The organism is Parendozoicomonas haliclonae (assembly GCF_900174585.1).
Classification (GTDB): Bacteria; Pseudomonadota; Gammaproteobacteria; order Pseudomonadales; family Endozoicomonadaceae; genus Sansalvadorimonas; species Sansalvadorimonas haliclonae.
The window spans coordinates 173,014-221,568 of sequence record NZ_FWPT01000010.1 but is presented as its reverse complement, the minus strand read 5'-3'; the positions used below and the strand labels follow the sequence as shown (position 1 = coordinate 221,568).

Below are 48,555 nucleotides of genomic sequence, written 5' to 3'. Positions count from 1 at the left end.
ACTCAAAGAGAATGTGATGCCATAGCCAATGAACTTAATCGTCGTCCAAGAAAGAGGTTGGGCTATAAGTCACCCATCCACTGCTTCCTTAACTGTTAGGGTGTCGCGCTTCAAAACTGATACTAGGCATTATCCTCACCATTCAAATTTCTGGATGCTTATCAATAAAATCTTATATCGACCCATCCTACTCCGATGTTGATTACTCACAAATACTACCAACGTCTAAAAAGTTTGATACATATATAGATGTAAAATTCCATCCAAACAACCCCTACCAGCGGTACCCAAACACACATCTGAGAAAAGTAGTCAACAAGGTCATCAACAAAAGTAACGTAATCAGAATTGTAAAAAACGATCCCGAAATAGAGTTAAGCATTGAAGTTTACAGCCATGATGAATTAAAGGACTTTGCTAAAGAAGCTGTTACAGGTATGTCTCTCGGCCTTATCGGTGCATCTCTTGCAGATTACTATGAAATACGCATAACGCTGGATGGTAAAAACGGCTCTTTTTACAACAAAAATTATAGCCATGCCATCTATACGCAAGCCGGAAACACCGTATCCAAGCCACTTGAAGAGAGCAAACCGATATCACCTCAGGATGCTTTCGATAAAATCATCGAACAGGTCATTATTCAATTCATAAAAGATATGCAATCACAAGGTGTATTTATATAACCAACCCAACAGTGGCTTTCATTAAAAACCACCAAACTAAGTAAACAAAGGGTACTTACCCGCAAAGATAAGTGTCCTTTATTACATCCCTATACGTATAATCAACTAACACATTTGACTTTTCTTGGATAGACTTGCCTTATCAAGAAAAATTATCGCCTCTTACCGCCGACATGATTGCATTAACATTATTAGCCACAATCAAAGTATCAATCGGCGTAGAAAAAAATAATGGTCCACCAACATTACCCCTATACTCAGGTGGAACACTTTCCTTTAAAACACGCGATATCGCCGAGGCGCAATTATTACTCAGCATTTCAAAACGTACAGCATTTGATTCACAGCTCTGCTCCAGACGCTGAACTTCTTGTCTGAACCAATACGTATTCATACCCTTGAGCAAAACACCTTTCATACCTGTCGCAAACGGAAGCTGTTCAAGCTTTGCGTATGTGCTAATACAGCCAATACACATAACAAGATGCATCCCCCCCAGAATTGGAGTTAGCAAGAAAGATTGAGGCAGAAAAAATGTTGATAGACCTATAGCTGTCAGACTAACCGACATGACCTTGATAAGGCGTAACATAGTACCCTTCAAATCAGGACGACCTTCAGCAAATTGAATACCGCCTTGAGCACCATAAGGATGTGAACTTTCTCGATTATAATACAGCTGTGCACCTTCACAATGGGGAGTACGTAGCATAAGGTCATTTTGAGCCAGCTGGTTACATTCTGTAGGCTTTGGAAATAAATTTTGCGCGGATTCCCACTTAAACAATCCAATGGTGCCCAATAAAGGAATATGACGCATCAACCGCACTTTGCGTCCATCAATACTAACCTGCCGAAACAAAATCCGATTTACCAATGCTCCCAATAAGGATGACCCGCAACATGTCTTTATTGAGGGATAACTTGGCTGACATTCGTGCGCTGTCAAATCTAAAAGCTGATTTGGGGGAGTACTGTTTGGCGTTAAAACTTTGTTCATCGAATAATCCTCAAAAGTTTAAAACGCAATTATTTACTCCCAAGACATAAAAAGTTGATAACAAAATCGTTATCCAAACCAACACAATACTGCGAAAGCGATCTTTCGCATGCATTAAAGCGATTAACACTCCTGTTATTAAAAAAGGGCGCTTACCCATCAGGTTAAGCGCCCTTGTTTTATCCAGGATGAAGCTCCTTATTTAGGCAGCACCATCTCCACTTCATCGTGTGGACGCGGAATCACATGTACAGAGATCAGATCCCCTACACGCTCAGCCGCAGCTGCACCGGCGTCTGTAGCCGCCTTAACTGCACCCACATCGCCACGTACCAGCACAGTCACCAGACCACCGCCGATCTGCTCCTTGCCAACCAGTGTTACGTTAGCGGCTTTTACCATCGCATCTGCGGCTTCAATTGCGCCTACCAGACCTTTGGTTTCAATCATTCCCAAGGCATTGGAAACGGACATAACCTTCCCCCATTAAATAAATACATCTACAAGCATGCGGGGAAGACCAGGCCTCCCCGCTGATTGTTATCAGATATAAGGTGTTGCGCTGGAAGGCGCAGGGCCACCCAGACTTTCCAGCAGAGGAATACCTACATCACGGGCGGTCAGAATGGCCTGACGTACCGCACCGGAATCACCACAAATCTGCAGGATAACTTCGTTGGAATAGCTGGTGCCCTTGGCTGGAGAGGCATAACCCAGCACTTCCACATCCGCAGCCTTCAGGGCCACGTCAGCCAGCATCACGCCGATCACCGCAGGTGCACCTACGATCAGACCGAATGCCTTGCCAATTGGTGCACCAAAGGCTTTATTCAGTGCAAAGGAGGCGCGAGCCGTGTATTGGAACTCAAGGTGACCGGCAGGGTTACCGTAAACATCACCAAACTTCTCTTCGAGATTATTCAGAGCAACTTCCACTGCACGACGAGCGTCGGAGACATCATCAGCACCGAAGATGATCAAGCTGCCATGGCCGGCACCGCCCTTGGTGTCCCGTGGCAGTTCAATGGAGATGATCTCGGTATTGGTATCCTTAACCGCATCGTCAGCGGCCATGACCTGTGGGCCCGCACCGGTACGGCCACCGAAGATACCGATGGAACGGTATCTCTTGTCGATATTCATCGCTTCCAGCAATGCGCTGTCTACGTTGGCAATGACCAGACCCATGGTATCGCCAATCGCAGTGCCTACAAATTCAGGCATACGACAGGCTTTGGCTTCTGGCTGCTCAGCGGGAGCGGCTTTAGATTCTTCCTGCTTCTGCATGAGCTGAGCCATAACCTCGCTCATCATTTTCTCGACGATCTGTTCCTGCATGACACTCTCTCCGTGAATAATAGAGATTCAAAAACCCATATTTATTTGATGGCAAAGCTGCCTACGAGCACACAGCGACGGTTGCGGGCAAAGGAACGGGCAGAGGTCAGCCCCTCTCCTGTTGGCCCGGCAATGGTAAAGGTGGTATGCCCTTCCCCACCGACACCCAGACCGGCAAAAGAAGGTCCGTTCTTGACCAGAATGGTGGTTTCCAGCTCTTTCGCGTAACGGCTGAGCACATTGATATCAGAGGAATGAACAATGGCCGTATGACGGAAGCCGTGTTCAACCTTCTTGGCCAGTTGAATACCCTCATCCGCATCTTCGACACGAATCAGTGGCAATACCGGCATCAACATCTCTTCCTGAACAAACGGATGCTCTGATGAGGTTTCCAGCAAAATAATGCGGGTAGACGTCGGAGCCTGAATACCAATGGCCTCAAGCAACCAGGCGGCATCCCGACCAATACAGTCCCTTACCGGCTTGCCGTCTTTCAGCACCAGACGTTCAAGCGCCTCTATATGGTGAGGCTCGGTGAGCAACCAGGCACCCTGCTTCTGCATCTCAAATATCAGGTAATCGGCGATGCAGTTCACCGCGATCACTTCCTTCTCCGCGATGCAGGGAATGTTGTTATCAAAGCTGCAGCCGGCAACGATATCCGCCGCAGCCTTTTCGATATCAGCCGTCTTATCCACCAGCACAGGCGGGTTACCGGCACCGGCTCCGATCGCTTTCTTGCCGGAAGACATCACGGCCTTAACCAACCCCGGGCCACCCGTTGCGACCAGCATATTGATCTGGGGGTGCTCCATCATAATGCGAGTGTTGTCGTGCGAGGGTTCCGCCACAGTCACAACCAGATGTGCCGGCCCACCAACCTTCCGAATAGCCTGGTTGATCAGTTCTACCGCGAACAGGGAAACCTTGCGTGCTCCCGGGTGTGGGGCAAAGACGACAGCATTACCTGCGGCAATCATGCCAATGGCATTGCAGATCACAGTTTCTGTTGGGTTAGTGGAGGGCGTGATGGCGCCAATAACACCATACGGAGAAAGCTCAAGCACCGTCAGGCCGTCATCACCGGTAAAGGCATAGGCCTGCAGATCTTCAACGCCCGGGGTTTTATCCAATACCAGCTGGTGTTTGAGAATCTTGTCAGTTACCCGGCCCATACCGGTTTCCTGCACACCCATATGGGCCAGCTTTTCAATCTGTGGCCGAACCTCGGCACAAATCGCATCGATAATACGACTACGGACTTCCAGACGGCTGTTAAACAGTGTCTGCTGAGCGGCAGCGGCTGCCGTTATCGCCTCATCCATGGTGGCAAAGATGCCATTGTCCGGATCAGCCCGGTGTTCTTGAGCCAATGGCTCATCGCTCGTTGCCGGCAGGGCTTCAATCGTCTGAAGTTCCCGGCATACCTGACGGACAATATCCTCAAGAGTCTGCTGTTCCACTTGCTGCCCTCTCTGTTCCATCACAGCCCACCTCAACCCTGTACCGGGAAGCAGGCCTGCAAACAGGTTCTGGCAATCCGGATATCCTGCTCCGAGCTGCCCCCACTGACACCAAAACCACCGATCAGCTGGTTCTGTTCAAAAACGGGGCGACCGCCTCCAAAAGTCACCAGCCGCCCCTCAAAACTGTGCCCAAGGCCGTAAAAGTCTCCGCCTTCCTTTACCAGCTCACCCACCTGCTCGGTCGGCATAGCCATCGACAGTGCGGTATGGGCCTTGTACCGGGCGACTTCCACTGCGGCCAGCAGCGAGCCATCCATACGTTCATGGACTACGATATGCCCGGCACCATCAACAACTGCAAACACCAGAGCAATGCCGGCCTTGCGTGCTTCTTCCTTGCCCAATTCAACTAAACGACGGGCCTTGTCCAGAGTCATAGCTGGCTTATCAGCCACCAGCAACTCGCTGACCACCTTGCGGGTAATTTCTGCGGTCTGCTCAGCGGTAAAAGTGGGACCTGTGTCGTTCATACCGACTCCCCGGGAAACAGAAATGGGATACCTTTGATCAACCGGGCACCGTTGGCCCCGATCCGACGCAGAGCTTCAGAACCGGCTCCGCGGAAAAACTGTTCAGAGAAAACCGGCTGCAGGCCGACCTTCTCATGGTGAAGTGTCACTCTGTCAGTACTGATGCCCAGCCCGACACCAAGGCGAGAGGCTCTGGCGGCATCCAGCCCGGCTTCGCAGATATCCTTCTGCTCACTGATTGTGATAAAGAACGGGATACCTTCTTCCTCGATACCGCACAACAGCGGCCGGATCAGTTCCGGAGAGATACCGGAGAGACAGTGCAGATGGATGCCGATCTTGTCTTCGTGCTTATCCATGGCGGGCACCTGCACAGACAAAGCCTGACAACACCAGACCGGTCGCCACGGCATTGCGCGGCCCCTGGGTTCCCTGAATATTGCCGCGACCGGCTACGATGCCATAGCGGGACAGGGCATCCGTCACCATTTCCGGCACTTCAAAATCCAGCGCCGAGCCACCGACCAGCACCACATGGTCAATATTGCGGATATTGCCGGTTTTGGAGACCCGCTTCAGAGCACGTAAAGCATTAGTCACAAAAACTTTGCGCTTGGCATCCCGACGCACCCGGCGGATCTTCTCTACAGAATCCACCGCCAGAACCGGCTGCATACTGTCATCTTTAAGAATGACAACGCGGGCAAACAGTCGAGGTTCCAGCGGCTCTGAGAAGAACTGCACCGAACCATCCTCATGGCGCATATGGAACAGGCTTTCGACTTTGGCCAGCGGATATTTTTTAAGGTCTTCCGCCAGTTCGATATCACCCAGGCCCAGCTCGCGGTCGATCAGCATGGTGACCATATCCCCTGCACCGGCCAGATGGCAGGAATCAATCAGACCATTGCGATCAATCAGTGAGGCATCAGTTGAACCTGCGCCCATATCGATAATGGCCAGCGGCTTTTCCGTGCCCGGCGTGGTCAGCGCGCCGAGAATAGCCATCTCCGCTTCTACACCACCCACCGTGACCGGCTTATCCAGCGTCTTCTGAATATCTCCAGCCACCCTGTCCATTTGCAGCTTGTCGGCCTTTACCATTGCCGCCAGACCAACCGCGCTTTCCATGGCGAACTCTTCCGCCACACCACCTTTCACCTTTTGCGGTACAAACGTATCGACCGCCAGCAGATCCTGAATCTGGATCTGTTCAATCTTCAGCTCGGTCAAACGTGCCATCACCAGCCGGACTTTTTCCAGCATACCGCCGGCATTGGTACCGGACTCGCCGCGCACATCCAACAGCGGCTGACAAAACTCCAGGGCATCCATAATCACATCGGCACCCTGGTCAACCGGCACTTCCCGGTTGTTAACCGCCCCCTGCAGTTGAAGCTTGCCGGCGGGAATGACCCGGGCCTTCACATCACCGCTTGGGGTTTTAATCACCACTGCCGAACGGTTACCAATCAGGGCCCGGGCAATGGGTACAATCATTCGGGTTTCATCGGAGTTCAGGTTGAACACCGTGGCTATGCCATAAGGGTTGGACAGGGTTTCCACCACCTGCCCCTGACGAGCGACTTCTACAGCCGTCAGCATATTCACCGGGATACGATCAAAGTGATGGACTTCGTCAATCACCGGCACCGGCGTCTGCAGCCGGTTACATACAAGTACAGCGTCGTCCTTTTGCAGGATCGCGCCTTTTATAAAAACACCGTCTTTTACCAGACGGTTAATCTGCTGTGCCGTAGCATCAAAATCAAAGACAGCCGAAACCAGGGCAATCACATCCTGGCCAATATGCTGGCTGCAGATGTCCTGCAGGTAAACAGACTGGCCAACCCCCAGCCCGATCCCTCCGGGCGTATGAGGGTTATGGCCAATCATGGTGGACTCAGTGATGATGGTTTCGGTAATCGTCTCCATCGCCACATCACCAATCACAGGTGCTGCTTCATTAATGCGAATATCGGTCAGGTCGGCCATAGTCATCCCGGCCTTGCGCAGTGCTTCACTGATGGAAGCAAACACGCCCCGGATATTATCCGCTGTACCTTTGATGCCCGTTGTTTTGGACAGGCCACACCCTAATATCTGTGGTTGTCCGTCTACGATCCGGGCAATGGCACTCTCGGTGGTCGCATTGCCGATATCAACACCTGCAATCAGCTTCATCGTTTCGTCCTTATGCCTGCTTCAAGCGACCACGCTTCTCGTACATCTCAGCGGCTTCACGCACCAGCTTGCCGTTGACCACGGCGCTATACTTGCCTTCCAGCTCTTCGGCGATGGCAATCATCTCCGCTTTGGTGGAACGGTAAGGACGCAGAGCGTTGTAGATTTCCAGGATGCGTTCATCAGGTACGGCAATCAGTTCCGCAGCCCGACGCAGATTACCGGCAAAGGCATGGCGATTGATGCTTTCAGCAATCTGCGCCTGCTTTTCCAGGGTTTCCGGGGCGATACGACAGTCGTCGGCTTTGATAGCACCGGACATCACCCCTTCCAGGGTAATGTCGTTCAGCTTTTTACCAGATGATGACATCACCTTTTCCGGCTGTTTTTTGCTGAGCGGGTAAGCCTCAAGACCGGTCCGGCCTTCAGCGCAGGTCGGGGTGCTGGTCACACCATCCGAACCCATCGCCATCAGGGTTTCACGAATCAATTTTTCCAGAGTCTGCTGATCCATGGCGTCCTTCCTCAATGAAACACAGCTTTGAGTTCAACGGGTGAGCCGCCGTGTACAACGTGCTCGGTCTCTTTGATATGCAGCAGTGCTGCAATCGCCTGATACTTGGGGCGGGCCATCTGATCATTCAGGGCCGGTACCGGTCTGGGTGATTCACCCTTGGCATACTTGGCCGCGTTCTTACCGATCATCCGGTAGTGTTCCAGCTGCAGCAGTGGCGCCTGGGAGAACAGTTCCAGGTTGGTCAGCGGAGCCAGATCCTTCTGGTGAATAACGGTGGTGCCCTTGGACTGGATACCGATACCGATACCGGATCCACTCAGCTTGGCCACATCGTTACCGGCAATAGATACGTCGGAAGAGCGCAGGACACGTACGACACGGGCCACCAGACCTTCTTCCTCAATACCCGCCATCAGCTCACGTAGCACATCGTGGTGGCTCAGGCCGTGAATGGTCTGGGTCTGATGCACACCAAAGGCGGCAGCCACACCGATCACCACCTCATCGGTACGGGTGCCTTTCACGGCTGTTCCCGCTTCGTTCAGGGTCAGCTTGCCATTCGAGGCTACAGGCGCTGCAACGGGATGGCTGGCCTGCTCTTCGGCAGCCATATACTTACCGACGACAGACTCGATGATTTTTCTTACGTCTTCAGGATTCATCTGCATTGTCCGACCCTCCTCAGTTGATGCTGCTGGCATCCATGGCGTTATCGATATCGGACAACTGAGACCAGCGCTCCGCAGAGATCTGGTAGCCAGTACCCGGGCCCATGTAATCGTTGCGATCGTTCACCGCACTGATCACGTTGAAGTCCTTGTCGAGGATGGCGGAGGTGTGCAGATGGTCACCGGAAACCCGCAGCTTCATCAGGTTCAGCAGGGCCTGAGCAACATCATCAAAACCGGCGGTCTTGATCGCTTTCACCACATCGATACCGGTGATGCCGCGCTCCATCATTTCACCAGCGGCCTTGATATCGGCCACCACATCACGCTCCGGCATATCCTTGCTGCCGTGGGCATAGGTCGCAGCTTCCACTTCCGCATCGGTGATTTCCGGCAGACCCAGCGCCTTGAACACGCCCTGAATAACCTTGGCGGCCTTGTTACGGGTGTTCACAACTTCCTCTTCCTTCACAGGATTGAGGCCGCCATCGATACGCAGGTCACGTTGGATGATGTTCCAGTCGTCGAAGTCTTCCGCATCCCAGTTGGAACCGGCAAACATGTTGTCGTAGTTCGGAGTGGAGCTGTAACCGGAGCAGATAAAGTCGGTACCCGGAATCATCTGCATCAGCGAGCGAGCTGTACGACGCAGGTCAGAGTGAGTGAAGGTCTGGTCGTTACTGGACGCACACTCAAGGTCGAGCATCATGGCGATCAGGTTTTCCGCCAGAATGGCACGAACACCACCAGGCACCGCACCCGGTACACCCACGCAGCTGACCGAACCGTTCTGGATACCCTGAACACCGGCACCCTTGGTCATCATCAGGCAGCGTGCTTCCAGATACAGCATGGATTTGCCTTCGGCATAACCCATCAGCACCTCAGAACCGGTACCGGAGGTGTAACGCATCTTCAGACCACGGGAAGCATAGGCGGAAGCCAGGAAGGTCTTGGACCATGGCGTATCGTCACCGTCGATAAATACCGGCTCGGTGCCGTATACGGAGACAGTTTCTGCATAGGCGGTCAGACCACGCATACCCAGCACCAGCTCCACGGCTTCTTCCACCGCACACTGAGTCAGAATACCCGGACGACCAACCTGAGAACCCACCAGCAGCGACAGCGCATTGAAAGGTGCGTAGCGGGCAACGGCAACGGTGGTTTCCATTTCATCGAAGCCACGCAGTGCCGCTTCGGCCGCATCGGCAGCGATCTGAACCGGGTTGTCCTTCACGTTGGTCACGTGACACTGGTTGGATGGTGTCTTACGGGCGCGCATCTTGTTAACGCCCATCATCATTTCCAGAACGCTCATATGACCAACGACTTCGACAATCTTGGCCGGCGTCATGGACAGGGAGTATTCGAGGATTTCATCGCGGCTGACGTGGATATCCACCAGCTTGCGAGCGATATCCAGAGACGGGGTAGACATGGCTTTGTCTACGTTTTCGAGACGGATAGCGTTATCAGCGATAAACGCGTCCAGCAGGTCAAAGTCTTCCCGCTTTTTACCATCCAGTTCAACAACACGGCCATTTTCCACCTTGATGCCCGGCTTGGGATCGAGAGGGGAGTTCATGGCAATCAGACCGACTTCCGGCCATTCCTTCACATAGCCATCCTGGTTAACAGGACGATCTTTCAACACCTCAAAGCGCTTGGACTTCATTCGCGATCCCTCTGGCAGAGACAGACCAGGCCGGCTCCGCCTTTATGCGAAACATTTCAGTGAGTTGTGGCAGTAAACCTGCGGTTAAACGACGTTAAAAATTTATTCAGGACGGAAGAATGAATTCGACCTCGCCATGAGGGCGTGGAATAACGTGGATAGAAACCACGTTGCCAACCCGCTCTGCGGCAGCCGCTCCGGCATCAACCGCAGCCTTGACGGCACCGACATCACCACGCACCAGCACAGTGACCAGACCACCGCCCGCCAGTTGCTTGCCAATCAGCGTGACATTTGCGGCTTTGACCATGGCATCAGCAGCTTCAACCGCCCCAACCAGACCTTTGGTTTCAATCATTCCCAGGGCATTAGACACAGACATTACCATCTCCGGATCGATTCCGATTCAAGTTAAATGTTTATCTCAACGTTATTTAATTCTGTTTCTTTCTCGCTGCTAGGATCGCCTTAACCAAATCATCTTTTTTGGCGAACTTAATTTTCTTTCTGGCGATACTGAAGTCTTCTATCAAACGCGCCATATGGCGAAGATCAACTGTGCGACACTGATATAATTCTTTTTCAGTTAGAACCTTTTCGTCTGCAACAGTTAACTCCTGCTGATCAATTAATTTTTCTAATTCTTCAACAACAGGTAACCCAGCTTCTGGTTCAGGAATCACTTCAATGGGGGCAGGGGTTTCAGCCTTAATGTCTGACTGTTTTTTAATCGGATAAGGAGCATCATCAAACAGGACTTGTAATTCTTCTATCGGGCGGGCAATAACATGACTTGAAACCAGACATCTGTCATTAGCCAGCGCTCCTACAGCGGCTTCGACAGCAGCCCGTACAGCCCCAACATCCCCGGAAAGTGCTGTCGTCCATAATCCGCCTTTGGCGGTTTTGACAGCCATAATTTCTACATTTGCCGACTTCAGACAAATATCGGCAACCTTAACCGCTGCCAGATAACCAAGAACCTCAATGAAGCCAGCCGCTTTGCGCCCAGTCATACCATTCACCTGTTCTGTAATGGTTGGCATGCTAGGTTTTTGTTTATTGGCAAGTGTTGATTTGAATCACAAGAGCGGATTTTTTGTTTGTTCTTGTTTAATTCCAAGAATACTTGTTCATTATTTAATCTCAGAACAAACGCCAGATAGCGTATTAATAGTTATTAATACCTATACACCAAAACATTGATCATTCATTCACATTTAAAACTAAAGCTAAAAACATTCGCATCGTCTTTTGATTTAAAACAAAAGGATCATAACCGTTCTATGGAATTATTCTTTCCGGCTGGGCAGAAACAACAGCCAGAGATAGTTTTTCACGCCGGCAATACCCCTGTATAAAGATTCATCAATTGCCGGCTTTTTTATTCTTGTCAGCGTCAACATCATTAATAAGGTGCAGACATGGAAAAAGTGATTATCGCTCCCGGAAAGTATGTTCAAGGTTATGATGTACTTTCCAATATCTCCCGTTACGTGAAACCTCTTGGCCAGAAGCCTCTGGCCATTGCCGACAACTTTGTTGCCGGACTGGTTGGCGGCACTGTTCGCGAAAGCTTCCTGCAGGACAATATGGAATTGATCCTGGAGCAGTTCAACGGCGAATGCTCCCGTCCGGAAATCGAGCGTATTCAGGCCATCTGCCAGTCTGCAGGTGCTGATGTCATCATCGGTTTCGGTGGTGGCAAGACGCTGGATACTGCCAAGGCGGTTGGCTACTACGCCAAGATCCCGGTCGTGATCGTACCGACCATTGCCTCTTCCGATGCACCGACCAGCGCCCTGTCTGTTATCTATACCCCGGAAGGTGAGTTCAGCGAATACCTGCTGCTGCCAAAGAATCCGGATATGGTGATGATGGATACCAAAGTCATTTCCCAGGCGCCGGCCCGCCTGCTGGTATCCGGTATGGGTGATGCCCTCTCCACTTATTTTGAAGCCCGCGCCAACCGTGCATCCGGCCATACCACCATGGCCGGAGGTCAATCCACCCAGGCAGCCTTTGTACTGGCAGAGCTCTGCTACAAAACCCTGCTGGCTGATGGTTTGAAAGCGCGCCTTGCCGTGGAAAGTGATGTCTGCACCAAGGCCGTGGAAAACATCGTTGAAGCCAACACTTACCTCAGCGGTATTGGTTTTGAATCCTCCGGTCTGGCAGCTGCGCACGCCATTCACAACGGCTTCACCCACCTTTCCGAGTGTCACCACTTGTTCCACGGTGAGAAGGTCGCCTTTGGCACCCTGACTCAGCTGGTACTGGAAAATGCACCACTGAAAGAGATCAACACCCTGATCGACTTCTGCCAGTCTGTTGGTCTACCGACCACGCTGGCTGAAATGGGTATCAAGGAAGCTACACCAGAGAAACTGCGTATTGTTGCGGAAGGCGCCTGCGCCGAGGGCGAAACCATCCACAATATGCCGTTCCCGGTCACGGCGGACGCGGTGGTTGCAGCACTGATCACTGCCGACAAACTGGGCGCTCGCTAAAAACCATTAATCCCCAAAAAGCAAAAAGCCTCTTCGCAGTGAAGAGGCTTTTTTGTACCGCTTAAGGCATGGAAATCTTATTCAAGAAAGTCCAGATACTTCTCGGCATCCAGCGCGGCCATACAGCCAGTACCGGCAGAAGTAATCGCCTGACGGTAAACATGGTCCATAACATCACCGGCGGCGAACACACCCTTGATGGATGTCTGGGTCGCATTGCCTTCCAGACCACTTTGTACCTTCAGGTAGCCGTCTTTCATTTCCAGCTGACCGTCAAACAGGCCGGTGTTTGGTGTATGACCAATGGCCACAAACACACCATCCACAGCGATATCTTTGGTAGAACCATCCAGTGTGCTCTTGATACGCATACCGGTTACACCGGCATCATCACCCAGCACTTCATCCAGAGTGGCATCCAGCTCCAGTTTGATATGACCGCTGTCCACCTTATCCATCAGCTTCTGCTGCAGGATCTTCTCGGCCCGGAAGGTGCCGCGACGGTGAACCAGAGTCACGCTGGAGGCGATATTGGACAGATAGAGCGCTTCTTCAACGGCAGTATTACCGCCACCGATCACAGCCACCGGCTTGTTACGGTAGAAGAAACCATCGCAGGTGGCACAGGCCGATACGCCTTTGCCCATAAACGCTTCTTCACTCTCCAGCCCCAGATAACGGGCGCTGGCACCGGTGCAGATAATCAGCGCATCACAAGTGTACACGCCATTGTCGCCGGTAAGACGGAATGGACGCTGTTCCAGCTCGGCCTTGTTAATATGGTCGAAGATAATTTCGGTATTAAAGCGTTCGGCGTGCTGCTGCATGCGCACCATCAAGTCTGGTCCCTGCAGACCTTCCACATCACCCGGCCAGTTATCTACTTCGGTGGTGGTGGTCAGCTGACCGCCCATCTGCATGCCGGTAATCAGCACCGGATTCAGGTTGGCACGTGCTGCATATACAGCAGCGGTGTAACCCGCCGGTCCCGATCCAAGAATTAACAGCTTAACGTGCCGCGCTTCACTCATTCTTAACTCCCCGTCATCCGTCACCCCGTTTGGCTGACAAGAGCCGGGCTTCGGAATCCACTATCGTTTACACAGTTTGTCCGACATAATAACCAGCTCACCCGCTGTGAACCAGTCATGAATAACTATCGCAGCTATTCATTCTGTATATAGAACGCCAAATTATTATGAGAGAACAGCTTCAAAGCACAGGACGTGGTATTGATTATCTGCTGATTGGCCTGCGCCGATTGCCTGAACCCGGCATTCTCAGCCATGTCATTATTCCCCTGACCGTGAACATTATCGTGTTCGCCACCATGATCTGGTATGCGGTTAAAGAGTTTTCCAATCTGGTGGATGCCATGGTCGGCTGGCTGCCGGACTGGCTGAGCTTTCTCTCATTTCTGGCCTGGCCGGTGTTTGCCTTTGCGCTGGCAATCCTGATGTATTTCACCTTCACTCTGGTCGCCAACTTTATTGCCGCACCCTTTAATGGTTTTCTGGCAGAACGCATTCAGAATGAGCTGGATCCCGGCTGTGTGCCGGATGCCGGCTTTAAAGAACTGATGAAGATGATTCCCCGCACCATTGTCCGGGAACTACAGCGGCTGGCTTACTATCTGCCCCGGGCCATAGTGCTGATCATTCTGACCTTTATTCCCCTGGTGGGCTTTGTGACGCCGGTGTTGTGGTTTCTTTTCTCGGCCTGGATGCTTGGCCTGCAGTACAGCGACTATGCTGCGGATAACGAGCTGTATAACTTTCAGGAAACCAAAGCCCGGCTGGCAACACCAAGATTGCAGACCATGATGTTTGGTGGCCTCACTTCGGTACTGACGCTGATTCCCATTGTGAATCTGGTTTTGATGCCGGCGGCAGTGATTGGCGGCACTTACCTTTGGGTCGAGCGTCGCGGGCCGCGTACACTGTAAAGATCTGCTCTGGTTACCACGCTCTGCGTGGTAATCCGAATGGCACTATACACTCCCACGGAGACCATGGGAGCGAGTTGATGCAGCTGGTCTTTTTTTGCGCGAATGAATCAGTCGAGATCATCATCCGGCGTCGTCACCACTTCCGGCTGCGGCGGCATAACAATGCTCTTGTCTTTGCCCTTGTAAGGCAGCTGCCCGAGGATATGACGCATGGCGTTCAGACGAGCGCGCTTCTTATCATCGGAGCGAACAATCGACCAGGGCGCATCACGGGTATCGGTGTAGTGGAACATCTGCTCCTTGGCTTTGGTGTACTCATCCCATTTGCCGATGGAGGCTTTATCCACCGGAGACAGCTTCCACTGTTTCAGTGGATCCGTACGACGCTTTTCAAACCGGCGCATCTGCTCATCACGACTTACCGAGAACCAGAGCTTAAACAGCCGAATACCGCTGTGAACCAGCATCCGCTCGAAGTCGGCGACTTCCCGGATAAAGCCCATATACTGCTTCTTGTTGCAGTAACCCATCACCAGTTCAACCCCGGCCCGGTTGTACCAGGAGCGGTCAAACATCACGATCTCGCCCTTGGTCGGCAGATGCTGAACATAGCGCTGGAAGTACCACTGCCCTTGTTCAGGGCCGGATGGTTTCTCAAGCGCAACTACCCGGGCACCACGAGGGTTCATATGCTCGGTCATCCGTTTGATGGTGCCGCCCTTGCCGGCAGCATCGCGCCCTTCAAAGATAATGATGATCTTCTCACCCTTCTCCTTGACCCAGTTCTGCATTTTGACCAGTTCAATCTGCAGCTGGCGCTTTTCCTTCTCATAGTCCCGGCGGCCCATCTTCGGAAGTCCGGTCGATGGAATGATGATGGACTTTTTCGGTGTCACCACAATATCACTCTGTGGCTCATCCACTGGTCTGGCAGCAGCCGCTTTTTCCAGAGTTTCCATAGGCCTCCCTCTCCCTTGTGTTTTATTTTTTTGGCTATTTATTGTTCTTCTGGGTTTACCCTAACAAAGCCTCAGAGGGTTTTATTGATGACAATCAAGAAACCCTCGGAAACCACTTACAAAATCTTTACAACAACCAAAATCAGCTACCCTTGCCGCTCTCCACAGGACAAGAACCATGAACGATCGTATAAAAACAGGAGATTACCCCTTCTGGCGCTGGATCATGCTGCTGGTTCTTATGCTGCTCAGCGCGCTGATCCAGCTGCAGTGGCTGACCCATGCCGCAGTCGCCCGTCCGGCCGAGAGTTTTTACTTCTATCAGATTCAGCAGCGCCCCTGGCTGGAGATCGATAATCTCGCCTTGCTGTTTATGGTGGTGTATCTGTTCCTCTCAATACCGGCATCCTGGTTGATTACCCGTATTGGTCTGAAAAACAGTCTGCAGATTTCTGCCCTGTTGCTGGGGGCTTTCAGTCTTTTAAAAGGTCTTGAAGCCGATAGTCTGGCGACGGTGTTTGTCGCCCAGTTGGGGCTGGCCATTATTCAGCCTGTCATTCTGAATGCTTCAACAACTCTGGCAGATCAATGGTTTCCTCTGGAAGAACGGGCACTGGCAAACGGGCTGACCATTCTCAGTCTGTTTATTGGTGTCATTGCCGTGATGGCCATTACCCCCGAGTTTGCTGTCAGTGATCCTTCCGATGGCAGCTATGGCAAAGGCATTCCCATGATTGTGGAAATCTATGGTGTGGTCTGTGCCGTAATTTCCGCTACCTGCTTCTGCCTGCTGAAAGACAGCCCGGTGCAAACCAACACATCAGCCGATACCTCAGCTAACACCTCAGAGATTGCTCACAACACTAAACTGCCGGTGCGCGAATGCCTGAGACGTCTGCTGCATGACCGCAACATGCGCATCTGTATATTTCTATTTATGGTAGGGCTGGGATTATTTAATGCGATCAGCTCACTGACCGATGCCATCAGCGCCAGCCTGAGAGTTGAAGATTCCGATGGCCTGCTGGCCATGGCAATGATGGTGGGTGGCATTATCGGCGCAGTGGTTTTCCCCCTGCTGTCCGACCACAGGAAGACCCGCAAAAACATTTTATTGTTATGTACTTTGGGCATGCTGCCATCACTGGCCTGTCTGGCCTGGGCTGATAGCTTGTTATTGAATAGCGAAGCAATTTATCAGCTGGCACTGGCAGCTACAGCCCTGTTTGGCTTCTTTGTCTTGGGCGCAGGCCCGGTGGGATTTCAATATGTTGCCGAGGTAACGGCACCGGTTCCTGAAGCCTATTCACAAGGCGCTCTGTATCTGGCGGGACAGTTCAGCGGCATATTGATGGTGATTGCCATGTCGGTGGAGAAGTACCAATGGCTGCCGCTGATCTTGAAGCTGTCTGTTCTACTGACACTGCTGTGCGTGCTGGTGATTCTTGCATTATCAGAATCACCAGCCATGATACAAAGTTCAAGAACGAAGCTTACGCCGGATTAAGCACAGGTCCACGGCTCTGAGGCTGATCAGGCTTATGCCAGCTGCGACGCTCAAAGGCCAGCAGAACAAGACCGACACAAAAGGTGATCGCTTCTGTCAGCGGAGCCACCAGCCAGATACTGTCGCTACCGAACTGCTTCGGCAACACGGCCAGCAGAACCAGTACCAGAATCACGCCCCGCAACAAGGACAGCACGCCAGCCAGGATCGGCTTTTCCAGGGCGGTAAAGAACCCGGAGATCACCACATTCATACCGACAAAGATAAAGCCCATGGCAAAGATCTTCATGGCTTCGTGGGAGAGCGCAATAATATCCGGTTCATTCAGGAACATCGACGCCAGCACATCACCGGCCAGGAAACCCAGGAAGAAACAGCTGACCGAGAATACCAACGCCACCTTAAGCGTCATCTTCAAAGCCTGCCCCATCTTGTCGAAACCTTTCCGGCCACGCTGGAAGGTGATGATCGGCTGCATGCCCTGAGTCAGACCGATCATGGTCAACAGCACAAAGTTATTGAAGTAACCGATCACGCTGAAAGCCGTCAGACTGGTATTCCCCAGATAGGCGAGTATTGCGCTGTTGAAGGCCAGCAGAACCACACCGGCAGACATTTCCGTAATACAGTCCGGCACGCCAATTCGGATATAGCTCATCACCTTTTTCAGGTCTGGCTTGATACGCATAAACTTGAGCGTACCACCGCCATAACGGTAATGAATAACCAGCACGATAGCCTGCAGCAGCTGTGCCATACCCGTGGCAATAGCCGCGCCGCGCAGCCCCATGCCCAGCTCAATAACCAGAATGTAGTCCAGAACAATATTGGTTGTGGCAGCCACCATGATGATAGCCAGCTCCCGACGCGGATAGCCATCGACCTTGATGAACACTTCCATCGAGTAGGCAACCAGATAGAAGGCATTAAAGAACAACAGAGTGCCCAGGTATTCCACCACCAGCGGGATTAAATCGCCCTGCGCCCCCAACAGCATGGCCAGCTCTTCCACAAACACCAGACTGATGCCACACACCGCCAGACCAAAGGCCAGCAGGAAATAAATACAGGTGGAAAAGACCTTGCTGGCTTCCTCCCCCTGTCCTTTGCCACGTAGTACGCCGGCAACGGTAGCACCACCAATGGAGACCAGAATCGAGAAGGCAAACATAATGCTGATAAACGGCAGAGAGAGGTTAACAGCGGCCAGCGCTTCCGGCCCCACACCTTTCCCCACGAACATGCCATCCACCATGGTATACAGGGCGAACACCCAGACCGATATGGTCGAAGGCACGGCATACTTCACCAACGCAGAGGCCACACTGACCTTCCGCAGATCAACCTGACCAGACATGAAACACCTCGAAGATAAACGACATCAGCCCAAAAACAAGGCTGGGAAAATTATGAAAATGGTTGTGTCTCAGATACTAGAGAAACGGGGAATTGCGTTATATACGGACAAATACAGCGACACTGCGCGGCGGGAACTAAACTTTCAGAAGAACGATTCAGAACTGTCCTATTCAGGTCTTGGCTTTACGGGTCAAGTCGCAGCCATACGGGAGCAGCACATTGCCAAAAGAGCGGACTGTCCGGGTTACCAAACCATTTTCCTATGCCGTCTGGAATGATCAGTCCAACCTGCCCCTGAACTTTACCCTGTCCATTATTGTTCCGACCTTTAACGAGGCAGAGGTAGTTGAGACCTTCCACCAGCGCCTGACCCTGGTGCTGGATAAGATTCCAGTCAGTTCCGAAATTATCTACGTCAACGATGGCAGCACCGACAACACCTGGCAGAAGCTAAAAGCCCTGCCCCAAAGTCGGAGTGAGCAGGTACTTATCGCCCTGAGCCGTAACTTTGGTAAAGAAGCTGCGATGAGTGCGGGGCTGGAAGCTTCGAGAGGTGCGGCAGTCATCCTGATTGACTGTGATCTGCAAGACCCACCCGAGTTGATTCCGGGCATGCTGGCGGAGTGGCAGAACGGTTATGACATTATCAATATGCGCCGCCGCAAGCGTTATGGGGAAAGCTGGCTGAAAAAGCTTTCTGCTCTGCTCTATTACCGCCTGTTAAACCGGCTTTCCGATATTCATATTCCAGAAAATGTTGGCGATTTCCGATTGCTGAGCCGCAGGGTTGTTGATCATATCAATGCCCTGCCGGAGAAAACCCGTTATATGAAAGGCCTGTTTGCCTGGCCGGGCTTTCGCCAGCACGAACTGTTCTTTGACCGAGACCCTCGTCTGGCCGGTAAAACCAAGTGGCATTACCTCAAACTCTTTGGACTGGCTTTTGAAGGCATCACCTCCTTCAGTGTGCATCCGTTAAAGCTGGCGACCTGGATTGGTGTTGCTATCTCTTTACTCTCACTGATTTACGCCATAGTGATTGTTTTCAAAACCCTGCTCTACGGTGATCCGGTTGCCGGATACACCTCTTTGATGGCGGTGATGCTGTTTCTGGGTGGCATTCAACTGATGGCCATGGGACTGCTGGGGGAATATGTCGGGCGGATTTTTATTGAGAGCAAACAACGCCCCAACTATTTAACCAGCCAGAAAATTATTCGTTCCGGCTTACACAACAAACCATCGGCAACAAACGCAAACGTGCCTAAGGATCCTGCCAACCGCAGCTGAGTAACAACGCTGTTTTAATGGGAAAGAAGTCTTCCCAGGTAGCTGTGTTCTTTGGCAACTTTCATGGATTGGGCCAGATTGTCCATGGTGGTATAACGAGCCTGAAGCTGTTCCTTTTCAGAATCAGTCCAGCCAGACTTGGTCAGCTCGTCTTTCCAGTACTCGGCATCGTCCTCATACATGGTGGTGAAAGCCTCAGCACTGCGCTGTGCCTCAAGCTGATACTGGTCTGCCGCCATATTCAGAGTTGGATCTTCCCAAGTTTCCCAATCTTCTACACAGAGCCCGCTTTCTGCCAAACCTTCCGCATGCTCTAACAACTTTACATAGCGCTCTTTAAGAGCCGCCAGCTCTTCCCGGGACAACAGTGGTTCCAACTCAACAACCAGCGCATCAATATCCAGTGAACGCAGCCCTTCCAGAACCGCCTGATCAATTAACAACGGGAAGCCGGTGCGGGCCCCGCCTGAATATTTATCGCTGGAGGACTTATCCTCACTCTCCCGAACAATATCCGGATTGGGTGAAAAGCCGACATCATTATCGATACCGATAACCTGACCGGTTTCCGGATCAATCATATAGTTGCAGGTATGACGGTCTGGCTGAGCACAGAGCGCATCCAGCCATTCCAGTCGGTTGAGTTCGGAACACATCTGCCAGTAAAGATCACGATCCATGGTATGAATCTTGTTCTGTTTGACCGCATCATAGCCCGTCAGACCGGAAGCCATGGTCATCACCAGCCCCATCTGTTGTTTATGCTCAACAAACTCGATGTCCGGCACCAGATCAACAAACCCCAGTGCCGTACTGGTTTTCTCAGCGGCCATATTACGCATAGTGAAGAACGGGCAATCCGGATTCAGATAACGGTCTTCCCCGACAATCTCACTCCAGCGAGTATCATCCCGCGTCGCGATCGGCTTGAAGACCCTGACGACCTTATCACCCTCTGGCGTCAGATAATTCATGTGATAGACCGTGTTTATTCCGCCGGAGCCGAGCTTGGTGGGTGGCGACTTGGGATCAAGCTGCTGATCATTCAGCTTCGACAATCGGGTCACATCCGGTTGTAACTGATATCCCAGACGTTTGAACTCCATGGCCTGATTCCAGCTCATACCATTATTGGCACACCCAACCGCGCCGGGATCATTCATGACCTGCAGTAGCAGGTTTCTCTCTCTTCGGAGAGAATCCCTGACCGCCCTGAGTTCGATTTTTTCAAGGATGCTCAGATTTTTCTGCTGATCGCTCCAGCTGGAAAAGGAATCATTAATCTTTTCCATTTGCGCCGACAGCTCTTTGACTCGGGCCTCAATGCCATAACGGGTTTTGGGCATAGGCCGTTCCAGCCGCTTATGCCAGGGGGCTAAAAGCTCATCTATTTTTTCAGGAAGTTTCTGCCCCAGAAAGCCACTCTGTTCCAGCTTTTTCCTGTCAGGAATAGAAAGAAGGTCGGCATGATTGTCCACGCACTGTTTTAAAGACCGACCATCAACAACGCGCTCTTCCGGTTTCTGCCCAAAAGCCTCAAGGCGCTCCTCGGTAGTAATCGTGGCATCCTGAACAGGTAATGAACGCTTCTGAATATCAGCCTTGCTGAGCCGTTCCAGCTCCCTGTCCCAACTCTGATCGCCACCCACCAGACGCTTGCGGGCCTGCAACTGGAGAATCTTCTGATTATCTTTAACCTGTTCGACAGGCGTACCGAGATACAGCTCCTGCTGCGCCTGACGCACCAAAGCCTCCTGCTGGGCTTTGTACTTCTCCACGGCGATATAGGCGGCATCCGAGTCAGCCCGCCAGAACACCAGCTGCAATCCGCCTTCAGTATCCGATGGTACAATCTCAGCAGAAAGATCCGGCGACAGAGCAACAAGATCCAGCCCCTCAACCCAAGGGGAAGATATATCAATAATACCGGCCGGACATTGACCACCATTCACGGCCCCAATCTGATCACTCAGGCTTTCCAGGTCATTTTTGCGATAGCGTTCTGAAAACGGTACAGGCTGATAATTGGCCTTGGGCTGATAGCCAACCTCAATTAAATCGCCCAACGCCGTGACCACATCCGGATCGGATTCAATAGTCAGCTCAAATATTCCGCCAGCCTTGAGTTGCTCAACAGAGGCTCCCTGCCCATTTTTCAGCAGAGTGAACTGGAGATGATCAATATCTTCCGGTACTCCCAGATTTTTACGCACAAAACTCTCTATATTTGTCGTTCCAGGTGGCACTGTGACATTCAGCTGCGCGGGGATTTTCCCTGACGCCTGATAATGCTCCGGGGCTGTCACTGCCATGCGAGCCATGGGATGAAACTGCAGCCGGGGCTTGTTGTTCTGTTGCACACCTTCGTTATGGGGCCTGACGCTGCGCTGATCCAGACGACGATGCTCTGGCTTCTGATCGACGGGACGGGGAATGCGGGATTTCACCTCCGGCGGCTTCGGCCCTTGCTGGTGCCCTTCCGGTGTAGTCATACCCGTTGGCTGGCTCGTACTGCCTTTCACACTGGGCATACACTTTCCCTCGAAAAAGAGTCTTTCCGTCTATATCGGCGGCAACCGGCTCTTGTTTCGCAGGGTTCCTGACTATGCTTGCATCGTCTTTCGTTCGGCTTGGAGTCTCGGGTGCCCAACCATAAACAGCTTTTTACTGCCCGCACCCTGCTCTGGCTGATGCTGGTTACCCTGATCATCAGGCTCCTCTCTTTGGGACTGTATCCGCTAATGGATACCACAGAAGCCCGTTACGGAGAGATTGCCAGACTGATGGCTGAGACCGGCAACTGGATAACACCGCAGATTGATTACCAGATTCCCTTTTGGGGCAAGCCACCTCTCTACAGCTGGCTGACCGCTGCCAGCTTCCAGCTGCTGGGTGTGAATGAGTTCAGCGCCCGGCTTCCTCACTTCCTGCTCGGCCTGCTGGTTCTCTGTTTGGTATGGATAGTGGCAAGACGGCAGGGCTCTCAGCTTAAAGCTGCACTCTCCTGCCTGATCCTTAGTACCACCGGCGCATTTTTAATTTGCTCCGGCGCAGTGATGACTGACATGTCCCTCCTGCTGGCCACAACTCTCAGCCTGACTGCTTTCTGGCTGGCCTGGCACAGTGAACAGAATAAAGGTGGCGTGTGGGGACTGTTGCTGTTTGTCGGACTGGCGTTGGGGCTGCTGGCCAAAGGTCCGATCGCCTGCATTCTGGTAGGGTTGCCGATTCTGCTCTGGTGTTTAACAACTCGCCACTTAAACGGCTTGTGGTATCGACTGCCCTGGATCACTGGTCTGCTGCTTATGCTGGCTCTGGCTTTGCCCTGGTATCTCATGGCCGAACAGGCGACTCCGGGATTTCTTGATTACTTTCTGATTGGCGAGCATTTTCGCCGTTTTCTGGAAAGCGGCTGGCAGGGCGATCGTTATGGCACCGCACATATCGAGCCCAAAGGCATGATCTGGTTTATGTGGAGTTACGCAGCCCTGCCCTGGAGTGTGGTGCTGTTGGCTCTGGTAATCCGGCGGCGTAAGCGGGTCTTTCTACATAAAGCCTCAGCCAGCACACCGGCCGAAAAAGAGTGGCGTTCTTTTTTATGGTTCTGGATGCTCTCCCCTCTGCTGTTCTTTACCCTATCCGGCAATATCTTGTGGACCTATGTATTGCCCGGGCTACCCGCCATGGCTCTGCTGCTCGCCGATTATATCGGCACACTGCTGGCAGAACCTGGTGCCAGTATACAAGGCAACCAAAAGCGTCTGCGTTTTTGGGTTATCGCACCAGCCTGTCTCTCTCCAATCGTTCTTATCGGTCTGGTGGTCATGGCCAACAACAACCTGAAACATACCGCCAAAGGTCTTGTGGACAGCTATCACCACACAAGCCCACAAAATGCCGATCTGGTTTTCTGGCCCAAGCGCCCTTTTTCCGGTCAGTTCTATTCCAAAGGTCAGGGGCAGATCATTACTGACCAAAATGCCCTGATCAAAAAGATTACGGCCTCCCCAAACCTTTATGTCGCCATGCCTCCAGCCAGCCTGCAAACCCTGCCGTCTTCCATACGGAATCAGCTGCAACTGGTACAAAGAGGAGCCAAACTGGAGTTATGGAAAAAGAAAACCTGATGTTTTGCCGAACAAGAGGCAAAATCTGCTTTGCCTGTACCGGTTCAGGCCTTAAACTTTCTTGTTTACACATTTTGTAAATTGCTGAAGATCCATGCGCACTAGCCAGTACTATCTACCGACGCTCAAAGAGACTCCCGCTGATGCGGTTGTGGTCAGCCACCAGCTGATGCTCCGTTCCGGCATGATCCGTAAACTCGCCAACGGCCTGTACTCCTGGCTGCCGGCAGGCAAGCGGGTTCTGCGTAAAGTCGAAAACATTGTCCGTGAAGAAATGGACCGCTCCGGCGCACTGGAAACCTGGATGCCGGTTACCCAGCCGGTTGAACTGTGGGAAGAGACTGGTCGTGTGAACGACTTTGGCCCTCAGCTGCTGCGCTTCAAGGACCGTCACGGTCGTGAAATGGTGCTCGGCCCAACCCACGAAGAAGTGGTTACCGATCTGGTTCGTCACGAACTGAACAGCTACAAGCAGCTGCCAGTCAACCTGTACCAGATTCAGACCAAGTTCCGCGATGAAATCCGTCCGCGTTTCGGCGTGATGCGCTCCCGCGAATTCCTGATGAAAGATGCCTACTCCTTCCACCTGACCGAAGAGTGTCTGGCGAAGGAATTCCAGAACATGCACGACACCTACTGCCGTATCTTCGACCGCCTGGGTCTGGAATACCGCCCAGTGTTTGCAGACTCCGGCGCGATCGGTGGCGACGGTTCCAAAGAGTTCCACGTACTAGCTGAATCCGGCGAAGATGCCATCGTATTCAGCGACAGCAGCGACTACGCCGCCAACATTGAAAAGGCTGAAGCGGTAGAACCTGCTGGCGATCGTCCTGCACCATCTGAAGAGATGACCCGCGTTCCAACCCCGAACGCCAAGACTATCGACGAGCTGGTTGAACAGTTCGATCAGCCGATCGAAAAGACCGTCAAGACTCTGATCGTGAAAGCGTCCGAAGAGTCCGAAGCGCAGCTGATCGCGCTGATGATTCGTGGCGACCACGAGCTGAACGAAATCAAGGCAGCTAACCTGCCGGAAGTGGCCTCCCCTCTGGAAATGGCTTCCGATGCGGAAGTGAAAGACGTTATCGGTGCAGGCTTTGGCTCCCTGGGCCCTGTTGGTCTGACCATCCCGGTTATCGTTGACCGCACTGTTGCCAAGATGGCTGACTTTGGCGCCGGCGCTAACGTTGATGGCGAACACTTCTTCGGTATCAACTGGGACCGTGATGCGACCTACACCCGCGTCGAAGACCTGCGCAACGTGGTAGAAGGTGACCCAAGCCCATGCGGTAACGGCACTCTGTTTATCAAGCGCGGCATTGAAGTCGGCCATATCTTCCAGCTGGGCCGTAAGTACGCAGCGGCCATGAACGCTTCTGTTCTGGATGAAAACGGTAAAGACTCCGTTATGTTTATGGGCTGCTACGGTATCGGTGTGACCCGTGTTGTTGCTTCTGCCATCGAGCAGAACCACGATGACCGCGGCATTATCTGGCCAGATGCCATTGCTCCATTCCAGATCGCTCTGGTGCCTCTGAAAATTGAAAAATCCGAAGCGGTGCGTGAAGCCTCCGAGAAACTGTACAACGAGCTGACTGCAGCCGGCTTCGATGTCATTATGGATGACCGTAAGGCCAGCCCGGGCGTGAAGTTTGCTGATATGGAACTGATCGGTATTCCTCACCGCGTGGTTATCAGTGATCGCGCACTGGAAGCCGGCGAGCTGGAATACAAGAACCGCCGTACCGGTGAAAGCCTCAACTTCGCTGTTGATGCGGTTGTAGCTGAACTGAAAAACCGGGTGCAGATCTGATCCCTCGGATTGCCCCGCGCAGCTGGCAGGCACTGTCTTTCAAGGCAGCTGCCCTGCCAGCCATTCTGCTTTTTATCCTCCTTCTCCCCTTTTCGTCAGCCAGCCTTGCCAACAGCCGAGTTATAGACGACGAAATGCGCGTTTATCTCCAGCAGGCTATTGAAAAGGCCGACAGCTTTGAAGATGCCTACACGGCGGAAGTCTGGCTGGTCGATATGTCTCTTCGCCTCGCCAAATATATGGAAGACGAGCAGGAACGCCTGCACCTTCTGCAAACCGTTCACAAGGAAGCTTTGAGAACCGGACTGCAGCCGGAACTGGTCTTATCGGTTATCCATGTGGAGAGCCTGTTTGATCGCTATGCCATCTCATCGGTTGGCGCACAGGGGCTGATGCAGATTATGCCGTTCTGGCGTAAGGAGATAGGCCGGGAGGATGACAATCTGACCGAGCTGGAAACCAATATCCGCTATGGCACCACCATTCTCAGCTACTACCTGAAAATAGAGAAAGGAAACCTGAGCCGGGCTCTGGCTCGCTACAATGGCAGCTTGGGGAAAACCTGGTACCCAGAACGGGTGATGGTGCGTTGGGAGCGCTTCTGGACCGTACGTTAAGAGAATGCGTTAAGAGAGTGCGCTAAACAACAGCGCTCGGTTATTGAGTAAAAAAGCCGGTTAAATGTGCGCAGGGTAACTCTTCAATATCAATCGCTTCCACAACCGCTAAAGGCGGACCTTCATAAAGCCAGTCCGTAAGGCGGGTGACTGCACTCTCCTCGCCACACATCATGACCTCGACACTGCCATCGGCACAGTTTTTGGCCCAGCCATTAACTTCCAAAGCTTCAGCACGCTGGCGGGTCGATGCGCGATACCAGACACCCTGAACCTTGCCTCGCACTATGGCTTTTCTGCAGACTTTTGACATAGCTACCCCTGCTCAGGCTTTTGTCTTCAAGGTCTGGATTTCTGCCAGCAGACCGTCTTTGGTTTGTGGGCCGATCAGACGTTTAGTCATCGTGCCATCCGGAGCAATAATATAAGTCGCTGGCAGAACCGGTGGCATTTCCAGCCCAAGCCCGGGTACAAACGATGGTGCGACCACCGGGAACTCAATATCCATTTTCTCAATTTTCCCCTGCAGCTCCTGCAGAGAAGCAGGGTTATCGAAATCCACGCCCCAGACCCGAACACCGGCCTCATGGTCCAGCTCATTTAACTCGGGTATCTCTTCACGGCAAGGGTCACACCAGGTGGCCCAGTAATTCACCACCAGCCAGGAGGAATCCTCTGCACTCAGCTGCAAAGCTTTACCCTGATGATCCTCAAGTTGCGTCTGCTCCTGTGCACCACAACCGGCCAACACTATAAACACAGACAGCAACAGGAAGCGGATGCCATTCTGAAACCGGTCGGTGATAATTTTACCCATTATGATCGCCGCTCCGTATCCAGAAGAACACCATCCGATAGCCTGTGCTCGAGAGAGCCGGACAAAACCCGCCCCCGCTCTTCGTTCAACCCTTGCAAGATACCAACAATATTACGGAACCAATCAGGGCGATCATCAAAGGACAATGCCTCCAGCTCCCGGCTTTCCGGTATTGGCCATGGGCAACGGCTGACCAGGCTGGCCAAATCCACAGCACTGAAAGCGCGAGCCGGCATCAGGGCACCATGACTGTTACGCACCAGAAGCTCCTCACTGATTAACCAACGCGCTACGGCTTCCCAATCCCGCTGACTGACCGGCCAGCCATCCTGCTGCACATTTTCAAGCATGGTGGTTTTGCCCTGCGTGAACCGTTCATGGAAGACCGCAAGGATAGTCAGCATTGCCAGCATGGGGGAGAAAGGTTGTCTATCTTCACCGGACGGTTCGCCCAGAGCGTGCACCAGCTCGGCGCCCAGCAGAACAATCAGCCAGCTCAGGAAAATCCATAACAGGAACACAGGCACCGCCGCAAAGGCCCCATAAATAAATTCATAGGTAGGTGATAAGGTCAGAAACAGGGCAAAGCCCTGCTTGGTTAACTCAAACATCAGTGCAACAAACACACCCCCAGCCATGGCATGGCGCAGATTGACCCGTCGGTTGGGTACAGCCAGATATAGCAAGGTAAAGGCCGAAAAGCTCATCAAAATAGGAAACAGCTGCAGAACCAGGCCTTTCAGCCCCAGCGTGGTCGTGGCATGGTCGAGAAATTTAATCGTGGTCAGATAAGAGGTGGCAGCAAACCCAAGTCCCAGCAGCAACGGGCCAAGGGTAAGGATCATCCAGTACAGCAGAAAGCTGGTCATCGGCCGGCGCGCGCCAACCGAGTGAAAGATGGTGTTGATGGAGCTATCGATGGTACGCAGCATCATCAGGGCCGTGGCCACCAGAAAGCCCATACCGATTAACGTCAGGTTACGGGCCTGAGACGAGAAGGATGTCAGCCACTCACTGACCGTCTCACCGGCAGAGGGTACAAAGTGAGAGAAGATAAACTGCTGAATCTCGACACCGGTCCCGTGGAAAGTCGGGAACGATGCAAGAATACTGTAGGTCACAGTCAGAAGCGGCACTATGGCAAACAGCGTGGTATAGGTGAGCGAGGCTGCATGATCCGGACAGTTATCCTCGAAGAAATTCCGAAAGGTCATGCCTGCCAGCCTGCGTATAGTGCCAAGCACGCCGGGAAGGCTTCGTTCCTGTATGCTGCCGCGATCCATTTTCGGTATACCCCTATGCTTCATACCGATAGAATACACAGCCATAACAGAACAGAAAACCGGTTCCCCAAATAGACAGGAGCTTCCCTGTGGCTGACGTCACTATTTACCACAACCCGCGCTGCTCAAAATCCCGTCAGACTCTGCAACTGCTGCAGGAGCAGGATATTACTCCAGAGATTGTTCTTTATCTGGAGAACACCCCGGATATAAAAACCCTGAAAGCGGTTCTCGACAAGCTGGACATGAGTCCAAGGGAGCTGCTGCGCAAGGGTGAAGATGCCTACAAAGAAAACAATCTGAAGAACCCAGAGCTCACTGACCAACAACTGCTTGAGGCGATGGTTGCCTATCCAAAGCTGATTGAACGTCCGATTGTTCTGGCCAATGGCAAGGCTCGCATTGGCCGTCCGCCGGAGTCCGTACTGGAGATTCTCTGATGAGTGCTGCTCCAGAGCCCTACATCCTGATTGTTTATTACAGCCTGCACGGTGCGACCCGGGAAATGGCCATGACCATCGCCCGTGGTGTTGAGTCCGTAACCGGTATGGCCGCTCGAATCCGTACAGTGCCCAAGGTCTCAACAGTGTGTGAAGCTACGGAAGAATCGATTCCATCTGAGGGCGCACTTTACTGCACCGAAGATGATCTGCAGGGCTGCAGTGGCCTGATTCTGGGTAGCCCGACCCGTTTCGGGAATATGGCCGCGCCGATGAAGTACTTTCTGGATGGCACCGTAAACCAGTGGCTATCGGGCACGCTGATTGATAAACCGGCCGCCGTATTCACCTCAACTGCCAGCATGCATGGTGGTCAGGAGAGTACTCTGCTCAGCATGCAGCTACCACTGTTGCACCATGGGATGGTGATCTGCGGCCTGCCCTTTACCGAACCGGCACTCACAAAAACCCAAACTGGCGGAACGCCCTATGGGGCCAGCCATGTCGCCGGACAAAATAACAACCCACAGTCGTCTGAAGAAAAAGAACTTTGTCTGACTTTGGGTAAGCGCGTTGCCAGGCTGGCTCTCAAGCTGGCCTGAACAAGCAAGAGAAGGAAGCGAACGTATGTCAAAAACTCTGGGGCCGAAAGCACAGACCACCTGGCTGTTGTCAGTCATTCTGTATTTTCTTCTGCTTGTGACCATCACCCTTGATCACTGGCTGTGGGCACCTCCAGAAGTGGATTCCCCCTGGCTGATCTGGGCCTTCCGAATTGTGCCTTTGCTGATTTTTGTGCCGGCCGTCATCTCCAAACATGGTCGTGGGTTTGCCTGGCTGGGCTTTGTTGTACTGTTTTATTTTACCAGCGGTGTGGTTAAGGGCTGGACCTACGAAAGCTGGGAAGGCTGGCTGCTGGCGGGTGAAAGTCTGCTGTTGTTTATTACCACCATTCTGTTTGTGCGCTGGTATTTTCAGGGGAAATAAAGAAAAGGCAGCTCTGTTTGAGCTGCCTGTTGATTAGAACTTAACAGTTAACAACTATTTCAGTCCTGCTTTGGTTTTGGCTGGTTTATCGACTGCTCAGGGATCTCAGCCTGACCGTAACCATAGGTTTCACCATCCTCATCATTGACCTCGAAGTCTTCATAGGTGTTCTCATCCATCACCTTACCGAAGTTCTTCTTGTGCTCGGTCTGGAACTCACTTTGCCGATCAATGTGGTACTGACGAGCTTCAGCTTCCTGACGGGCACGCGCCTCATCGCTCAGCTGCTTACGACCCTGGGCCTTGGTTTCAGCCCAACGCTCCTTGGCTTCCTGGCGCAGCTTCAGCTCATGCTCGGAAGGAGCCTTTGACTTAGGCTGTGACTCCTGAGCCAATTTCTTTTTGGCTGCAGCAATACCACGGTCTTCGATATCGAGAGAGCCGCTCATGCGGAACAGATCCATTCTGTTGGAAGCTGCAGGAATATCCTTCAGTACTGCACCAAACTGCTCCTTGTACTGCTCCTGAGTCTTGTTACCTGGCACCTTGTTCCCGGCACGGATCTCATTGAGAACAGAACCAAAGCCTTGTTGCTGATGGACTTTCTGTGCCGCTTCATGGCCCAGCTGCTCGTAGTACTTCATCACATCCAGAGACTTCTTGAGCTTATCGCTGCCAGAGGTCGGGCCATTTTTCTCAATCTCGTCTTCCAGACGCATCATCCAGTCATAGCTCTCTTCAAGCAGGAGATCGTAATCCGGATCATCCTTATCAACCGGACCGTTCTGAGCAACCTTATCTTCCAAGCCCATCATAAAATCGTAGCCTTGGTCGCGAACCGGATCCGGATCATCCACACCAGCCTGATAGCTCCGATCAACCTTATCCTCAAGGTCCATCATGAAGTCATAGCCCTGGTCACGAACCGGGTCAGGATCACCATCATAATTGACCATCGCACCTGAAATTTTCAGCTCTTCCATCATGCGCTCTTTAGTGTCCAGCTGCTGCTGGTTGATCACCGCGCCATTCAGAGTCTTGAGAAGGTCAACGGTAAAGTCACCTTCACCATGACGATGGTAAACCGGCAGAGCTTCCATACCTCGCTGGTACAGCCACTTCAGTTCAGTGCTCAACGTCACGTTCTTACCCTGAATCTGCACAGTCATATTGGACTCAGCAATACCCAGCTTCTTGGCATAGGCCTGAACAATGCCAGCCATAACCCGCATATCTTTCTTGGCATTTTTCAGCTGTCTTCTCAGCTTCATGGCTTTAACCATGTGACGAACCATGCTGCCAAAGTTCGCCTTGCGAAGGCTAACCAGAATCATCTGCTCATTGGCTTTCAGGTCACCACGGGTGGTTTCCACACTAAAGGCCAGCTGGGCCAGAGCTTTCTCACTCACACCCAGATGCTTGGCAGTCTGTACTTCTTCATCGCTATCGAAGCCACTGATCAAGCGGTCAAGAGCACGCTCCTGGCGGGAAAGTACAGCCAGACGCTCCTCGGCCGCCATGACCATACGACCATGTTCAATAACCTTCATCAGCTGACTGGCACGCTTGAATGTGGCCTTCAACTCAGCCTTGTCTTTGAAAACGGTCGGATCATCTTCAGCCGCTTCCAGCCTGGCACGCAGGCCGGTCAACTCACGTCCAGCCGCAACCACATCGCTCGGGCTGACCGTGTTAGCCGACAGGAGGGCACGACACTCAGCACTGTTCTTCTGAACAGTTTCCAAACGTGGGCGTAGCTTGGAGCTTTGCAGATCATTCAACTCGTGCGTCTTGGCCTTATAAGCGTCCTGAAGCTCTTCAAAAGACTCGTAGCCAGTGGCAGCAAGAATCGGCTCCAGCACCTCATCACGCTCTTCCTTAAGATTGCCGATATTCGTCAGGATCGCAGCTCTGGTTTCCGTTGGCATCTGAGCCGCCTGCTCTTCCATGCGGCTGATTTCACTATTTAGCTTGTTGAGCTCTTTGTGATTAACGCAGGCATCCAATGTGAGAAGCTCTTCGCCGAGAGCAATAACGTCGTCCTGTTCAACCACAAACTGATCCAGCAGTACATGCTCCATCAGACGATCATTGCGCTTGGTGTCCAGACGATCAAAGGCATCCTGATCACGCTGATCAACACCTTTGCCTTTAACGCCTTCCAGAACTGCACGGCGGGTTTCGTCGGCTTCAAGAGCAGAGTCCATTGTACGGGTGCTGACCCATTCCTGCTGATCGCCCTGATGGCTCATCCTTGTAGCATTTTTAGCGGTAGGAGCCGTCAGCTCTGCAAACATTGCCTGACGCGCTTCATCATCCTTCATATGCCGATCAATGGCACCCTTGCTGGAAAACTTGCCATATTCCAGATTCTTGCGCTCTTGCCCAATCTTACTTCTGCCTTCACGCAGCTCGGCAGCAAAAGCGCCCTTGTTACCGCCCAAATCAGGGCGCTCGCCCGACTTACGCTTTCTCTTATGTTCCCTGGTTGCAGTTTTGGCTTGCTGCGCAACCGTCATCTCCGATTCTCTGCGATCTTCAGGAGAGAAACCTGAAGTATTATCTGATCCAGAATAAACCTTACCGGAACGGTTCTTCAGCCCTTCCAGATACTGGGTATTCGTGCTGTTCGTAGGTAACTGAGCATCTCCCTGCTTAGCCTCAATATTACGACCTCTGTGCTTAACCCGAGCCAACAACTTATCGGCTTTTGCCTTACCCTTGTTCGCAAGGTCAATAAGCTGCTGAGGGATAACTGGCCCTTGAATCTTCGACATGATGCAACCTCCGTGTGCGATCTTTAGTTCTGACCGGACATATCCTTGTCCGTGAACGCTAAGTTACGGGAAAAGTTCCCGGGGATCTTTTAGACAAAGGTCTGCAAGAAACCTTGACGTCCAGAACAAGAACAACATCTCGGGGAAGTGCGGAGAGGCAGGCAAGTTATCCCGGTCCAACTTCCATTACTGTCCAGCCAGAGATAGTCCTTAATGTTCACCATAGAAGGCTCTGGGATAAGAGGAAGTCAGGGGATAAGAAAAAGGCATTGAGCGCCTCAATCCCTCCGCACTTTCTGTGCTAACGGAGGGAAAAGGCAGGATTCTGACAGCAAAGGGCTACAAAGGCGCTACCAGCTCATAACTTCCTTGACGAAAGGAATGCTGAGCTTGCGCTTGGCTCGCAGGCTGGCGCCGTCAAGGCGGGCCAGAACATCAAACAGGCTCTGCATAGTACGGGGGCTGCGATTGAGGATAAAGCGGGCAACATCTTCAGAAAGATCCAGGCCACGCAGGTGCGCGCGCAGACGTAGAGCCATCACCTTATCGTTATCTCCCAGAGGTTGAACATGGAACACCAGGCCCCAGGACAGACGGGAAATCAGATCAGGAAGCTCCAGCGGCAGCTGGCGCGGCGGGCAATGGCCGGCAACCAACAGGCGTTTACCGCCTTCCCGCAGCTCATTGAACAGATTGAAGATGGCCTCTTCCCACATGCGATGGCCGGCAATCGCCTCGATATTATCCAGGCAGATCAGATCCAGGGCATCAAAGCCTTCCAGAATGCGGGGGGGATAATCCACCATTTCCTGCATGGGAAAATAGGCGGAGCGCATCCCCAGACGATCGCTCTGGTGACAGGCGGCCTGCAGAAGGTGGCTGCATCCGGAGCCGGAGGCTCCATATAAATAGAGGAAGGATTCCGGTTCGATCCCTTCAGGGCACTTCTCAAGGTCCAGCATATTCACCAGGGAATCGTTGGCACCGGGATAGAAGTTTGCGAAGGTCGCGTCATCCCTCAACTGCACACTTAGCGGTAATTGCAACGGCTGACTCATGTATCCGCTATGAATCGTAGGTTTAGCAGGCTCATACCATATCATGACTCGTTGCTGGCATGATACAAGTGACTGCCCTTATAGTTGCCATAAAGGTGCACCAGCAGCACCATAATCACGGCGGCCACTGGCAAAGCCAGCAGCACACCGGTAAATCCAAATAACTGGCCCCCTGCCATAATGGCAAAAATAACCGCCACCGGATGCAGACCAATTTTGTCACCCACCAGCAGCGGCGTAAATACCATTCCTTCCAACATCTGGCCAATCATGAACACAATCACAACTCCGCCAACAGGCAGCCAGGTATCAAACTGGAACAGCGCCATCACCAGGGCAACACCAATTCCGACAATAAAGCCCATATAAGGCACAATACTGGCCAGACCGGCTATCAATCCAACCAGCATGGCGAACTGCAGCCCGACCAGCCAAAGCCCCAGGCCATAAGTCAGACCCAGCAGGCACATAACAATCAGCTGCCCCTTCAAAAAGGAAGCCAGCACATCATCACACTCATTGGACAAGGTGGAGACCGTGGGTGCCAGATTGCGGGGAATCATCTGCCCGACATTGGCAATCAAACGATCCCAGTCCCGCAGTAAATAAAACGTCACCACCGGAATCAGGAACAGATTGGTAAAGAAGGTGATTACCGTCATGGTTGAACCACCAATGGCACCACCGACATATTTCAACAGGCTGCCAGTCTTCTGCCACTCTCCCGAAAGAGTCGCACTCAGGTCTTTCAGATTAAACAGCTCAGGATGGATATCCACATACTGGCTCAACCATGGGACCAGTGTCGTTTGCAGCCAGTTACCCAGCTCTGGCAGCAATTGAATAGCATGATGCAGCTGCCTTACTGTTCCGGGAATAACAACCAGCAGCGCCAGCACCAAAAGCAGAATAACAAACGCAAACACTGTGCAAACTGCTGTCGTTCGACCAAGACCAAGATTCTCCAGGCGATCAGCAATAGGATCGCCCAGATAAGCCAGCACCATAGAGACCAGGAAAGGAGTCAGTACCGGCCCCAGCAGATAAACCATCAGTCCGGTGAAAATAACCAGTGCCAGCAGCAGTCCGCGCTGACTGACAGTCATTCCACGCACCAGCTCTTCAGGGGATTGTATCTCCTGAGGATCCAGCTCTGGTGTATCACTTGGCGTATCGGTCATTTCCCACTCCCTTCATCCCTGAACTCAGCGCCAGCGGTAATTCAGGTCAGCCTGCATCGCCGGCTGCCCTACAACACCGCTGGCCTCATTTATTTCCGGTAATATCGCTGGTACCGGAGCCAGTCTGCGCCCCAGCTCAATCGCCGCTTCCAACTGCTGAAGCGTACCGTCAATGGTTACTTCCAGCGTGATATCGGTTCCTTTCACCACCACCGGCGTCACACTGCGCACAGCAGTCAGATTATCCAGATAGCGCATCAGCTTGGCATAGGAATCCACTCCAGACACATTGCCGACCTGGATACGTATTGGACGATCCGGCGAGGTGCCGACGGCAACGCCATACACATCCGACAGGGTACGGGCGATATTGGCAATCGCCTTCTCTGACAGTTCTGCAGAACTCATACCGCTATAGCTGGTGCTGATCACCCGTCCCTGAAATAGAAACAGAGAGCGTCCGGTCCAGCGATTATCTCCAACCGGCCAGACCTGCATGGCCAGCACCGCATTGGCACCATAACGGGCCGAAGCTCTCAGTACCGGCTCTTCAAACAAACCCCAGAGTTCAGAAACACTCAGCGCGCCGCTGTCTTCAAAATCCATCAGCGGGAAAATCAGTGGCAGGCCCCACGCCTCGGCTGCCAGATTTAAATCGTCACGGAGAACAAACTCATCCTGTGGTGCAACAATCTGCCGCTGCCCCATATTCTCGAATGCGATCCAGGCCAGCACTGGTGGACGATCGCCACCCCAGAGTGGCAGACGGTTATCCCGCAGCAGACGATTCAGAGCGGCCTCATTAAAACGCACCTGCAGCAGGTACTGATGCCAGGGTTGGGCGCGATCGGCCTCTGCCTGCTCCCGGTAATTGAACTGACTGACCAGTTTGCCGATCTGGGACCGTGCTTCGGAAACCCCGGCCAGCTGCATAACATCGCTGCGCCCAGTCAGTTTTTTCATTACTTGTTCAAAGGCTTTCTGGAAAGCGGCCTGACGATTGTTTTTAGTCTGATCCGCAACCGGCACCCAGACCTCATAAAGCTGGCCGGTATCAACAAGTGCCCGGGCCGTGACCGAGTGCCCAGCCGTTATCAACAGGAGAAACACAAGGCCTGCTAAAGACAGCCACTGGCTGCGAACCTGCTGAAACAACATCATCATCGTGCTAACAAGCCATTCCTGAACAAAAAAACCGTTACATTGTGCCACATCTTTTCCGCGCCATCCTACAGAATCCATCATCTATCTCCACTTCCTGCACACGCCGACAGATGGATAGCCGAAATAGACTGCGACTGATACAATCCTGCGCCAGCTCATCACCCAAAAAAACATACTAATGGAGCTGCAGCTCCAGCCGGATTGAACCGAGACATTATGACCAAAAATACAGGATCGCTCAGTTACCGCGATGCGGGCGTTGATATTGATGCCGGAAACGCTCTGGTAGAACGCATCAAGCATGTGGCCAAACGTACTCGTCGCCCGGAAGTTATGGCTGGCCTGGGCGGTTTCGGCGCCCTCTGCCAGATCCCGGCCGGTTACAAAGAACCGGTTCTGGTTTCCGGCACCGATGGTGTGGGAACCAAACTGAAACTGGCCATGGACCTCAACCGTCACGACACCATCGGTATTGATCTGGTCGCCATGTGCGTGAATGATCTTATCGTCTGTGGCGCCGAACCTCTGTTTTTCCTGGATTACTACGCCACCGGCCATCTGAATGTGGATGTTGCCGCCAGCGTTGTTGCCGGCATCGGCAAAGGCTGCGAGCTGTCTGCCTGCTCTCTGGTCGGTGGTGAAACCGCCGAGATGCCGGGCATGTACCAGGGCGAAGATTATGACCTCGCCGGTTTCTGTGTAGGCGTGGTGGAAAAATCCGAAATCCTCGATGGCACCAAAGTAAAGGCTGGCGACACCCTGATCGGCCTCGCTTCCAGCGGCGCTCACTCCAACGGTTACTCCCTGATTCGCAAGATTCTGGAAATTAATGAAACCGACCTGAGCATGGAGCTGGATGGCAAGCCTCTGGCTGATCTGCTGATGGAACCCACCCGCATCTATGTTAAGCCGATGCTGGAACTGATCCGCGCCGGTCTGGTGAATGCCATGAGCCATATCACCGGCGGTGGCCTGCTGGAGAATATTCCTCGCGTTCTGCCTGAGAACACCAAGGCTGTTATTGATACCCAAAGCTGGGAAATTCCTGCCCTGTTCCAGTGGCTGCAGCAAGGCGGTAACGTTGAACAACGCGAAATGTACCGCACCCTGAACTGTGGTGTGGGTATGGTTGTAGCTGTTCCTGCTGAACGCAAGGAAGAAGCTTTAGCCATGTTGCAGGCTGCGGGCGAAACAGCCTGGGAAATCGGCCATATTGCCGAGGCTTCCGAAGGTGAAGAACAGGTGGAGCTGGCTGGCCTGTAATGGATAACCAGACTTCAACCAACACTCCAGACAAAGCTGCTACCGCTACTGATATCGTGGTACTGATATCCGGCAGCGGCAGCAACCTGCAGGCTTTGATTGATACCCAGGCAGAAACCAACACCCGGATTGTTGCTGTGATCAGTAATAAACCGGAAGCCTACGGTCTGATCAGAGCCGCACAGGCTGGTATTCCGGCGGTCATTCTGGAACATGGCCAATACGAAAGCCGCGAGGCTTTTGATCAGGCCCTGATGCAGGAGATCGACAGTTACAATCCGGCACTTGTGGTTCTGGCCGGCTTTATGCGGATTCTGACACCCGCCTTTACCGATCACTACCATGGCCGGATGCTGAACATTCACCCTTCCCTTCTCCCTAAATTCAAAGGTCTGCACACCCATCGCCGCGCCCTTGAAGCCGGCGAACAGGAACACGGTGTCACCGTGCACTTTGTCACCAGTGAACTGGATGGCGGAGCTCCGGTGATTCAGGCCCGGATTCCGGTACTGGAAGATGATTCGGAAGAATCGTTACAAAAGCGGGTACTGGTGCAGGAACACATCATCTATCCTGTGGCTGTCGGATGGTTTGCAAATGGCCGTCTGACACTTCAAGATGGGAGAGCCTGTCTGGACAGCACACTGCTGCCGGAGCAAGGCTTTCAGCACACCAGCCTGTCTACACCGGATCTATGACCCGATATTTATCCCCTTTTTATACATCCCGTTTCAGCAAGGCCGCGATCACAATCGCAGCCTTGCTGGTTATGCAGTCTCCAATATCCCTCGCCAAAGAGACGGCCGCCACAGCTCAACCCGTAGCAGAACTCAAACCTTATTCGGCCAGCTACTCCGCCACCATGAGCGGCATCCCAGTTAACGGTAATGCCGAGCGCACACTCAGCCAGAATCCGGATGGCAGCTGGACACTGTCGTTTGATGCGGAGATGCTGCTGTACAGCCTGACCGAGAAGTCACGTTTCCGTTTTGCCAACGGTCAGATTCAACCGGAAGCCTACCGGCTTCAAAAGGGTGCGCTCGGCCGGAAGGACACCGCAACCGTTGAGTTTGACTGGGGCAAGAAGATTGCCAACAGTCGGGAAAACAAGGACAGCTGGCAGGTGAACCTGAGTCCTGCTGACCTCGACCGCATCAGTTATCAGCAACAACTTCAACTGGATGTTGCCAAAGGCCTGAAAGAGTTCAGCTATCAGGTCATTGATGAAGACGAGAAAGACAACTATCGCTTCCGCATTGACGGCGAAGAGCTGCTGGAAACCCCGGCCGGCCCGTTAAAAACCGTGCGTTTGGTGATGGTCAGAGATAACAATAAACGCCAGACTACCCTCTGGCTGGCCAGAGACTGGAATGATCTTCTGGTACAACTGAAGCAGACTGAAAAAGGTAAAGACTACATAGTCACCCTGAAAAAGGCCGTAGTCGACAACAAAACCGTGACGGGGCAAAAGTCGCCAGGTAGCAGTACCAATACCAGCACCAAAGCGGCCACCCCGAAAGCCTGATGCAAGAGGAAACGGCATGAGAATGCTGCACACTATGATCCGGGTAGGCAACCTGGATCGTTCTATCGCGTTTTACACTGATGTTCTGGGCATGCAACTGCTGCGCAAATCAGAAAACGAAGAGTACAAGTACACCCTGGCCTTTGTTGGTTATGGTGACGAATCTGAAAACACAGTGATCGAGCTGACCTATAACTGGGGCACTGAAAGCTACGATCATGGCAACGCCTTCGGTCATCTGGCGCTGGGCGCTGAGGATATTTACGCAACCTGCGACCGTATCCGTGCAGCCGGTGGCAAGATTGTTCGTGAGCCAGGCCCGGTTCTTGGCGGCACCACCGAGATCGCCTTCGTTGAAGATCCGGATGGTTACAAAATCGAGCTGATCCAGCTGAGCCACGCCGGCAAGGGCCTGGAAGGCTAAACCTTCAAAGCCTCAGCCATTATGTGCTGAGGCTTTTTCTAAACCCTTCCTTATTGCTCCTTTATTGCTCCTTTCTGGGCTCAGCCACAGCTTTCAGCACATTCATACAACCGGCAGCCATCAATAGCTGCATGGTTTCTACATCCTTGGGAAAGAAGTATCCCGCCAGTGCAAAAGCATTGATGTGAACATCATCAAAAGACGACTGACTTCTGGGCACAATCAGCAGCCAGCGATCCGTTAACAGAGTACTGTGGGATATATCGTGCTGCCCATCAGGAAACAGAGCCAACCGACCCAACATCTCCTCATAGGTACCATAAACAGCATCAACCTGTGTGTCTGGAGGAAAGGCCGCGATCAGGTGCTCAAAAGGCAATCCGGCCAACACTGAACACTGCCCGTCTTTTATGGCTTCACGCGCCAGCAACTCATCAATCAGGCAGGAAGCAAAACTTCGGGTAGGAATATATTGGGTATGCTTATGTAGCTGGCTGCAACCGGCATGCAGACCACCATTGTAAATCGCCAGACCCGGCTCAGCCCTGAGCAAACACCAGAGAATCTCGAAATCCTCATGACTCAACGGTTCACCCTGAGGCTGAAACTGTTTTGCAGCAATCACCAGATGATGCTCCATAACACTGAACTTCGAGAGCAGCAGCTGATGGTGATCACCCACATACCCCACCAGAATATCGCTATCCGCCGAGAGAAAAGGGTCAAGCTTCTGGTAAACCGCCTTATCGAGATTAGCCTCATGGGGCTTATGGCATAGTGCAGAAATCACCTTGAAGTAGAATGGCAGCCCCCGATCACGACACAAATGAATCTCGCCATCGGTTCTGGTCACCGCACCGGAAGCAACAGCCAGATCACTCTTATCCAGCACGGCAGACCAGAGGCTGTGTTCATTCAACTGGGAAACAGACATAGCAAAACCGGATAACGGATATCGACGGTTCATTTATAGCCTGAAATGAAAAAAGCCGGATTGTGGCTTTCACCCTAACCGGCCTTTATTGCAGCAAGAAACGCTATCAAGCAGCTTCAGAAGTTGTGGTATCTCCCAGCACTTCTACCAGCGCAGAACGGGACAACTCTCCCTGCAGCTCCCCATCCTCATCCACAACAGGCAGGTGATACTCGGTTTCCAGTGTTTCAGGAATCACTGTTTCCAGCACTGCATCGGCAGAGATTGCATCCAGAGGCTCCCAGACACTGGCATCCACTTCGGCATCAGCATCCTCGGCAAAGGCTTTTTCCAGCGTCTCGCGAAGGACAACGCCCTGATAACCATCGTCGTTGACGTAGTAGCCATAGTCTTCCGGCAGCTTTTTCATCTGCTCCAGGGCTTCACCAATGGTTGTGGCAGTAATACGGCTGACCGGTGGCTGCATCACGGTTTCCACCGTCAGCGCCCGCGCACGGTTCACATCTTTAACGAAGGCTTCGACATAATCTGTCGCCGGCTGCAGAAGGATCTCTTCCGGCTTTCCGACCTGCACCAGCTCACCATCCTTGAGAATGGCAATCCGGTCACCCAGACGCAGCGCTTCGTCCAGGTCATGGGTAATAAAGACAATGGTCTTGTGCAGTTTGTCCTGCAGTTCGATCAGCTGATCCTGCATCTCACTGCGAATCAATGGATCAAGAGCGGAGAAGGCTTCATCCATCAGCAGGATTTCCGCATCGGTGCACAGAGCCCGCGCCAGACCAACGCGCTGCTGCTGGCCACCGGACAACTGAGAAGGATACTGCTCTTCGTAGCCTTTCAGGCCAACCGTTTCCAGCCACTGTGCGGCCTTTTCCAGACGCTCTTTTTTCTTAACGCCCTGAACCGCCAGACCGTAGCTGACATTCTCGATAACACTGCGGTGAGGCATCAGGCCAAAACGCTGGAACACCATGGACATCTTGTGTCGTCTGAACTGCTCCAGATCTTTTTTCCCCAGACTCATCACGTCCACACCATCAACCAGAATCTGGCCTTCGGTAGGATCGATCAGGCGGTTAAAGTGACGAATCAGTGTGGACTTGCCGGAACCGGACAATCCCATAATGACGAAGATCTCGCCCTTATTGATGGTCAGGTTAATATCCTTCAAACCCAGAGTATGATCGTGCTCAGCCAGCAGTTCGTCTTTACCGACGCCGGCTTTCACTTTGGTCATCGCCTGTTCCGGCTTACGACCAAAGACCTTGTAGAGATTGCGGATCGCGATCAATTCATTGTTTTGATCAAGCATGGCCAGCTCCTCCCAAATGCTTCTGAGAACGCTTGGCCCAGGCCTGGGAAACCCGGTCAAACATGATCGCCAGTGCCACAATCGCCAGACCATTCAACAGGCCCAGAGTGAAGTACTGGTTAGTGATCGACTTCAATACCGGCTGACCAAGACCTTTCACCCCGATCATGGAGGCTATTACCACCATCGCCAGTGCCATCATAATGGTCTGGTTGATACCGGCCATAATGGTGGGCATCGCCAGAGGCAGCTGAACACCAAACAGACGCTGGGTCGAGCTGGCACCGTAAGCCGTGGCAGCTTCCAGCACTTCTTTATCGACCAGTCGGATACCCAGATTGGTCAGACGAATCACTGGAGGAATCGCGTAAATAATTACCGCGATCAAACCTGGCACCTTACCAATCCCCAGCAGCATCACCACCGGGATAAGGTAAACAAAGGCCGGCATGGTCTGCATCACATCGAGCACCGGGGTAATCACACTCTGTGCCCGGTTCGAGCGAGCCATAATAATGCCGATCGGAATCCCCAGCAGGATGGCCATAAACGTACAGACAGTAATCATACTGAGGGTACGCATGGTGTTGTCCCACATCCCGAAGTAGCCAATGGCCAGCATGGCCACAGTAATCCCCGCGGTCAGCTTCCAGGACCGGCTGGCCAGCCAGACCAGTCCAACAATCACCGCCAGCACCAGCCACCAGGGGGTTTGCAGGAGCAACTGTTCAAACCACACCAGGAAGGTGAGCAGCGGATCAAAGAAAGCTTCTATTGTGTCCCCAAATTCTCGGGAGAAATCCCGATAGGCACCATCAAGAGTTTTGCGGATCGCGATGAGATCACCGCGCTCCATCTGGGGAAAATCTTGCAGCCATGACTTCTCGGCCATAAATCCCCCGTCGCTTATTGAGTCAGAGACTTGCTGATTTTGGTGGCTACATCAGCAGACACCCACTCTTTCCACAGCTGCGGGTAGTTGCTCAGGAAGTGTTCTGCAGCAATCACGCCGTCGGCCTGATTGTCTTCGATCCAGGCCAGAACCTTGTTCAGATCATTGTTGGTGATAGAACGCTTGCTCAGGTACTCGTAAACAACCGGGTTCTTAACCGCGAAAGCATCGGTGGTTACGGTCTGGGCGATGGAAGGTGGGTACATGGTCACCTTAGGCTCCAGGCAGTCTTCCTGGCTGGTGCAGTTCAGGAACTCGTCCTTGTTTACGCCGCTGCCGAAATCAACCAGTACCATTTCATACTTACCGAGAATGGCGGTTGGTGCCCAGTAGTAACCGAACCAGGCTTCGCCACGCTCATTGGCTTTGGCGATAGAGCCGTCCAGACCAGCAGAAGAGCCCGGATCAACAATATCAAAACCATGCTGGTCCAGCTTCAGGGCGTTAAACAGGTTGGTAGAGCTGATCTGACAGTTCCAGCCAGCCGGACAAGTGTAGAAAGCGCTCAGCTCAGGATCTTCCGGGTGCTTGAACAGTGAGGCATTTTTGATAACACCTTCGATGGTGCCCAGGGATGGATCTTTATCAACCATGTACTTGGGAACCCAGAAACCTTCCACACCACCGTCAGTCAGGACGTGGCCGGCATAGCGTAGACGGCCTTCAGCAACGCCTTTATCCAGCGCTTCTTTCATAGAGTTGGTCCAGAACTCCGGGGCGAAGTCCGGCTCATTCTTTTCGGTCATGGAGGTGCCGGTTGCCATGGTGTCACCGGTCACCAGCTCGGCATTACAGCCGTAGCCATTGTTGAGGATGTATTGGTCAACGTGGGCAATAAAGGTTGCAGAGGCCCAGTTCATATCGGCGATAGTCACATCACCGCAAGACTCGGCTGCAACGCTCTGGCCACTGACAAAAAGAAGAGATGCTGCACCAACAGCTTTTATGGTTTTAAGCATGGAATCCACCCGCCTGTTTTTATTCTTGAAATCGGCGAATAGATTACAGATCAAATATTAAGAGTTCAAATTATTTACAAACCAGACCAGCGCAGGAATCAACGTTCAAAATCTAGGAACTGATCGCAGCCACATCCAGCACCGGTGCCACATCAAGACCCTCAGCATCCATCATACTGGCCACCCTCTGCAGGGTCGAAAGCAGCTGAGTCTTCTCCCATTCTTCCAGAGATTCAAAGCGCTCAATAAACTTTTCATGCAGCAACGGCGGGGTTGTTCCCAGTACACGCCGGCCCTCTTCTGTCAGCCGGGCGTTAACAATCCGCTTATCCAGTGCACTGCGCACGCGCTCAATCAGGCCACGCTCTTCAAGGCGATTCAAGATCGTAGTGACTGTAGCCTGGCTAAGGGAGACATCCTGAGACACCTTTTTAACGGTGACATCTCCAAGGTTTTCAATGGCCTTTAACACCATCACCTGGGGAATCGTCAGGCCACAGACTTTGATCATACGTTTGGACTGCAGATCCGTTGCACGAATAATCTGCCGCAGAGCCACCAGCACGTCATTCCAGTAAAGAGAATCGGACATTTCAATCTGTTCTAATGGTTTTGAGGTTGGTTTTGAGATATTCACGCCTGTTTGCCACAAAAGCTACAAAAAACACATTTGATTTGAATACTAACAATTACAGAACTAATCTTTTTGCCGTTCGACTGTCTCATAAAACAACCGTTATTGGAAACGCCTGATTGGAAACGATTGTGGACGTTCCTGCCGATAACGAAGCAAAGATATGACTCTTGAACGCGAACCTCTGCCTGCACCTGAACAAGATAGCAATCCAGAGGGTATCGAGGTCACATAAGGAGAAAGCTTCCCTTCATGGCATCCTCAAAAAAGCCCAACCACACCCTGAATCCTCCGGTCTTCATTGGATCTGCCGCACTGATTCTGCTTCTGGTTGGCTACACCGCTCTCTTTCCCACCCATTCCGGTCAACAGTTCGATGTCATCCAGACTGCCATTATGACCAACGGCAGTTGGTTCTATGTAGCAGCCGTGGCCCTTATTCTCATAGGCGTGGTATGCGTTGGCTTCTCCCGTTACGGAGATATCAAACTCGGACCAGATCACTCAGAACCGGATTTCAGCTTCAGTTCCTGGTTTGCCATGCTGTTTTCTGCAGGTATGGGAATTGGGTTAATGTTCTTTGGGGTTGGCGAACCGGTGATGCATTTTCTCTCACCTCCACAGGGCGAACCCGGCACCATTCAGGCCGCCAAAGAAGCCATGGGTATTACCTTCTTTCACTGGGGTTTTCACGCCTGGGCCATTTACGCCATTGTCGCCTTGATTCTGGCCTTTTTCGGCTATCGCCATAATCTGCCCCTGACTCTACGCTCAGCACTTTACCCTTTGATTGGTGACAAAATTTACGGGCCGATTGGCCACTTCACCGACATCTTCGCCATTATCGGTACCACCTTTGGTGTTGCGACAGCCCTTGGCTATGGAGTCTTACAGGTAAACTCTGGTTTGAACTACCTGTTTGATATTGCTGTCAGCACACAAACCCAAGTGATTCTGATCATTGCCATCACAGCATTGGCAACATTATCTGTCGCCTCCGGACTGGATAAAGGCATACGCATCCTTTCCGAAATCAATCTACTGTTGGCCTTGCTGCTTTTATTGCTGGTTATCTGCCTCGGGCCCACCATTCTGCTATTACAGATGTTTGTTCAGAATATTGGTGGCTATCTTTCCGAGCTGGTGAACAAGACTTTCAACCTGTACGCCTATCAGCCCAATGACTGGCTGGGCGGCTGGACACTATTCTACTGGGCCTGGTGGCTGTCGTGGTCACCTTTTGTCGGCATGTTTATCGCCCGCATATCCAGAGGTCGGACCATTCGGGAGTTTATCTCCGGCGTACTGTTTGTTCCTTCCGCCCTGACCTTTTTGTGGATGACGGTCTTTGGCAACACCTCTATCAATATGATCATGCACGAGGGCGCAGAAGAGCTGGGCACCATTGTTCAGACCGATGTGTCTCTGGCCCTGTTCAAGTTTCTGGAATACTTCCCCTTTACCGGGGTGCTCTCCGGCATTTCAGTCATTATGATCGTGGTGTTCTTTGTCACCTCATCCGACTCCAGCGCCATGGTCATAGATTTGCTGGCTTCCAAGGATGTTGGACGTACACCTGTGTGGCAGAGAATTTTCTGGTCCTGCATTATCGGTCTGGTGGCACTGGTGCTGATGCTGGCCGGTGGCCTGAAAGCTCTACAAACAGCCACCATTGCGACAGCCCTGCCATTCTCCATGATTCTGCTGGTCTCCGGCTGGGGATTACTCAAAGCGCTGGCCGTTGATGCCACCAAGAAAGAGAGCCTGAACCAGACCACTCTCGCCCCCTCAACCAGCAACACTCATATTCCCTGGCAAACCCGTCTGCAGAATGTTACCCACTTCCCTGAACGGAAGAGCGTTAACCTGTTTATCAGCAAAACCGTAGTTCCGGCCATGCAGTCCGTGGTGGAAGAGATCAAGAAGCATGGCGTTGAAGCCACCATTGAATATCAAGATGCGAGAGATCGCCCTGCCGTGGTTGTTCGCCATGGCGATGAACATGACTTCCTTTATAAGGTAAAACCCCGCGCCTATATGCAGCCCAGCTTTATCGTCGATAATGAGGATGAAGATGACATTAAGTACTACCGGGCAGAAGTGTTCCTGCTGGAGGGCGGACAGGACTACGACATTATGGGCTGGACTCAGGATCAGGTGATTGCCGACATCATCAGTCAGTACGAGAAACATATGTATTTCCTGCATATGGTACGGGACTGATATTCGCCAACAACCAACTGTTTTAATAAAGAGTTTATTATTTTTGCCAGCCAGTTCCCAGTTCCGGGATAAAAGCGATCAATCATTGACCGAGGCCGTAACTATGGCCTGCTCTTCTCGTAAAATGCCTCTGAACTCAGGGGTGTTTTCTATACGACACATCCCTACAAAAACAGAACCAAAACGACTCACAATAAAGCATTATGATGAATCGAACTGTCTCCCTCCTCCGGAGAGGCGTAGCCGCCTGTCTGCTGACGACCCTTAGTGCAACCGCATCCGCCACCCAGGAGTTTACCCTGTTGACGGAAAGCTTCGCCCCACTGCAGATGAGCCTGACGGGCAAGAGTGTGGCCAAGAATGACGGCGTCTCGGGACTGGCAACCGATATTATCCGCCAGCTGTTTAAAAACATCGGCTATACCGCAGAGTATCATCTGAAAAGCAGCTGGGATGACGCCTTCAATACTGCGGCAGCCACCCCAGGCTATGGTGTTTACTCCACTTTCCGGTCCGCAGAGCGGGAAGATATGTTTAAGTGGGTTGGTCCTGTTTATTACGAAGACTGGGTGCTGCTGGCCCGTCTGGATGATGAGATCAAACTGAACAATATTCTTGAAGCCAAAAAGTATTCAGTCGGCTCGTTCACCTTCGATGCCATCACCGATCATCTGGTTGAGCTGGGCATAACCCCTAAAAGAGCCAGCAATGATGCGGTCAACATTGCTCGCCTGAGAAATGGCTCTATCGATCTGTGGGCTTCCAGCTCCCTGACCGGCCCTTATATCGCTTCCAACTTCCGCTACCAGGTGAAACCGGTGATGACGTTTAGCAGTGGTGAATTCTGGCTGGCCATGCACAAGAGCACCGATGATGCCGTGATCGATACCATGAACCAGGAACTGAAAAATATGTATGAGCGTGGAGATGTGGACAAGATACTGGCCGAGTACCTGTAACACCGCCGCATAAGCCCACACTTTTATTCACCGGATTCTTTTATTACCCGGCTTACTGATCAAATCCGAGAGGCTATCAGTAAGCCGCCGCATTCCCAAAGCAGGGATGGTTGTGGTAAAACCTGCCTGATCATAACGAATCACAACGTTAACCACGGGAGATAGCGCCTCGAAGGCTGGCTGCCGCAAAAGATGAGGCCCAATAACATTTCCATGCAAACCACCCCTGCACTCGTTCACAGTTATTTACAGGACACGCTGCGGTTTTTCCGGGGCAACCTGAAGAACCTCGCCCTGATTGTTTTACCCTATGCACTGGTCAGCGAGCTGGTCTACCGCTTCTACATTCTGGGCCTGCCCAAAGAACAACAGCTGTTCTCGGGCTTTATGGTCGAAATCATCCTGTTCCCAATTCTGCAGACTGTTGTCGTGCTGTATATGGCTGCAGCGGTCAGCGGCCACCAGCGCGGGCCGCTACAGTGCTACCAACACTCCGTTCAGTTCTGGCCTCGTATGCTGATGCTGAGCATTGTTACCACACTTGCGGTTATGGCCGGTCTGTCACTGTTTATTGTGCCGGGTATTTATCTGCTGGTGCGTCTGTGTCTGAGCGAGATGTTCTGCATCCTGGATCGTCAGAGCCTGTTTGAAGGTATGCGCAGCAGCTTTGGCGCAACCGTGCCGGTCACATGGGTCATTTTCCTGGGGCTGGTAATTCTGTTCCCCGGCATAACCGCCATTACTCTGGGCCTTGCCCAAATGGTCGGCGCCACAGATACACCACTGGTGTCTATTGCTGTGGGTGTGGTGCAGGGCGTACTGCGCAGTCTTTATGCTATTTACCTGTTCCGGGTTTATAGCGCGATCAAGCAAGCTGCTAAATAAACTCTGTGTTTAGGCTGCTGTCCGACAGCAGCCTTCTATCTATTTTCCTTTTCGTATCTTCCTTCAAAAAATGCCCCTCATATCACGTCAACCGGTTCTAGACTTTAGGAATGGGTGATTAATCCGGCTCGTATTCAAAGAATGTTCACCCAATATTCATGGAAGCTTCAACCGAACCGAACAGACTTATAAATAACAATCGATGGAAACGGGGACGACAGGGATGAAAGTCAAACACCTTTATGTACGTGATCGCATCACCTATGAACGTGGCATTATTGAAGGCATTCTTCAAAAGGGCTGGCTAAAGGTACGAATGGAGTGGGGAGAGCTGCGCAGCTATCAAACCAGAGATCTGCTGCCCTGCCCGAACGACGACTCCAGCAGAGTAAGGGCAACCTGCTAACACTCTCTGCATAACTCTCACTGCCAACTCAATATACCGGGCTGCTTGTTACGAGCCCGGCCAATAGAAGTCTCCCGCCGCCTGTTATTGCACAAACACAGTGCAACTGATCAAATAACAACCATCTCATACAATAAAAACAACAAGAGATAAGGCAATGGTTCTCCCT

The 48,555-nt window shown here is 52.3% G+C and carries 48 protein-coding genes and 1 pseudogene (1 of these 49 only partly in view); 21 read left to right on the top strand and 28 right to left on the bottom strand.

All coding sequences use genetic code 11. The features are described 5' to 3' along the window. Positions 1-99 (top strand): annotated as a pseudogene (locus EHSB41UT_RS25060) (IS30 family transposase); the annotation flags it as partial. Positions 100-437: 338 nt separating this feature from the next. Then, entirely contained in the window at positions 438-686 is a 249-nt protein-coding gene (locus tag EHSB41UT_RS19705; RefSeq protein ID WP_087112575.1) for a hypothetical protein, read from the top strand. Between the two features lie 142 nt (positions 687-828). Here EHSB41UT_RS19705 and EHSB41UT_RS19700 read toward each other — a convergent pair whose 3' ends face one another. The 12 genes from EHSB41UT_RS19700 to EHSB41UT_RS19645 all read right to left on the bottom strand — a co-directional run bounded on the left by EHSB41UT_RS19700 (position 829) and on the right by EHSB41UT_RS19645 (position 11,116). Then, positions 829-1,686, bottom strand: coding sequence for a hypothetical protein (locus tag EHSB41UT_RS19700; RefSeq protein WP_133060586.1), 858 nt, complete (start codon positions 1,684-1,686; stop codon positions 829-831). Between the two features lie 198 nt (positions 1,687-1,884). Further along, positions 1,885-2,160, bottom strand: a complete 276-nt coding sequence (gene eutM, locus EHSB41UT_RS19695) for an ethanolamine utilization microcompartment protein EutM (protein WP_087112573.1) — start codon at positions 2,158-2,160, stop codon at positions 1,885-1,887. Between the two features lie 69 nt (positions 2,161-2,229). Further along, positions 2,230-3,024, bottom strand: coding sequence for a propanediol utilization microcompartment protein PduB (pduB, locus tag EHSB41UT_RS19690; RefSeq protein ID WP_087112572.1), 795 nt, complete (start codon positions 3,022-3,024; stop codon positions 2,230-2,232). 41 nt (positions 3,025-3,065) lie between these two features. After that, on the bottom strand, positions 3,066-4,511 hold the full coding sequence (locus EHSB41UT_RS19685; RefSeq protein WP_087112571.1) for an aldehyde dehydrogenase family protein: 1,446 nt from the start codon (positions 4,509-4,511) through the stop codon (positions 3,066-3,068). A gap of 11 nt (positions 4,512-4,522) precedes the next feature. After that, positions 4,523-5,023 (bottom strand): GlcG/HbpS family heme-binding protein, encoded by a 501-nt coding sequence (locus EHSB41UT_RS19680; protein WP_087112570.1) that lies wholly within the window; start codon positions 5,021-5,023, stop codon positions 4,523-4,525. Continuing rightward, complete coding sequence (locus EHSB41UT_RS19675; RefSeq protein ID WP_165767348.1) at positions 5,020-5,382, bottom strand: glycerol dehydratase reactivase beta/small subunit family protein; 363 nt, start codon at positions 5,380-5,382, stop codon at positions 5,020-5,022. The genes EHSB41UT_RS19680 and EHSB41UT_RS19675 overlap by 4 nt, the downstream gene beginning before the upstream one ends. Further along, on the bottom strand, positions 5,375-7,207 hold the full coding sequence (locus tag EHSB41UT_RS19670; protein WP_087112568.1) for a diol dehydratase reactivase subunit alpha: 1,833 nt from the start codon (positions 7,205-7,207) through the stop codon (positions 5,375-5,377). The genes EHSB41UT_RS19675 and EHSB41UT_RS19670 overlap by 8 nt, the downstream gene beginning before the upstream one ends. 10 nt (positions 7,208-7,217) lie before the next feature. Next, entirely contained in the window at positions 7,218-7,721 is a 504-nt protein-coding gene (locus EHSB41UT_RS19665) for a diol dehydratase small subunit (protein ID WP_087112567.1), read from the bottom strand. Between the two features lie 11 nt (positions 7,722-7,732). After that, positions 7,733-8,392 (bottom strand): propanediol/glycerol family dehydratase medium subunit, encoded by a 660-nt coding sequence (locus EHSB41UT_RS19660; protein ID WP_087112566.1) that lies wholly within the window; start codon positions 8,390-8,392, stop codon positions 7,733-7,735. Between the two features lie 13 nt (positions 8,393-8,405). Beyond that, positions 8,406-10,070, bottom strand: a complete 1,665-nt coding sequence (locus tag EHSB41UT_RS19655; protein ID WP_087112565.1) for a propanediol/glycerol family dehydratase large subunit — start codon at positions 10,068-10,070, stop codon at positions 8,406-8,408. A gap of 106 nt (positions 10,071-10,176) precedes the next feature. Continuing rightward, a complete protein-coding gene (locus EHSB41UT_RS19650; RefSeq protein ID WP_087112564.1) occupies positions 10,177-10,452 on the bottom strand; it encodes a BMC domain-containing protein in 276 nt (91 codons plus the stop codon). A 52-nt stretch (positions 10,453-10,504) separates the two neighbouring features. Further along, on the bottom strand, positions 10,505-11,116 hold the full coding sequence (locus tag EHSB41UT_RS19645; protein WP_242667368.1) for a BMC domain-containing protein: 612 nt from the start codon (positions 11,114-11,116) through the stop codon (positions 10,505-10,507). Positions 11,117-11,494: 378 nt separating this feature from the next. Here EHSB41UT_RS19645 and EHSB41UT_RS19640 point away from each other — a divergent pair, with 378 nt between their 5' ends. After that, entirely contained in the window at positions 11,495-12,580 is a 1,086-nt protein-coding gene (locus EHSB41UT_RS19640) for a glycerol dehydrogenase (RefSeq protein WP_087112563.1), read from the top strand. 77 nt (positions 12,581-12,657) lie between these two features. On the opposite strand, the gene trxB is transcribed toward EHSB41UT_RS19640, so the two are convergent. Beyond that, on the bottom strand, positions 12,658-13,611 hold the full coding sequence (gene trxB / locus EHSB41UT_RS19635) for a thioredoxin-disulfide reductase (RefSeq protein ID WP_087112562.1): 954 nt from the start codon (positions 13,609-13,611) through the stop codon (positions 12,658-12,660). Between the two features lie 167 nt (positions 13,612-13,778). Between trxB and cysZ the strand changes: the two genes are divergently transcribed. Further along, positions 13,779-14,525, top strand: coding sequence for a sulfate transporter CysZ (gene cysZ / locus EHSB41UT_RS19630; RefSeq protein ID WP_087112561.1), 747 nt, complete (start codon positions 13,779-13,781; stop codon positions 14,523-14,525). Positions 14,526-14,635: 110 nt separating this feature from the next. On the opposite strand, the gene ppk2 is transcribed toward cysZ, so the two are convergent. Then, positions 14,636-15,487 carry a polyphosphate kinase 2 gene (ppk2, locus tag EHSB41UT_RS19625; protein ID WP_087112560.1) on the bottom strand — a complete coding sequence of 284 codons (852 nt, stop codon included), beginning with the start codon at positions 15,485-15,487 and terminating at the stop codon, positions 14,636-14,638. 178 nt (positions 15,488-15,665) lie between these two features. Between ppk2 and EHSB41UT_RS19620 the strand changes: the two genes are divergently transcribed. Further along, positions 15,666-16,994 carry an MFS transporter gene (locus tag EHSB41UT_RS19620; protein WP_087112559.1) on the top strand — a complete coding sequence of 443 codons (1,329 nt, stop codon included), beginning with the start codon at positions 15,666-15,668 and terminating at the stop codon, positions 16,992-16,994. Here the strand turns inward: EHSB41UT_RS19620 and EHSB41UT_RS19615 are convergent. Continuing rightward, entirely contained in the window at positions 16,981-18,351 is a 1,371-nt protein-coding gene (locus EHSB41UT_RS19615) for an MATE family efflux transporter (RefSeq protein WP_087112558.1), read from the bottom strand. The two genes, EHSB41UT_RS19620 and EHSB41UT_RS19615, sit on opposite strands and share 14 nt — an antisense overlap. Positions 18,352-18,572: 221 nt before the next feature. Between EHSB41UT_RS19615 and EHSB41UT_RS19610 the strand changes: the two genes are divergently transcribed. After that, on the top strand, positions 18,573-19,643 hold the full coding sequence (locus EHSB41UT_RS19610) for a glycosyltransferase family 2 protein (RefSeq protein WP_242667367.1): 1,071 nt from the start codon (positions 18,573-18,575) through the stop codon (positions 19,641-19,643). 14 nt (positions 19,644-19,657) lie between these two features. Here the strand turns inward: EHSB41UT_RS19610 and EHSB41UT_RS19605 are convergent, their stop codons facing one another. Then, positions 19,658-22,174, bottom strand: coding sequence for a hypothetical protein (locus EHSB41UT_RS19605; protein WP_087112557.1), 2,517 nt, complete (start codon positions 22,172-22,174; stop codon positions 19,658-19,660). 111 nt (positions 22,175-22,285) lie between these two features. Here EHSB41UT_RS19605 and EHSB41UT_RS19600 point away from each other — a divergent pair, with 111 nt between their 5' ends. From EHSB41UT_RS19600 to EHSB41UT_RS19590, 3 genes are all read left to right on the top strand, one after another. Beyond that, entirely contained in the window at positions 22,286-23,770 is a 1,485-nt protein-coding gene (locus tag EHSB41UT_RS19600) for an ArnT family glycosyltransferase (RefSeq protein WP_133060585.1), read from the top strand. A gap of 94 nt (positions 23,771-23,864) precedes the next feature. Continuing rightward, positions 23,865-25,583, top strand: coding sequence for a proline--tRNA ligase (locus EHSB41UT_RS19595; protein WP_087112555.1), 1,719 nt, complete (start codon positions 23,865-23,867; stop codon positions 25,581-25,583). A gap of 134 nt (positions 25,584-25,717) precedes the next feature. Continuing rightward, on the top strand, positions 25,718-26,200 hold the full coding sequence (locus EHSB41UT_RS19590) for a lytic transglycosylase domain-containing protein (RefSeq protein ID WP_087112554.1): 483 nt from the start codon (positions 25,718-25,720) through the stop codon (positions 26,198-26,200). A 40-nt stretch (positions 26,201-26,240) separates the two neighbouring features. On the opposite strand, the gene EHSB41UT_RS19585 is transcribed toward EHSB41UT_RS19590, so the two are convergent. Genes EHSB41UT_RS19585 through EHSB41UT_RS19575 form a run of 3 tightly spaced genes read right to left on the bottom strand, consistent with a single transcriptional unit; the run spans position 26,241 to position 28,231 of the window. Next, entirely contained in the window at positions 26,241-26,513 is a 273-nt protein-coding gene (locus tag EHSB41UT_RS19585; RefSeq protein ID WP_087112553.1) for an acylphosphatase, read from the bottom strand. 12 nt (positions 26,514-26,525) lie between these two features. Then, positions 26,526-27,017, bottom strand: a complete 492-nt coding sequence (locus EHSB41UT_RS19580; RefSeq protein WP_087112552.1) for a TlpA family protein disulfide reductase — start codon at positions 27,015-27,017, stop codon at positions 26,526-26,528. Then, entirely contained in the window at positions 27,017-28,231 is a 1,215-nt protein-coding gene (locus EHSB41UT_RS19575) for a YihY family inner membrane protein (RefSeq protein WP_165767347.1), read from the bottom strand. The genes EHSB41UT_RS19580 and EHSB41UT_RS19575 overlap by 1 nt, the downstream gene beginning before the upstream one ends. A gap of 158 nt (positions 28,232-28,389) precedes the next feature. On the opposite strand from EHSB41UT_RS19575, the gene arsC reads away from it, so the two are divergent. The 3 genes from arsC to EHSB41UT_RS19560 are packed head-to-tail and all read left to right on the top strand — an operon-like array spanning position 28,390 to position 29,727. Continuing rightward, positions 28,390-28,740: an arsenate reductase (glutaredoxin) gene (gene arsC / locus EHSB41UT_RS19570; protein WP_087112550.1), complete on the top strand. Its 351-nt coding sequence runs from the start codon at positions 28,390-28,392 to the stop codon at positions 28,738-28,740. Then, the gene (wrbA, locus tag EHSB41UT_RS19565; RefSeq protein WP_087112549.1) at positions 28,740-29,342 is read left to right on the top strand and encodes an NAD(P)H:quinone oxidoreductase; all 603 of its coding nucleotides are present in this window, start codon (positions 28,740-28,742) and stop codon (positions 29,340-29,342) included. The genes arsC and wrbA overlap by 1 nt, the downstream gene beginning before the upstream one ends. Before the next feature lie 25 nt (positions 29,343-29,367). Then, positions 29,368-29,727: a DUF2069 domain-containing protein gene (locus EHSB41UT_RS19560; protein WP_087112548.1), complete on the top strand. Its 360-nt coding sequence runs from the start codon at positions 29,368-29,370 to the stop codon at positions 29,725-29,727. 59 nt (positions 29,728-29,786) lie between these two features. Here the strand turns inward: EHSB41UT_RS19560 and EHSB41UT_RS19555 are convergent, their stop codons facing one another. The 4 genes from EHSB41UT_RS19555 to EHSB41UT_RS19540 form a co-directional block, all read right to left on the bottom strand. Then, positions 29,787-32,504 carry a hypothetical protein gene (locus EHSB41UT_RS19555; protein ID WP_087112547.1) on the bottom strand — a complete coding sequence of 906 codons (2,718 nt, stop codon included), beginning with the start codon at positions 32,502-32,504 and terminating at the stop codon, positions 29,787-29,789. A 350-nt stretch (positions 32,505-32,854) separates the two neighbouring features. Beyond that, positions 32,855-33,562 (bottom strand): DnaA inactivator Hda, encoded by a 708-nt coding sequence (gene hda / locus EHSB41UT_RS19550; RefSeq protein WP_087112546.1) that lies wholly within the window; start codon positions 33,560-33,562, stop codon positions 32,855-32,857. Positions 33,563-33,603: 41 nt separating this feature from the next. Continuing rightward, positions 33,604-34,743, bottom strand: coding sequence for an AI-2E family transporter (locus EHSB41UT_RS19545; RefSeq protein ID WP_242667366.1), 1,140 nt, complete (start codon positions 34,741-34,743; stop codon positions 33,604-33,606). 24 nt (positions 34,744-34,767) lie between these two features. Next, positions 34,768-35,988 (bottom strand): DUF2066 domain-containing protein, encoded by a 1,221-nt coding sequence (locus EHSB41UT_RS19540; protein ID WP_087112545.1) that lies wholly within the window; start codon positions 35,986-35,988, stop codon positions 34,768-34,770. A 135-nt stretch (positions 35,989-36,123) separates the two neighbouring features. On the opposite strand from EHSB41UT_RS19540, the gene purM reads away from it, so the two are divergent. The 4 genes from purM to gloA are packed head-to-tail and all read left to right on the top strand — an operon-like array spanning position 36,124 to position 39,119. Then, a complete protein-coding gene (purM, locus tag EHSB41UT_RS19535) occupies positions 36,124-37,170 on the top strand; it encodes a phosphoribosylformylglycinamidine cyclo-ligase (protein ID WP_087112544.1) in 1,047 nt (348 codons plus the stop codon). Then, positions 37,170-37,868: a phosphoribosylglycinamide formyltransferase gene (purN, locus tag EHSB41UT_RS19530; RefSeq protein WP_087112543.1), complete on the top strand. Its 699-nt coding sequence runs from the start codon at positions 37,170-37,172 to the stop codon at positions 37,866-37,868. The genes purM and purN overlap by 1 nt, the downstream gene beginning before the upstream one ends. After that, complete coding sequence (locus tag EHSB41UT_RS19525) at positions 37,865-38,695, top strand: DUF3108 domain-containing protein (protein WP_165767346.1); 831 nt, start codon at positions 37,865-37,867, stop codon at positions 38,693-38,695. The genes purN and EHSB41UT_RS19525 overlap by 4 nt, the downstream gene beginning before the upstream one ends. A gap of 16 nt (positions 38,696-38,711) precedes the next feature. Further along, positions 38,712-39,119, top strand: coding sequence for a lactoylglutathione lyase (gene gloA / locus EHSB41UT_RS19520; protein ID WP_087112541.1), 408 nt, complete (start codon positions 38,712-38,714; stop codon positions 39,117-39,119). A 61-nt stretch (positions 39,120-39,180) separates the two neighbouring features. Here the strand turns inward: gloA and EHSB41UT_RS19515 are convergent, their stop codons facing one another. From EHSB41UT_RS19515 to EHSB41UT_RS19495, 5 genes are all read right to left on the bottom strand, one after another. Beyond that, the gene (locus tag EHSB41UT_RS19515) at positions 39,181-40,086 is read right to left on the bottom strand and encodes an ATP adenylyltransferase family protein (protein ID WP_087112540.1); all 906 of its coding nucleotides are present in this window, start codon (positions 40,084-40,086) and stop codon (positions 39,181-39,183) included. Positions 40,087-40,159: 73 nt separating this feature from the next. Continuing rightward, on the bottom strand, positions 40,160-41,368 hold the full coding sequence (locus tag EHSB41UT_RS19510) for a quaternary amine ABC transporter ATP-binding protein (protein ID WP_087112539.1): 1,209 nt from the start codon (positions 41,366-41,368) through the stop codon (positions 40,160-40,162). Next, on the bottom strand, positions 41,361-42,260 hold the full coding sequence (locus EHSB41UT_RS19505; RefSeq protein WP_087112538.1) for an ABC transporter permease: 900 nt from the start codon (positions 42,258-42,260) through the stop codon (positions 41,361-41,363). The genes EHSB41UT_RS19510 and EHSB41UT_RS19505 overlap by 8 nt, the downstream gene beginning before the upstream one ends. A gap of 14 nt (positions 42,261-42,274) precedes the next feature. Further along, on the bottom strand, positions 42,275-43,279 hold the full coding sequence (locus EHSB41UT_RS19500; RefSeq protein WP_087112537.1) for an ABC transporter substrate-binding protein: 1,005 nt from the start codon (positions 43,277-43,279) through the stop codon (positions 42,275-42,277). A gap of 112 nt (positions 43,280-43,391) precedes the next feature. Next, on the bottom strand, positions 43,392-43,871 hold the full coding sequence (locus tag EHSB41UT_RS19495; RefSeq protein WP_087112587.1) for a MarR family winged helix-turn-helix transcriptional regulator: 480 nt from the start codon (positions 43,869-43,871) through the stop codon (positions 43,392-43,394). Positions 43,872-44,165: 294 nt separating this feature from the next. Here EHSB41UT_RS19495 and EHSB41UT_RS19490 point away from each other — a divergent pair, with 294 nt between their 5' ends. From EHSB41UT_RS19490 to EHSB41UT_RS19470, 5 genes are all read left to right on the top strand, one after another. After that, positions 44,166-46,136, top strand: coding sequence for a BCCT family transporter (locus EHSB41UT_RS19490; RefSeq protein WP_087112536.1), 1,971 nt, complete (start codon positions 44,166-44,168; stop codon positions 46,134-46,136). A gap of 203 nt (positions 46,137-46,339) precedes the next feature. Then, positions 46,340-47,095 (top strand): substrate-binding periplasmic protein, encoded by a 756-nt coding sequence (locus EHSB41UT_RS19485; protein WP_087112535.1) that lies wholly within the window; start codon positions 46,340-46,342, stop codon positions 47,093-47,095. Between the two features lie 213 nt (positions 47,096-47,308). Continuing rightward, a complete protein-coding gene (locus tag EHSB41UT_RS19480) occupies positions 47,309-47,980 on the top strand; it encodes a YciC family protein (protein ID WP_165767345.1) in 672 nt (223 codons plus the stop codon). Positions 47,981-48,203: 223 nt separating this feature from the next. Then, positions 48,204-48,386 (top strand): hypothetical protein, encoded by a 183-nt coding sequence (locus tag EHSB41UT_RS19475; protein WP_087112533.1) that lies wholly within the window; start codon positions 48,204-48,206, stop codon positions 48,384-48,386. Between the two features lie 157 nt (positions 48,387-48,543). Beyond that, positions 48,544-48,555, top strand: partial view of a lipase secretion chaperone gene (locus EHSB41UT_RS19470; protein ID WP_087112532.1) — the start only. 1,020 nt of this gene lie beyond the right edge of the window; 12 of the gene's 1,032 nt are visible here — the first part of the coding sequence; it begins with the start codon at positions 48,544-48,546; its stop codon lies off the right edge, out of view.

Excerpts from the sequence above, each read along its gene's own strand:
- EHSB41UT_RS19500 (WP_087112537.1), bottom strand. The coding sequence starts at position 43,279 with ATGCTTAAAACCATAAAAGCTGTTGGTGCAGCATCTCTTCTTTTTGTC.
- EHSB41UT_RS19575 (WP_165767347.1), bottom strand. The coding sequence starts at position 28,231 with ATGACCTTTCGGAATTTCTTCGAGGATAACTGTCCGGATCATGCAGCC.
- EHSB41UT_RS19655 (WP_087112565.1), bottom strand. The coding sequence starts at position 10,070 with ATGAAGTCCAAGCGCTTTGAGGTGTTGAAAGATCGTCCTGTTAACCAG.
- ppk2 (WP_087112560.1), bottom strand. The coding sequence starts at position 15,487 with ATGGAAACTCTGGAAAAAGCGGCTGCTGCCAGACCAGTGGATGAGCCA.
- EHSB41UT_RS19605 (WP_087112557.1), bottom strand. The coding sequence starts at position 22,174 with ATGCCCAGTGTGAAAGGCAGTACGAGCCAGCCAACGGGTATGACTACA.
- pduB (WP_087112572.1), bottom strand. The coding sequence starts at position 3,024 with ATGCAGGAACAGATCGTCGAGAAAATGATGAGCGAGGTTATGGCTCAG.
- EHSB41UT_RS19480 (WP_165767345.1), top strand. The coding sequence starts at position 47,309 with ATGCAAACCACCCCTGCACTCGTTCACAGTTATTTACAGGACACGCTG.
- wrbA (WP_087112549.1), top strand. The coding sequence starts at position 28,740 with ATGAGTGCTGCTCCAGAGCCCTACATCCTGATTGTTTATTACAGCCTG.
- EHSB41UT_RS19640 (WP_087112563.1), top strand. The coding sequence starts at position 11,495 with ATGGAAAAAGTGATTATCGCTCCCGGAAAGTATGTTCAAGGTTATGAT.
- purN (WP_087112543.1), top strand. The coding sequence starts at position 37,170 with ATGGATAACCAGACTTCAACCAACACTCCAGACAAAGCTGCTACCGCT.
- EHSB41UT_RS19560 (WP_087112548.1), top strand. The coding sequence starts at position 29,368 with ATGTCAAAAACTCTGGGGCCGAAAGCACAGACCACCTGGCTGTTGTCA.
- EHSB41UT_RS19495 (WP_087112587.1), bottom strand. The coding sequence starts at position 43,871 with ATGTCCGATTCTCTTTACTGGAATGACGTGCTGGTGGCTCTGCGGCAG.
- EHSB41UT_RS19645 (WP_242667368.1), bottom strand. The coding sequence starts at position 11,116 with ATGCCAACCATTACAGAACAGGTGAATGGTATGACTGGGCGCAAAGCG.
- gloA (WP_087112541.1), top strand. The coding sequence starts at position 38,712 with ATGAGAATGCTGCACACTATGATCCGGGTAGGCAACCTGGATCGTTCT.
- EHSB41UT_RS19650 (WP_087112564.1), bottom strand. The coding sequence starts at position 10,452 with ATGTCTGTGTCTAATGCCCTGGGAATGATTGAAACCAAAGGTCTGGTT.
- EHSB41UT_RS19505 (WP_087112538.1), bottom strand. The coding sequence starts at position 42,260 with ATGGCCGAGAAGTCATGGCTGCAAGATTTTCCCCAGATGGAGCGCGGT.
- hda (WP_087112546.1), bottom strand. The coding sequence starts at position 33,562 with ATGAGTCAGCCGTTGCAATTACCGCTAAGTGTGCAGTTGAGGGATGAC.
- EHSB41UT_RS19540 (WP_087112545.1), bottom strand. The coding sequence starts at position 35,988 with ATGATGGATTCTGTAGGATGGCGCGGAAAAGATGTGGCACAATGTAAC.
- EHSB41UT_RS19585 (WP_087112553.1), bottom strand. The coding sequence starts at position 26,513 with ATGTCAAAAGTCTGCAGAAAAGCCATAGTGCGAGGCAAGGTTCAGGGT.
- EHSB41UT_RS19590 (WP_087112554.1), top strand. The coding sequence starts at position 25,718 with ATGCGCGTTTATCTCCAGCAGGCTATTGAAAAGGCCGACAGCTTTGAA.
- EHSB41UT_RS19620 (WP_087112559.1), top strand. The coding sequence starts at position 15,666 with ATGAACGATCGTATAAAAACAGGAGATTACCCCTTCTGGCGCTGGATC.
- trxB (WP_087112562.1), bottom strand. The coding sequence starts at position 13,611 with ATGAGTGAAGCGCGGCACGTTAAGCTGTTAATTCTTGGATCGGGACCG.
- EHSB41UT_RS19700 (WP_133060586.1), bottom strand. The coding sequence starts at position 1,686 with ATGAACAAAGTTTTAACGCCAAACAGTACTCCCCCAAATCAGCTTTTA.
- eutM (WP_087112573.1), bottom strand. The coding sequence starts at position 2,160 with ATGTCCGTTTCCAATGCCTTGGGAATGATTGAAACCAAAGGTCTGGTA.
- EHSB41UT_RS19595 (WP_087112555.1), top strand. The coding sequence starts at position 23,865 with ATGCGCACTAGCCAGTACTATCTACCGACGCTCAAAGAGACTCCCGCT.
- EHSB41UT_RS19510 (WP_087112539.1), bottom strand. The coding sequence starts at position 41,368 with ATGCTTGATCAAAACAATGAATTGATCGCGATCCGCAATCTCTACAAG.
- EHSB41UT_RS19675 (WP_165767348.1), bottom strand. The coding sequence starts at position 5,382 with ATGGATAAGCACGAAGACAAGATCGGCATCCATCTGCACTGTCTCTCC.
- EHSB41UT_RS19555 (WP_087112547.1), bottom strand. The coding sequence starts at position 32,504 with ATGTCGAAGATTCAAGGGCCAGTTATCCCTCAGCAGCTTATTGACCTT.
- EHSB41UT_RS19685 (WP_087112571.1), bottom strand. The coding sequence starts at position 4,511 with ATGGAACAGAGAGGGCAGCAAGTGGAACAGCAGACTCTTGAGGATATT.
- EHSB41UT_RS19615 (WP_087112558.1), bottom strand. The coding sequence starts at position 18,351 with ATGTCTGGTCAGGTTGATCTGCGGAAGGTCAGTGTGGCCTCTGCGTTG.
- EHSB41UT_RS19515 (WP_087112540.1), bottom strand. The coding sequence starts at position 40,086 with ATGAACCGTCGATATCCGTTATCCGGTTTTGCTATGTCTGTTTCCCAG.
- EHSB41UT_RS19705 (WP_087112575.1), top strand. The coding sequence starts at position 438 with ATGTCTCTCGGCCTTATCGGTGCATCTCTTGCAGATTACTATGAAATA.
- EHSB41UT_RS19485 (WP_087112535.1), top strand. The coding sequence starts at position 46,340 with ATGATGAATCGAACTGTCTCCCTCCTCCGGAGAGGCGTAGCCGCCTGT.
- EHSB41UT_RS19545 (WP_242667366.1), bottom strand. The coding sequence starts at position 34,743 with ATGACCGATACGCCAAGTGATACACCAGAGCTGGATCCTCAGGAGATA.
- cysZ (WP_087112561.1), top strand. The coding sequence starts at position 13,779 with ATGAGAGAACAGCTTCAAAGCACAGGACGTGGTATTGATTATCTGCTG.
- EHSB41UT_RS19475 (WP_087112533.1), top strand. The coding sequence starts at position 48,204 with ATGAAAGTCAAACACCTTTATGTACGTGATCGCATCACCTATGAACGT.
- EHSB41UT_RS19580 (WP_087112552.1), bottom strand. The coding sequence starts at position 27,017 with ATGGGTAAAATTATCACCGACCGGTTTCAGAATGGCATCCGCTTCCTG.
- purM (WP_087112544.1), top strand. The coding sequence starts at position 36,124 with ATGACCAAAAATACAGGATCGCTCAGTTACCGCGATGCGGGCGTTGAT.
- EHSB41UT_RS19665 (WP_087112567.1), bottom strand. The coding sequence starts at position 7,721 with ATGGATCAGCAGACTCTGGAAAAATTGATTCGTGAAACCCTGATGGCG.
- EHSB41UT_RS19680 (WP_087112570.1), bottom strand. The coding sequence starts at position 5,023 with ATGAACGACACAGGTCCCACTTTTACCGCTGAGCAGACCGCAGAAATT.
- EHSB41UT_RS19525 (WP_165767346.1), top strand. The coding sequence starts at position 37,865 with ATGACCCGATATTTATCCCCTTTTTATACATCCCGTTTCAGCAAGGCC.
- EHSB41UT_RS19490 (WP_087112536.1), top strand. The coding sequence starts at position 44,166 with ATGGCATCCTCAAAAAAGCCCAACCACACCCTGAATCCTCCGGTCTTC.
- EHSB41UT_RS19660 (WP_087112566.1), bottom strand. The coding sequence starts at position 8,392 with ATGCAGATGAATCCTGAAGACGTAAGAAAAATCATCGAGTCTGTCGTC.
- EHSB41UT_RS19670 (WP_087112568.1), bottom strand. The coding sequence starts at position 7,207 with ATGAAGCTGATTGCAGGTGTTGATATCGGCAATGCGACCACCGAGAGT.